This window comes from Zavarzinia compransoris, assembly GCF_003173055.1.
Classification (GTDB): Bacteria; Pseudomonadota; Alphaproteobacteria; order Zavarziniales; family Zavarziniaceae; genus Zavarzinia; species Zavarzinia compransoris.
This window is the reverse complement of sequence record NZ_QGLF01000004.1, coordinates 222,250-274,957: the sequence shown is the minus strand read 5'-3', so window position 1 is coordinate 274,957 and position 52,708 is coordinate 222,250. Positions and strand designations below refer to the sequence as shown.

The following is a 52,708-nucleotide window of genomic DNA, read 5'->3' as shown; positions in this document are numbered from 1 at the left end:
GGGCATGATGATGCTGCCGCCGGTGATCATCTCGCTGCCGTTCAAGCTGATCTTCTTCGTCCTGGTCGACGGCTGGAACCTGACGGTGGCCAGCCTCGTGCAGAGCTACGGCAGCTGATACTCAATCGGCCTGGGCCAGTTCGCCGGCGATCAGGCGGCGGCGCAATTCCTCGGTGAAACTGGCCCCCCCCCCCGCTGCTCCCGACCATGGGAACGGCAAAAGCGCCGAACAGGCAAGCCTGCGGCGCTTTCAGCACCGCGATCCTCGAAGCGGCTCTCACCCCGAACCGGAGCAGGGCGCAAAGCGGTATAGCCGCAGCGCCGGATTATTTTGTACATACAATAATGTTGAGCGCTCAGCAATTTGTGGGCACAATCTACCCCATGAGCACCCCGCGCCTGACATGGGATGAAGCCAAGCGAGCGAAGAATCTCGCCAAGCATGGCCTCGACTTTGCCGATGCGGCGTGGGTGCTCGAAAGCGATTTCCGGCTGGACATTACCATCACCCGCAATGGCGAGGAGCGTGTCCAGTCCATCGCCTATGCCTTCGAGCGGCTGCGCGTGCTGACGCTCGTTCACATCCCCGGCGAGGAAGCGGCGCGCATCATCAGCTTTCGCGCCGCCAGCGCCGAAGAGAGGAGGGCTTACCATGACTGGCTCGCGCAAGAAGACTCGTGAAGATGTGCTGGCAGCCGCTGGAGAGCCGCCGCCGGGGGGCGATTTCGTCTGGGACGGCGAGGACGAGGACGAGCGCCCGGCGACCGAGGCTGAATTGCAGGTGGGCATCGCGGCGGCCCGGAAGCGCGGCCGGGGGCCGCAGAAGGCGCCGACAAAGGAACGCATCAGCCTGCGGGTCTCAACCGCCGTGCTGTCGCATTTCAGGGCCGGTGGTCCCGGCTGGCAAAGCCGGATCAACGCCGCGCTGGAAAAGCTGGTCGAGGATGAGTCATGACCGGGGAAGAGACCTGGAGCCGTTACGACACCGCCGACTACCTTGAAACCGAAGAGGACATCGCGGCTTACCTCGAAGCCTGCGTGGAAGAAGGGGACCCCACGCTGATCGCGGCCGCCCTCGGCACCATCGCCCGCGCCCGCAATATGGCGCAGCTTGACCGAGACATGGGCGTAACCCCGGACAAACTCTAAGCGCTCTCAATCGGCCTGGGCCAGTTCGCCCGCGATTAGGCGGCGGCGCAATTCCTCGGTGAAACTGGTGCCCTGGCCGACATTGGCCATGGTCTGCGCGAGGTTCCTGGTGGCGATCGCCCCCGGATCGCCCGATCCGGTCAGCATGGCGAAGGCGTCGTGGCTCTTCGACTGGGCCATGGCCGGGCCCCAGGCCGCGGCCAATTGCTTCAGCCCCTCGGTCTCGCCGGCCAGCGCCCGGGCGACCGCAAGGCGCAGCACCAGGGCTTCCGACGGGCCGTCGGGGGCGCCGCCGGCGGGGGGCTTCACGTCGGCCAGCAGCCTGGCCAGCGCCGCCGCCGCCGCCGGCCAGTCCCGCGCTTCCCAGGTGATTTCGGCGGCGAGAACGGCGGCGTCCTGGCCGGGATCGGCGGCCAGCAGGGTCTTCGCCTCGGCGGCCCGGCCCTGGTCGGCCAGCGCCCTTGCCCGCAGCAGGCGGCGCAGCCGCGCCGTTCCTTCCGGCAGGACCGGCTGTTCCGAACCGTCGAGGACGGCCAGCGCCCGGTCCGGCTCGTGGTCCAGCAGATGCAGCAGGGCGAGACGGGCCGCGACCCGGGATTTGGCGATACCCTGAAGCCGGTTGTTCACCTGATGCGCCAGCAGCGTCTTCGCCTGGTCCAGCAGGTCGACCTGGACCAGGCGGTCGGACAGGCGGCGGATCATGTCGTCGCCCTCGGGGCCGAGCGGCGTCAGGTCGCGATAGTCGAAATAGAGCGAAACCGCCTGCACCGGCGGCAGGGCATCGGCGGCACCGCCCAGGAACAGGCGGCGGAAGGCGGTGTTCTGGGTTTCCTGCAGGGCGGCATAACCGGGATCGCGCGGGAACAGCTTCATCGCCAGGCGCAGCGTGTCGAGACCGTCGCGCCAGCGCCCCTCGGCCAGTTGCAGGTCGGCGAGGCGGCGCAACACCGCCAGTTCCTTGTCGTCGCCGCGCCAGGCATAGCGCAGGCGGTCGAGCCGGGCGATGGCCTCGGCCCGGCCGAGGCTGCCGTCGGCAAGGCCGAGTTCGATCAGGCCCAGTTCGGCATCGACCCGGGCGATGCGCTCGCCCGAGGCCAGCGCCGCCTCGAAGGCCGCACGCGCGGCCACCGCATCCGACCGGCGCACCGCCACCCGGCCCTCAAGGGCGAGCGCCCGGGCCTTGCCGGCCGCCGTCTCCGCCCGGGCGGCCAGGGCCGCGGCGGCCTCGCCGGCGGCGCGGACGTCGTCGGCGGCCAGGGCCGCCTCGCCCACCGCGCTCAGCAGCCGCTCGGCGATCCGGGGCGGGTAATGGTCGATGGCGCCGAGCGAGCCGGCGAACGCCTTATGCGCCTCCGCTTTGCGGCCGGTGGCGGCCAGGGCATAGCCGCGCCAGAGCGCCGCATCCGGCGCGAATTCGAGTGCCGGCAGCGACAGATCGGCCAAAGCCTTGTCGTGCCATTCCTGCATGGCATAGGCCGCCCCGCGCAGCAGGCGGAACGAAGGCACCTGGGCGATATCGGGCTCGCGCTCCTCGATCAGGCGGGCGACGCCGATCGCCTCGGCCGCGTAACCGTTGGCGAGCAGGAAACGGGCAAGGGCCAGGCGGCGGTCGGTCTTTTCCGCCGCCGGCGCAAGTGCGGCTTCCCGTTCCAGGCGGCTCCGCAGTTCGGCGACCGGACCCGGCCGGTTCCAGGCCCCGACATCGAGATCGCTTTCCGCCCGCTGGCCCAGGCCGCGGGCCGCGGCCTGGGGCCGCAGGGCGACATCGGACAGGGTAAGCCCGGTCCCGGCCCGGCCGATCGCGACGTCGTCGCCCTCGACCGCCGCCGTCAGGTCGTCGGCGAGCGGCGCGAAGGCGAGCCCCTGGGCGCTGGCCAGCAATTCGAGATCCGGCAGGCGGCCGCCGACGGCGATGCCGTTGCCGCCCGCGGCGACGGGCACGGCCAGGATCGTATCGCCGATTTCGGGATCGGTCAGGGTCAGGGGCCGTGTCGCCCCCGGCGCCCGCACCACGAGGCGCATGCGCCCCCCCGCATCGGCCCGCGGGCTCGCCACCAGCGGCGTCGCCGGGGGCCGGGCCTCGGGCCCGAACAGGAAATGCCAGTCGTTCCCCTCGGCGAAGACCTGGGGCGGCAGGCGCCGCCCGGTCAGGCGGAAGCCGCTACCGCCGGGGACCGCCAGGGGTTCCACCTTGCCGAGGTCGGCCAGCGCATTGACCAGGGCCGGCGCGGGACCGCCGCCCGGGCCGTCGAACACGAACCAGAGCGCATCGCCCCGCCCGAAGACCGCCGCCCCCACCGGCGCCGGAAACGACATGACCACCTCCGGCCCGCCCAGCCCTTGGCGCAGCGTGACCGCCGCCGGCCCCGCATCGGCCGCCGCGACCGGCGGGTGGGCCGGAACGCCATGCCCCGCATCGGGCATCGCCGCTTCAGGACCCGGAACCGCAGGCTTCGCCGGGACGGGCTTCGCAGGCGCGGGCGCCGCAGCGTCAGGGGCCGGAACCACGGGTTTTCCCGCCTCAGGCTTCGCCGGAACCGGCTTCGCAGGGACGACCGCCGCAGCGTCAGGAGCCGGAACCGCGGGTTTCGCCGCCTCAGGCTTCGCAGGGACGGCCGCCGCAGCGTCAGGGGCCGGAACCGCGGGTTTCGCCGCTTCCGGCGTCGCCGGGGCCGGTTTCCCCGGTGCGGTCGCCGCTTCGGGGGCCGGGGCCGCGGGTTTCGCCGGGGCTGCCGCGGTTTCGGGGGCGGCTTGCGCCGGTTTCGCCGGCTCGGGCTTTCCGGCCCCGGGCGTTGCCGGGGCGGGATTCGCCGGTTCCGCGGCCGGGCGAAGGTCCAGGACCAGCTTGTCCTGATAGCGTTCGGGTTTCAGGTTCACCGGCTGCTTCAGGGTGACGGTCAGGCTCAAACCGTCCGGACTGAGGCTGGCGCCCGCCGCGAGCCGGCCGAGGCGGCGCAGCGCGGTGGCGGCGTCGAGCCTGACCGGGGCCGAGAATGTAATGGTCAAGATCTCGCCGCCGAGGCTGGCCTGCCCGTCGATGCCGGGCGCGAGATCGAAGACGAGGCGGCCGTAATCACCATGATCCCAGCCGCGCACGCCGACCGCCGCCGGCTCGGCCCGGGCGTCCCCGCCGAGACCGAGGGCGAGCACCAGGGCAAGTGCGGCCAGCACGGGCGCAGTCAACACCGGCGCAGTCAGGGTCGGCGCACGGCCCCGCCCGGCGGGCGCGAGGAAACGATGGCGGGACATCGGGCGTTCGGCCTCAGATCGACGCGAACAGCCGATCGATGTCGTCCTGGGTCGCGGCCGACGCCGGCAGTTGCGGGCCGTTGAGCAGATGGCCATCGCCGCCGTCCGGGACCGGCGCGGCTTCGGCCGGGGCCGGCGGCGGCGGCACGGCGCCCGGGGCGCGGCCGCCGACCTCGACCAGGCGGCTGAGGCGTTCCTCGATCACGCGCAGCGTCTCGGTCACCTTGTTGATGCGCTGGCCGGTGATGTCCTGGAAATTCGAAGCTTCGTAGATCCTGGTGGCGATGGTGCGGATATCGTCCGCGTTGGCGGAGCCGAAAGTATCGGCCAGGGCCTCCAGTTCCTCGGCGATGTCGAGGAAGACGCCGGTCGCCTGTTCCGTGGCATCGACCACCGAGCGCAACTGGTCGTTGGCCTGGGGGATTTTCTCGCCGGTCAGTTCGGCCGGGCGCAGGGCGGCGATTTCCGCCTGGGTCTGGTGGATATAGGCGAGCAGGCTTTCCAGCTCGTCGGCGACCGCGGGGACGGATGCGGGGATAAGGACGGAAGCAGAGGCAGGCCCCGGGACGGGAACGGCGGCCGGCCCGCCCTCGAGACTGTCGAGCAGGCTGGCGACGATGCGGCCGATCTCGGCGACCGGAACGCGCCCGCCGGTCTCGGCGGCGATGGCGGCGAGGCGGTCGGCGAAGCGCCGGTCGTTGAAGGTGCGGGTCGTGTTACTCATCAAGGGTTCACCTTTGCCTGCCCATGCTCTATCGCCTTCATTTCAGGCATCTTCGGACGGCGAACCGGCTCCACTTCGCCTGAAGATGCCCTAGCCGCCGCTGCCCGCTGCCGCCGGCGCCGATTCGCTGCCCCGGCGGCGGGCCAGGGCGACGGTCAGCGCCTTGGCCGCCTCGGGGTCCATGGCCGCCAGCACGGGGGCGATCTTCGCCTCCTTCATGCGGCCGGCGACCTCGATCAGGACCGGGAAATCCAGGGTATTGAAGATATTGGCGGCATCCGCCGGCTTCATCGTCTCGTAGACCTTGACCAGGCGGGCGATCTGGGCCTCGTCCTCGGCGCTGCGGCTGGCGGTCGCCGCGGCGAGGCGCGCCTCCGCCTCCTTGATCTCGGCGAGTTTCTTGTCGATCCGGGCTTCGGCCGCGGCCATCAGGGCTTCGCGGCTGTCGAGTTCGCGGGCCCTTGTATCGAGTTCGGCCCGGCGCTTGGCCAGATTCTGCAGGACGTCGATCTCGCCCGGGGTCAGCTTGTCCGGATCGAAGGCGGGGGTCGGGGTCGCCGCAGGTGCCGCAGCCGCCGGAACAGGCGCAGGGGCCGGCGCGGGCGCCGGGGCCGCCGGCTCCGCCGCGCGGGCGCTGTTGGCCGCGGGCAGATAGCGCGTGACCGCGACCGCCATCTCGGGCAGGCGCAGCGCCAGCACGGCCAGGGCCACCCCGGCCACCACCGGCAGCAGGGCGACGCGGCGGACGGGCTTGGCGGCCGCGCTCATCGGATATCCTTCAGGGCGCGCAGGATGGCGGGATCGGCGGCCGGCCGGCCCGGATCGGCCGGCTTCGGCGCGGGCGAGCCGGCCCGGGCCAGACGGTCCGCCAGATTGTCGGCCGAGGCGACGAGCAGCGACAATTCGTCGGTCGCCTTGCGTGCCGTCTCCACCTGGTGGCCGAGGCGGGCGCTCGAGGCCTCCGCCGCCATGCGCAATTCGATGATGCCGGCCTGGGCGCGGCGGGTCGCCTCGTTCAGGCCTTCGACCAGCAGGCGCAATTCGTCGTGGCCGCCGCGCAGGCCCTGGAGCTTGCGGTGCAGGCGCACGGCCAGCACGATGGTGGCGATCAGGAGCCCGCCGAGCAGCAAGTCCATGGCCAGACCGATGGCACCCATCACCCCTTGCCCCCCCCGCGCTTCGGCTTCATCAGGGATTCCTCGACCTTGACCGCGACCATGGCGCCGATCCGCCCCATGCGGCCGCGCAGCATGGGCGTGCCGCCGCACTTCAGTTCGATCGGCGAATCGGGCGCGCAATTCAACATGATGGTCTGCCCGACCTTGAAATTCATGACTTCGCCGAGGTTCATCACCTGTTCGTCGAGAACGGCGTCGACCTGCACCTCGGTCGACCACAATTCGGTCGCGAGATGGCTTTCCCAGATGGTGTCGCGGCCGAATTTCTCGCCCATGAACATCTGGAGCAGAAGCTCGCGCACCGGCTCGATGGTGGCATAGGGCAGCACCAGTTCGATGCGCCCGCCGCGATCCTCCATGTCGACGCGGAGCTTGACCAGGATCGCCGCATTGGGATCGCGGGCGATGGTGGCGAAGCGCGGGTTCACCTCCAGCCGGTCGAAATGGAAATCGACCGGGGTCAACGGCTCGAAGGCGGTCTTCATGTCCTTGAGGACGACCATCACCATGCGCTCGACCAGGTTGCGCTCGATCGTCGTATAGGGCCGGCCCTCGATGCGCATCGGCGTCGTGCCCTTGCGCCCGCCGAGCAGCACGTCGACGATCGAATAGATCAGGTTGGATTCGACCGTCAGGAGACCGTAATTGTCCCATTCCTCGGCCCGGAACACGGCCAGGATCGCCGGCAGCGGGATCGAGTTCAGATATTCGCCGAAGCGGATCGAAGTGATGTTGTCCAGCGTCACCTCGACATTGTCCGAGGTGAAATTGCGCATCGAGGTGGAGAGCAGCCGCACCAGCCGGTCGAAGACGATTTCGAGCATGGGCAGCCGGCCATAGGAGACCAGCGAGGAATTGATGATCGAGCGGATGCCGGTCTGGGCATTGGCGCCGGCATCGACCGCATCGAAGCCGAGCAGGCTGTCGATCTCGTCCTGGCTCAGCGCCCGGCCGGACTGGCCGGCCAGGGCCGCATCCTCGGGCAGGCCGGCGTCGTCGGCATCCGCCGCCGCGGCCCCCTCGCCCGCTTCGTCGGGCTCGTCGCCGCCGGCCATGGCGGCCCATTCCGCGGCCAGCGCGTCCTCGTCCACCGGCGTGCCGGCCTGGTCCTGCTCGCCCGCCATCACTGCACCAGCATTTCCTTGAACAGGACGTCGTCGATCCGGGCCGGGGCCATCAACTGGTTGGACCGGGCGAGCAATTCCTCCTTGAGGCGCATCAGCCCGGCCGAGCCTTCGAGATCCTCGATCCGCAATTCGCGGAGATAGATCTGGAAACTGTCGATGATCCGGGGCTGCACCTTCTGGAGCACCGGCGTCATCAGGGGATCGGTATATTGCAGCGCCAGCTTGATCTTCAGATAGGCGGCGCGGGTGCCGGTGGTGTGCAGGTTCACCAGCATGTCCGGCAGGTCGTAGAAGACGGGATCGGCCGCGGCCGCCGCGCCGTGCTCGCCCGGCTTGCCCTCGCCCGGCTTCACCTCGCCGTGGGCGGCCTCGCCGCCATGGCCGTCCGCCGCCTCCTCGGTCTTGCCGAGCAGGGGATCGAGCAGGCCGGCGACATAGGCCCCGCCGCCGCCCAGCAGCAGCAGGGCGACCGGCAGCAGGATGAAGAGCAGCTTGCGGCCTTTCTTCTTCTTGCCCTCGCCGCCCTCCGCCCCGTCGCCGGGGGCAAGGCCGGAAACCAGGGAATCGAGGTCCTGCTGGGATGCCGCATTGCTGGCCATGGCGCCGCCCGATTCCCTTCTTCATCGCGATCCGACGTTCATTTACGCCGATCTTCGTTAACAAGCGGTTTTCGCGCTGCCGCCACCCGGCAGCTTCTGCCGGGCAGAAGCGTCCGCCCGGCATCGCCGCCGCCCCGCCATCTTTCCCGATAAATCAAGCATTTTCAAATGGTTAGAGCTTGGCACGGGGCATGCACAGCAATTTGTCGAAATCGGCCGCCGCGCCAGAACGGTTGTCCGGGCGGTCTTAAGGAGACGGGTGAGATGGAAAACGCGCTTTACGTCGGTCTGTCGCAGCAGATGGTGCTGGAACGCCAGATGGACATGGTCGCCAACAACATCGCCAACCTGAACACCACCGCCTACCGGGCCCAGCGCCCGGTGTTCCAGGAATATGTGATGGAGGCCGGGCCGCGGAAGCCGGTCTCCTTCGTGCTCGATTTCGGCATCGCCCGCGACACCAGGGCAGGCGTGCTGACCCCGACCGGCAATCCCTTCGACATCGCCCTGAACGGCGAGGGCTTCCTGTCGGTGCAGACGCCGGACGGCGTCCGCTACACGCGGAACGGCCATTTCACCATGGATGCGGACGGTCGCCTCGTCACCCGCGAGGGCTATGCCCTGCTCGACGACGGCGGCGCCGAGATCACGGTGAACGACACCACCCTGGGCACCCCGGTGATCAGCGCCGACGGCACCATCGCCCAGGGCGATACCCAGATCGGCCGGGTCGGCATGGTCGCCTTCGACAACCAGCAGGCGTTGCGCGCCGTCGGCGACAGCCTGTTCGAGGCCGGCGACGGCGCCGCCGCCCAGCCCGCCCCGGAAACCACCCGGCTGGTCCAGGGCATGCTGGAAGGCTCCAACGTGCAGCCGGTGGTCGAGATGACCCGGATGATCGAGCTGCAACGCCGCTACCAGACCATGCAGAACCTCTTGACCAGCGACAACGAGCTTCAGCGCACCGCCATCCAGCGCCTGGGCAAGCTGTCCCAGGCCTGAGCCGAAGGAGATTGAATGATGCGCAGCCTTTCCATCGGCGCGACCGGCATGCTGGCCCAGCAGCTCAACGTCGAAGTGATCTCGAACAACCTCGCCAACATGTCGACGACCGGCTTCAAGCGCCAGCGCGCCGAGTTCCAGGACCTGCTGTACGAGAACCTGAAGCGCATGGGCACCACCTCGTCCGATGCCGGCACGGTGATCCCGAGCGGCATCCAGCTCGGCACCGGCGTCAAGACCGGCTCGGTCTACCGCATCATGGGCCAGGGCAACATGAACATGACCGAGAATACCTATGATCTCGGCATCCAGGGCGAAGGCTATTTCCGCATCCAACTGCCGAGCGGCGACGAAGCCTATACGCGGGCCGGCGCCCTGCAACTGAACGGCAACGGCGAACTGGTCACCCAGGACGGCTATGCGGTGCAGCCCGGCATCGTCATCCCGGCCAATGCGGTCGAGGTTTCGATCTCCGCCTCGGGCGAGGTCGCGGTGACCCTGACCGGCCAGGTGGCGCCCCAAGTGGTCGGCCAGCTCGACCTTGCCACCTTCATCAATCCGGCCGGCCTCGAGGCGACGGGCAACAACCTGTTCCTGGAAACGCCGGCCTCGGGCACGCCGACCGTGGGCATTCCGGGCAGCGCCGGCTTCGGCACCCTGCTTCAGGGCTATGTCGAAGTCTCCAACGTGAACCCGGTGCAGGAGATCACCAACCTGATCTCGGCCCAGCGCGCCTATGAACTCAACTCCAAGGTGATCACGGCATCGGACGAGATGCTGCAGACGATCACTCAATTGCGCTGAGGAGACGGGACCATGATCCGCATTGCCGCCGGCATCCTGCTGTTCATCCTGGCCTATGGCCTCGCCATCCCGGTGAAGGCCGAGGAAGCGACCACCATCCCCGTGCTGCTGCGCGACCTCGGCCCCGGCGAGGTGATCGGCCCCGACGACCTGACCGAGGTGACGGTGACCGGCCGCATTGCCGGCAATGTCTTCACCGAGATGGACGAGATGATCGGCCTCGCCGCGCGGAAGACGCTCCGCGCCGGCCGCGCCGTCGCCCGCAGCGAGGTGCGCCAGCCCCTGCTGGTCACCAAGGGCAGCCTCGTCACCATCCGCGTCTCCATGCCCGGCATCGAACTGGCGACCACCGCCAAGGCGATGGAACAGGGCGCCCTGGGCGAGGTGATCAAGGTGATGAACCTCGCCTCGCTGCGCATCGTGCAGGCCGTGATCACCGGGCCGGGCATGGCCGAAGTGCCGGTCTCGCCCCAGCCGGTCGTCCTTTCGGCCGCCAATCCCGACATGTAATCCCGAAACCGAACCGCCAGAAGGCCACCGCCATGTTCGAGAAGATCGCCCCCTCCCGCTTTGCCCGCCTCCTCCTCGTGATCGCCGCCGCCGGCTCGCTCGGCGCCTGTTCGGGCATGGCGGAACGGCTCGACCGGGTCGGCCGCGCCCCGGACCTGACCCCGATCGCCAACCCGACCGCGGCGCCCGGCTATACGCCGGTCAGCCTGCCCATGCCGAACGACCCCGGCGCCGGCGCGTCCGCCTCGTCCAGCCTGTGGCAGCAGGGTTCGCGCGCCTTCTTCAAGGACAACCGGGCCGCCCGCGTCGGCGACATCCTGACCGTCGCGATCGACATCACCGACCAGGCGGACGTGAAGAACCAGACCGGGCGCACCCGGGATTCGACCGAGAACCTCGGCCTCGGCGGCCTCTTCGGCCTCGAGACCAGCGTCGTCGGCCAGGCCCTGCCCGCGGGCTATGCCCCGGCGGCCGCGGTCGACCTCTCGTCCGGCACCGCGACCAGCGGCAACGGCACCATCAAGCGCTCGGAAGCGGTGAGGATGACGGTCGCCGCCGTCGTCACCCAGGTGCTGCCGAACGGCAACCTGGTGATCCAGGGCCGGCAGGAGGTGCGGGTGAACTACGAAGTGCGGGAATTGCTGATCGCCGGCATCGTCCGCCCCTCGGACATCACCGCCGCCAATACCATCCGGCACACCCAGATCGCCGAGGCGCGCATCTCCTACGGCGGCCGGGGCCAGATCTCGGACGTGCAGCAGCCGCGCTACGGCCAGCAGGTCCTCGACGCCATCCTGCCCTTCTGAGGGCCGGCAACGGGAAACGGGCCGCGGGCGACCGCGGCCCAAGTCGTTCGGCAAAGGGATCGAAAGGACGCATGCCGGCGGCGCGAGGAGCGGCCTCGCCGGGCAGAGACGACGATCGCATTCGTAATTTCCACGTCCGTCGACTAGACTTCGTCGTCAACCCTTGGCGCAGGATCGCAAGATGCGGCTGACCGACTTCGAGATTGAAGCCATCAAGGCATGCACGCGACAGCATTTTGGAGCGCATGCCATCGTCCGCCTGTTCGGGTCCCGCGTGGACGATACCCTGGCGGGGGGGGGATCTCGACCTTCACATCGAGGCGGAAACCCCAGACCTCGCCGCCCTGCGAAACGAACTCGCCTTTCGAAGCGATCTGAGGGAGATCCTGGGGGAGCAGAAAATCGACGTGATCCTTCGCCCCCCTGTCTACACGCCACGGGCAATCGATCGGATTGCTCTCCATACCGGAATTCGGTTGGCATGAACGAACGTGCCCCTCCTGCACCTGGAGGCCTCACGCTTGCCTGACGGCCCGGGTCGCGGCCGTCTCTTGCTCGTTCAGGGCGTCAGGGGCAGGGCGTTCGGGTTGGACACGAACAGCGGCTGGGCCTTGCGGAATTCCGCCGGATCATAGACCGACAGCGCGTTGAACTCCTTCGAATAGAAGCAGAACAGCCGGGCTTCCAGGCAGATGGCGGCGACCGCATCCTGCCGCGCGACGGCGGTCCGGGGCGGGTTGACCGTCCGTTCGAAGGCGGGCGAGGCCGCGAGGGTCGAACTCGCATAGATATTGATGCCGGCGGGGCCGGTCACGGCTTCCAGCGCCCGCAAGGCCGGCTTGCCGGCGCCGGCCGCGGCCGCCATGCCCGACAGGTCGTCGCCGAACAGGCCCGGCTCTTCGCCGAACCCCGCGCCCTCGGCCGGCACCGAGACCGCCTTCGGCGCCGGGGCCGGCAAAACAGGGGGGCCGCCGGCGGCGACGACCGGATTGTCCCGGATTCCGGCCAGCGCTTCGGCCGAACCCTCTTCCGCCTCCGCTTCCTCGGCGAGGTCGGCGGCTTCAACCAGGACGGGGGCTGTATCGACCGATGCGGGTTCAACCACCCTGGCGGCAAGAAGCTCGCGCTCGACCGGCATTGCCGCCCAATCCTCGCCCGCGGGCAGTTCGGCGCAGGCGCCCAGCCCCAACAGCACCATGAGAATCAAGGATTTCTTCATCGCGAGCCCCAAGTTCGCGCGACCCACTACCGGATAACCGGACATCGAAATATCACTTACATTGTCGAAATGCCGTCACATATACCCAATGTGACCGAATTAGATTCCAATTCGATTTTTTATTCACCGGTTTATGGTAAACGAATGCCCCGCCGGGACAGGCGGGGACTTTCTCCGGCCGAAAACGCCTGGACTCTGCAACTGGAAAGCGGCGGCCTGTCGCCCAAAATGGGCAAAAGCCCCGGAAGCCCCGGGTAATTGCTTTTGACGCGAGTCAAATTCGCTGCCGAAGAGGGGCATTTTCCCCGGGGGGTGGCGGCCGCCCGACGGCGGCCGCGTCACGCGTCAATCGTCGCGATAAGTCTTTTCGCGCCGCTCGTGCCGTTCCTGCGCCTCGATCGACAGGGTGGCAATCGGCCTTGCGTCGAGACGGCGCAGGCTGATCGGATCCCCCGTTTCCTCGCAATAGCCGTATTCGCCGTCTTCGATCCGGCGAAGGGCGGCGTCGATCTTGCCGATCAGCTTGCGCTGACGGTCGCGGGTGCGCAGTTCAAGGGCCCGTTCGGATTCGGCCGACGCCCGATCCGCCAGATCGGGTTCGGCGACCGTGTCCTCCTGCAGGTGCAGCAGCGTTTCCTGGCTTTCGCGCAGGATCTCGTCCCGCCAGGCCAGCAGCTTGCGCCGGAAATACTCACGCTGGCGCGGGTTCATGAACTCTTCGTCTTCGCTCGGGCGATAGTCCGGCGGCAACTCCACTCCCATGCCATCCCTCATGCTCGATACATCCGCCCCTGGACATCTGCTTTTGGGCGCGCGGAGTATAGCAGCGCCGCCCCCTGGTTCAAGCCTTGCCTGTCCCAGGGAAACCCAGGATTTTCAATATCTTAGCCCGGGCGGCCGCTCAATAGCCCAGCTTCGCGAGTTCGACCTCGGCCCGAAGCTCGATATCGGCGAGGACGGCGGCGAGTCGCGGATCGGTGAATTGCTCCTGCCGGCTGCGCACCAGGGCGAGCATGTCCTCCAGCCGGTCGCGGGAGACATGGCCGAGCAGGAGGCCGAGGCGCAATTCCTCCAGCCGGTCGAGAAGGTCGTTGCCGCGCCTTGCCGCGCGCTTGCGCTCGCCGTCGGCATCGACTTCCTGAAGGGCGAAAAGGGCCGAGATCCCGCCGAGCGGGCCGACGCCGGCGGGCGCCGCCGCGGCCTCCGCCTCGCCGGTGCCGCCGAGGGAGAAGCTGCCATCGCCGGACCGCGCGCCGCGACGGGCGCCGGTCGGGCCGGGTCCGCCGATTCTGCCGCTGCCGTCGATCTTCATGCTGCCGCCATCACCCGTGACTTCACCCTGCCATCCTGCACCGGCTGGCTTAACAAGTCTTAAAGAAATGCGTCGGGCCCGGCAGGCCCGGCCCCGGCAAGATCTGCCGGGCCGGCAGGCCCTGCCGCCCGGACAAAATCATAAGCCATTGATTTTAATTGGATAAAGATTGGCATGGGTTTCGCAGCGGTGGTCACGGGCGGAGAAGCCGCCGCCATGCCGAGGTCGAAGCCATGTTGAAATCCGCGATCGTCGCCCTTGCCCTCGGGCTTGCCCTGGTCCTTCCCGCCGGGGCAGCCGGGGCCGCCGAATCCCGGATCAAGGATATCGCCAGCGTGCAGGGCGTGCGCGACAACATGCTGGTCGGCTATGGCCTCGTGGTCGGTCTCGACGGTTCGGGGGATTCGCTTCGGAATGCGCCCTTCACCAAGCAGAGCCTGGAGGCGATGCTGGAACGCCTGGGCGTCAATACCCGCGACACCGACCTGAAGACGAAGAATGTCGCCGCCGTGATGGTGACGGCGGAACTGCCGCCCTTCGGCCGCGCCGGCAGCCGGCTGGACGTCAATGTCTCGACCCTCGGCGATGCCAAGAGCCTGCTGGGCGGCACCCTGCTGGTCACCCCCCTGCTGGGCGCCGACGGCGAGGTCTATGCGGTCGCCCAGGGGCAGGTCTCGGTCTCGGGCTTCAAGGCCCAGGGGGCGGCGACCACGGTCACCAAGGGGGTGCCGACCTCGGGCCGGATCGCCAACGGCGCGGTGGTCGAACGCGAGGTCGCCTATGCCTTCGGGACGGAGCCGGCGCTGCGCCTCGCGCTGCGCAACCCGGACTTCACCACCGCGCGCCGCGTCGCCCAGGCGATCAACGGCCAGGTCCGCGGCGCCGCCCGCGCCCTCGACCCGTCGACCGTCGAGATCCAGGTCCCGCCGCAGTTCCGGGGCGACATCGTCAGCTTCATCACCCAGATCGAGCAATTGCGCGTCACCCCGGACCAGCGCGCCCGCATCGTCATCGACGAGGCCTCGGGCACCATCGTCATCGGCGCCGATGTCCGGGTCTCCACCGTCGCCATCGCCCAGGGCAACCTGACCGTGCGCATCACCGAAACGCCCCAGGTCTCGCAGCCCGCGCCCTTCTCGGGCGGGCAGACCACGGTGGTGCCGCGCACCGACGTCCAGGTCAGCGAGGGCCAGGAACAGCGGGTGGTGGTGATGAATTCGGGCGTCAGCCTGCAGGACCTGGTCAACGGCCTGAACGGCCTCGGCCTCGGGCCGCGCGACCTGATCTCGATCCTGCAGGCGATCAAGGCCGCCGGCGCCCTTCAGGCCGATCTCGAGGTGATGTGATGACCGCCGCGACCGAAGCCCCCCGCTACGCCTGGCCGGCCCAGAAGCCGCTGCCCGCCCTGTCGCCCCGCCTGAAGGAACAGGCGCAGGATTTCGAGGCGATGGTGGTGTCGCAGATGCTGGCGCCCATGTTCGAAGGCCTGAAGACCGACGGCCCCTTCGGCGGCGGCGCCGGGGAATCCGCCTTCCGCGGCTTCCTGATCCAGGAATACGGCAAGGCGATCGCCGCCCGCGGCGGCATCGGCCTGTCCGACATGCTCATCCGCTCCCTGCTGGTTTCCGAGGAGACGCCCCATGGACAATAGCGCCCGCCCCCTGCCCGCCCGCGACATCGAAGCCATGGCCGACCTCTCGGACCGGCTCGCCGATGCCATCGAGGCGGAATGCGCCGTCCTCGCCGACCGCCAGCTGACCCGCCTGCAACCCTTGATCGAGGCCAAGATCCAGGTGGTAAAAGCCTATGAACTGCATCTCGCCCAGATCGGCGGCCCGGCCCGGGTCGCCGGCGACGCCGAGGCCCGCGCCCGCCTGAAGGGGCCGACCCGGCGCCTGCGCGAGGCGCTGGCCCTGCATACGGTCCAGATCGCCGCCGCCCGTACCGTCGCCGACCGGCTGGTGCGCAGCATCGCCGACACGGTGGCGGCCCAGGCCCGCCCGGTCATCGGCTATGGCCCCCGCGCCGCGCTGCGCACCGCCAGCGCCGCCCCCGCCGCCATGGCGATCCACGCCAGCATCTGACCGGCCGCCGGGCTCGGTCCGACACCTCTTTTCGGCGATCGCCCCGGCCCTGCGGCCGGGGCATTGTTTTGAGATCAGGCAATTACTGCCCGGTATATTTTGCCCATTAGGCAATTTATGCCTAGTTAATACGGCAATTTTTACCCATCCAAGGCCAGAATCCTCCCAAAAATCCCGATAGTTTCCGCCATTTTGGGCACATGCGGCGGTTTGGCATGATCGGTGCAAGGGAACGACCGCGACCCAGAAGGGCGCAAAGACATCGGATCCAGAAGGACCTAGATCATGGCTGACATCAAGCTGACCGCGACCTCGCGCGCCAACCTCCTCTCGCTGAATCAGACCACCGACCTCGCCAACCGCACCCAGAGCCGTCTCTCGACCGGCCTGAAGGTCGGCAGCGCGATCGACGATGCGACCGCCTATTTCGCGTCGAAGAGCCTCAGCGACCGTTCCTCGGACTTCGCCACCCGCAAGGGCGAGATCGACCAGGGCATTTCCTCGCTGAAGACCGCCCTGAGCGCCACCGAATCCGCCGACAAGATCCTGAAGCAGCTCAAGGGTGTCGCGATCTCGGCCAAGACCGCCGATACCGCCACCAAGGCCGACCTGACCAAGCAGTTCTCGGATCTGCTGGGCCAGCTCAACAGCCTGCTGGGCGACGCTTCCTATCAGGGCACGAACCTGATCAACAACGACGGCGACCAGAAGCTGACCGTCCGCTTCTCGGAAGTCACGACGGCCGAACTGACGGTCGATGCCCGCGACCTCCGCGCCGGCGCCCTGATCACCGCCGGCGGCGGTGCGAGCGCCACCGGCAGCGAGATCCTGTCCGCCCTGCTCGCGGCCGCGAACTCGGCCGGCGCCCAGGCGGCCGGCTTCTCGGCGATCGCGGCCTCGCGCCTGATCACCACCATCGACAGCATCACCGCTGCGGTCGATACGGCGGTGTCGGCCGTCCGCGCCACGGCGTCGAACCTCGGTTCGAACATCACCCTGCTGCAGACCCGTTCGGACTTCTCGAAGAACTACATCAACGCGCTGACCGAAGGTTCGGACAAGCTGACCCTCGCCGACCTGAACGAGGAAGGCGCCAACCTCGTCGCCCTGCAGACCCGCCAGCAGCTGGCCCTGAAGGCCCTGTCCTTCGCCGGCCAGAGCGAGCAGAGCGTGCTGTCGCTGTTCAACTAAGCCCGACGCACGAGCAGATCTTCAGGGGGCGGCCTTCGGGCCGCCCCTTTCGTTTTGCCGGAAGCCTTTACCTCGAATTAAGGAAGCACGGCACATCCTTCGGGTGTTCGCAGCGACGGAGTCCCCCGCGTGCCCCTGAAGATCACGCTTGCGCCTGAAGAGAAGATCATCGTCAACGGCGCCGTGCTGGCCAATGCCGGCCACCCCGCGACCCTGACCGTGCTCAACCAGGCTCAGATCCTGCGTGGCAAGGACATCCTCACCGAGGCGGAAGCCACTTCCCCGGCCACCCGCATCTATTTCGTCCTGCAGTGTCTTTACCTGTTCCCCGACCGCGCCGAGGATTACCGCCGGGCGGCCGAAGGCTTCCTGGCCGATTACGCCGCCGCCGCCCCCAGCGGCACGGCCATCGTCGCCACCATCGTCGAGCAGCTGACCGCCGGCCACATCTATCAGGCGCTGCGGGCGGCGCGCAAACTTCTGGCGCACGAGAAGGAGATTCTCGCCCATGTATCCGACCCAGCGTAGACCGGCCTACAGCAAGGCCCCGCCCGAAGGCGACCCGCGCCGCACCGAGGGCTGGGCCCTGACCGAGGCTGCGCGCCGTCTGGCCGAAGCCCAGCGCAGCCCCGAGAACAATGCCGCCTTCCTCGACGCGGTGCGTCGCAACTGGCGCCTGTGGACCATCTTCCAGGCCGGCGTGATGGCGCCGGATTCGCCGCTGCCGACCGAATTGCGCGCCAATGTCCTGTCCCTGTCCAATTTCATCGACCGCCACACCGTCGGCATCCTGGCCGATCCGCTGCCCGAGAAGCTGGATATCCTGATCCGCATCAACCGCGAGATCGCCGCCGGCCTGCTGACCGCGCCCCCGGGCACGACGCCCCCCGCCCCGACCCCGTCGCAAGCCCCGCCGTCGGGCCGGATCAATCATTCCGCATGACCGCAACGACGCTGACCTCATCCGCACCGGCCGCCGTCCCGGCCGGCGACCTGGCCTTCGCCCCCCTGCTGCGCCGCGCGGCCGCCCTGGCCGACGCCGGCGACCGGGACGGCCTGATCGCCCTGGCCGAGACGCGGCTGGCGGCCGAGCCGGGCGATACCGCGGCCCTGGTCGCCATGGCCTATGCCGCCTTCGCCGCCGACCAGATCGTGCTGTGCCTCGACGCCCTGCAGCAGGCCCATGAACATGCCCCGGACAGCGCCCTGATCGCCGACAGCCTGGCCATTCTCTACGCCCTGGCCGGCGAAGTGCCGGAAGCGACCTTCTACGCCAAGCTGGCGGTCGCCAACGGCTTCACCCCGGCGATCCCCGGGCTGCGCCCCGCGGCCTGGCCCGATTTCCCCGCCGCCTTCGCCGCCGTCGACGAACATCCCTTCCTGATGCGCGGCCTGACCGCCCTCGGCAACGGCGAGACCGCCATGGCGCTGCGCCTTCTCGACGCCCAGGCCGCCTTCAGCCCGAACCACGGCGAGACCCAGCGCGCCCTGGCCGATGCCCTGCTGGCGGCCGGAAAGCCGCGCGCCGCCGCCGACATCCTGTCGCGCTTCGCCGCCAACGGCACCGCCGACGCCTGGGATATGGCCCGCCTTGCCCGCTGCCTCACCGCCATCGGCGATTTCGAGACCGCCCGCAGCATCCTGGCCGAAGCGCGGGACGACGGCGACCCCGCCGCCGCCGCCGAAATCGCCGCCGCCGGGCTCTTCGCCATCGCCCTGTCGCCCGAGGGGGCGCGCCTGCCGCCCCAGCCGAGCCTGCCCGCCCGGCCCCTGGTCGCGGCCGCGACCGCCCCCCTGCCCGACCAGCCGCGCATCGGCATCCTGGCGACCGCCCTCGACGGCGAGCGGGACAGCGAAGCGGTCGCCCTGCTTGCCGCCGGCCTGCAACAGCAGGGGGCGGAAGTCGTCGTCTTCGGCGCCGGCACCCTGGCCGCACCGCACAACCGCCTGTTCCGCGGCCGCGTCCGCACCCTGATCGATGCCGCCGGTTTCGACGGCGAGACCCTGGCCCATACGGTCAAGGGCGAGGCGCTGGACCTGCTGGTCGATGCCGGCGGCGTGCTCGCCCCCCTGCATCTGGCCACCCTTGCCCGCCACCCGGCGCCGCGCGTCGCCGGGTGGCTGAACCTGCCCTTCGCCGCCGGGATCGGCGGCCTGGACCGCAGCCTGGGCGCCGCCCCGCCGGCGGCCGGCCTGATCGTCCGCGAGGGCCGCGCGCCGCAGGTCGCGGTCACCAACGAGACGCCGCTGATCGGCGCCGATCTCTGGCCCGGCCAGTTGCACGAGGATTTCCTGGCCGCCGTTGCCGCCATCCTGGCCGCCGTGCCGGATGCCCGCCTGCTGCTGCGCGACCGGGAAATGAGCCATCCCGACACGGTCGCCGGCCTGATCGAACGCTGCACGCGGCACGGTTTCGTCGATCGCATCGAGATCGTCGACGGCGACGACCTCAGTTTCGCCGCCGGCCTCGACCTGCTGCTGGCGCCCTTTGCCGCCCTCGGCGGCCATGATGTCGTCAATGCCGCGGCGGTGGCGACGCCTTCCGTCGCCCTGGCCGGGCGCGCCCCCTGGCGACGCCAGGGCGCGCTGGCGCTGAGCGCCCTCGGCCTTGATGCCCGGATCGCCGAAACGCCGGAAGATTACGTCGCGAGCGCGGTCGCCCTGCTGTCCGACCGGGCCGCCGCCCGCGCCGCGACCGCCGCCGCCGCCGCGGCCGCCCCGGCCTTCGACGCCGCCGCCTTCGCCGCCGCCTTCGTCGGGGCGTTCCGGTCATGAGCGCGCTGGTCGAGCGCTTCCCCGCCCTGGCCGGGATCGCCGCCACCCACAGCAAGGTGGTCCGCGATGCCGACGGCCGGGCGCTCGACCTCGACCTCGGCGCCGGCCGGCTCTACAACGGCGACGGCCGCGAGATCGCCGGCGAACAGGTCGCCCGCTTCAACGAGCGGCCCCTGCAATTCTTCACCGCCGATCTTTCCAGCACCAATATCGGCAGCCCGGTCTCGGCGCGCATGCGCGCTCACCTGATCGAGGCCCTGGGCGGGCTCGGGATCGCGACCCTGAACAGCAAGCCCGACTACGAGGGGACCTTCCTGGTCGTGCTCGGAATCGGCCTCGGCCACCACCTGAAGCCGCTGTTCGAGACGACCAAGGCGCGCCATGTCCTGCTGTGCGAACCCATGGCCGAATTCATCGCCCATGCCCGCGACGAACAGGACTGGGACGAGATCCTGGCCATCGCCGATGCGCGCGGCATCAGCGTCCGCTTCAGCATCGGCGCCACGCCCTCGGACCTGCTGCGCGACATCCGCGCCCTGATCGCCCTGGTGGGCGAGCCGTTCATCGACGGCGCCTATGTCTTCATGCATTACCCGTCCTGGGTCCTGATCGAGGCGCGGGACCAGATGCAGGCCATCGTCGACCAGATCTTCCTGTCGAAGGGGTTCTTCGAGGATGAACTGCTGATGATGACCAATGCGGTCGGCAACATGCAGCGTTACGACTTCCATCTCGCCGACAGCAAGCCCAAGCTGGCGCGCAAGGAGACCGCGATCATCACCGGCTCCGGCCCCTCGATCGACGGCACGATGGACGACCTCAAGCGCCTCGCCGCCGACGGCGCGGTGTTCAGCGCCGGCACCAGCCTGCGCATCTGCCTGCGGAACGGCATCCGCCCCGATTTCCACTGCGAGCTGGAAAACGGCCATATCACCTATGAGGTGCTGAAGCGCCTGCACGACGAGCATGGCCTGGCCGGCATCACCCTGATCGCCTCCTTCACCGTCGATCCCAAGGTCGCCGCCCTGTTCGACAAGGTGATCTTCTTCTTCCGCGACTCGGTCAGTTCCAGCCAGATGCTGGCGCCGCCGCGCCACGCCATGGTCGGCGTCGCCCCGACCTGCGTGAACACGGCGCTGCGGGTCGCCGCCAGCTTCGGCTTCACCGACTTCGTGCTCTTCGGCACCGATTGCGGCAGCAAGAACGAAGACCGCAAGCATTCGCAGGACACGATCTACAACGCCGAGGATTTCTTCCGCAACCACGACCGGCGGCAGGCCTACAACCATATCCTGCCGGGCAATTTCGGCGGCACCGTCTCGGCCAACTGGGTCTTCGCCCTTTGCGCCTCCATGATCGGCGACGTCGCCAGCGCCTTTCGCCTGAACGTGCTGAACACCGCCGACGGCGCCCGCCTGCGCGGCACCCAGCCGCGCGTCGCCGCCGCGATCCGCACCATCGGCAAGGTCGCCGACCGGGCCCGCCTGCAACAAGACATCGAGCGCCTGACCCGGCCCTATCGCGCCGGCGAATTCCTCGATTCCTGGAGCGGCAGCCGGCTGCGCGACGAGGCGGGCCTGTTCTTCGCCGACCTTATCGACATCGTCGATGCCGCCATCGCCGAGGGCGACGACCTGGTCGGCTTCTGGAACCGGCTCAGCCCCTTCCTCGGCGACCTCGCCGGCCGCTATGCCGAAACCCACAGCATCGCCATCGGCTCGATCCGCTCGCTGCCGAAAATCGGCATGTATTTCGCGCACCGCGTGACCGCGCCGGAAAAACGTGCCAAACTGGTGACAATATTCCTGCAGGAATACCGCGAGATCGTTCTCACCATGCGCGACGGCACCTTCGACCTGCTGTCGCATCTGGACGACCGGATCGAAGCGGCGCTTCCCGCAGCCCTTCCACCCGGCACCGTTGCGGGGATCGAGGCATGAGCTTTTATGTGGGCATGTCCGCCGCCGATCAGCGTCAGGCCGTCGCCGACGCGATGGACCGGACCTATCTGCTGATCAAGCAAGGCATGGCCACGCGCCAGGCCAAGGAATTGCAGCAGGTCACGCAGAAATACACCACCCAGTCCAAGCTGCCGGCGCTGCAACAGGATATCGACCGCCTGTCGACGCAGAAGACGACGGCGGACGACGCGGTCTTCGCCGTCAAGGGCGCCGCCACCGCGGCGCAGGAAGTCCTGCTGCGCCTGAACGAAGCCTTCGCCGCGGCCAAGACCGGCAATGCCTCCGCCTTCGACACGGCGCTGACCCGGATCAACATCATGATCGGCAGCCGGGGCGTCGACCTCGACAATCTGATCGGCAATACCGCCCCCGGCACCAGCGGCCAGGAAACCCGCTTCATCGATGCGGGCGCCACCCAGGTCTCGCTGTCGCTGCGCTCGCTCGGCACGCAATTCCTGCTGACCGAGCAGGGCACCGGCCAGCGGATGGAGACCAATTTCTACAACCAGACCCTGCGGGTGGGCGGGCGCGACGTCGCCTTGGCCGATCTCTCGCTGGTCTCGCGCAGCGACGACACGCTGACCTTCACCGACGGCACCGACAGCTGGACGGCGGATCTCGCCCGCGGCGGCCTGCCCGTGACTTCGGCCTGGACCTATGGCGGCCTGACCGGCGACGGCCAGACCCGTGCGGTCGACGATGTCGGGGCGGCGATCCGCCTGGTCACCAAGGCTTTCGCCGACCTCAGCAACGGCCAATTGCAGGCCGAACTCGGCACCTCGATCCTGCAAAGCCGGCTGAGCGCCTTGGGCGACGAGGCGACGGCGCTGAATGATTCGGAATCGGATGCGCTGGCGGCCGAAAAGAAGGCGATCAATACCCGCTACCAGATGGCGATGAGCAATCTCGCCTTTGCCGCCCAGGCCCAGCGCGAAGTGATCGGGGTGATGATCGCCGACGATCCGGTGAGTTCGTCGAAGAACCAGAGCGTCTTCGACATCATGGGCAGCGCCTTCACCAGTTCCTGACCCGGCCGACAGCGGCCGGGCCGAACCCTGATCCTCAGGCTTCCTTGCTGCTTTCGAGGATGCGTTCCGACATGTTGAAGTTGAGGGCGATCAGCTTGCTGATCACCTCGTCGTTCACCTCGGCCTTCAGGGATGCCGCCGCCTTGGCGGTGAAGGTCGCGGTACGGTTGACGAAATCGACGGTTTCCGCCGGCAGGCCGCTGGCCGCCGCCTCGCCGCTCAGCTTCAGCCAGAGGTCGGCATTGAGGGCGAGCGCCTTGTCCAGCGTCGCCAGCGCCGCACGTGCCTGATCCAGGAGCACCGCCTGCTGGAGGAAGGGGAAGGCTTTCTCTTCGGCGGGGTTGAGGGCTTCGGTTTCGCTCATGAGTCTCACCTTCTGAATCGGGCCATGGCAGTCTCGACCCACAACCTGAAGAACTGGTAAACGCCGCCCCCGCCCGCGTTCAATAGCCGCTGGCGGCGTGCGGCGTCTCCCCGTCCAGCGAGAGCAGCGGATCGTAGAGTTCCGGCCGCCGGTCGCGGAACACGCCCCAGGACCGGCGCAGATGGGCGACCGCATCGAGATCGAAACGCGCGGTCAGCACGTCCTCGGTCAGTCGGTCGGCCTCGGCGACCTTCTCGCCGGTCGGCCCGGCGATGAAGGAGGAGCCGTAGAAGGTGATGCTGGTGCCGCGCCGCCCCGGCTCGGTGCCGATGCGGTTCGAGGCGACGAGCGGGGTGAGATTGGCGCCGGCATGGCCCTGCATCACCCGCTGCCAATGCCCGGCGGAATCGAGGCCCGCGTCATGGGGTTCGGAGCCGATGGCGGTCGGATAGAACAGGATTTCGGCGCCGAGCAGGGCCATGGCCCGGGCACATTCCGGGAACCATTGGTCCCAGCAGATGCCGACGCCGATCCGGGCGAAGCGCGTGTCCCACACCCGGAACCCCGTATCCCCCGGCGAGAAATAGAATTTCTCGGTATAGCCCGGGCCGTCCGGAATATGGCTCTTGCGGTAGTTGCCGAGGACGCTGCCGTCCGCATCCGCGATGGCGATCGAATTGAAGAACGCCTGGCCCGCCCGCTCGAAATAGGAGATCGGCAGGACGACGCCCAGTTCGGCGGCCAGGGCTGCGAAATGGGCGATCAGCGGATTGTCGTCATAGGGTTTGGCCAGGTCGAAGAAATCGTGGATCTGGTCCTGGCAGAAATAGGGGGTCTGGAACAATTCCTGGATCAGGATGATCTGGGCCCCCTGCCCGGCCGCCCGGCGCACCAGCGCCTCGGCCCGGGCGATATTGTTCTCGATATCCCAGTCGCAGGCCATCTGCGTCGCCGCCACGGTAACGTTCCGCATGTCGCACTCCCGTCGTTGCGGCCGCAGTCTGCCCGATCAGCGCCGCGAGTTGAAGCGGCACAGCGTTTCACAAGGATGACCGTCGCCGTCCCGGTCCAGTTCCGGCCGGGGGCAGCGGGCGAAATAGGCTTCCGCCGCCTTGCAGGTGGTGAAATCCTTGCAGCGCCTGGCCTCCGCGCAGTCGAAGGCCGCCGCGGGCGAGGCCGCGAAAAAGGCAAGGACAAAGGGCAGGAACCGGCGCATGTCCCTATCCTAGTGGTTGAGCCGCGACGGATGGAACCCATCCGTTTCGATCGATCCACTGGCCGAGGCGGCTTGCCCGCCAAGGGGGGATGGCGGCAACATGGACGCGGTTTCAGGGAGACATTGATGGCCGACACGATTTCCTCCACCCCGCGCGCCGACGGCTTCCGCATGCCGGGAGAATTCGAGCCGCACCAGGGCTGCTGGATGGTGTGGCCGGAACGGCCCGACAATTGGCGCGACGGCGCCCGCCCGGCCCAGGCCGCCTTCGCCGCCGTCGCCGCCGCCATCGCCGAGGGCGAGCCGGTGACCGTGCTTGCCTCGGGCCGGCAGTTCGTGAACGCCCGGCGCCAATTGCCCCGCCACATCCGGGTGATCGAGGCGACCAGCAATGATTCCTGGTGCCGCGACATCGGCCCGAGCTTCGTCAGCGACGGCAAGGGCCGGCTGCGCGGCATCGACTGGGGCTTCAACGCCTGGGGCGGCCTCTATTACCCCCACGACCAGGACGAATTGATCGCCGCCAAGATCCTGGAGGTGGAACGGGTGCCGCGCTACCGCGCGCCCCTGGTCCTCGAGGGCGGCTCGATCCATGTCGACGGCGAGGGCACGGTGCTGACCACCGAGGAATGCCTGCTGAACCCGAACCGCAACCCGCACCTGTCGCGCGGCGAGATCGAGGGATATCTGAAGGATTACCTGAACGTCGAGACCGTGGTCTGGCTCGGCCCCGGCGTCCATCAGGACGAGACCGACGGCCATATCGACAATCTCGCCTGTTTCGTGAAGCCGGGCGTGATCGCCCTGACCTGGACCGACGATACGGCCGACCCGCAGCACGCGATCTCGAAGGATGCCTTCGAGCGCCTGAGCACGGCGAAGGATGCCCGCGGCCGCCCGTTCGAGGTGGTGAAACTGCCCTCGCCCGGCCCCCTGTTCGCCAGCGCGGACGAGGCCGCCGGCCTCGATTTCGGCGGTCTCGACGATGACGGCGCCCTGGTGCGCGGCGCCGGCCACCGGCTGGCCGGGTCCTATGTCAATTTCTATATCGGCAACGGCATCGTGGTCATGCCCCTGCTCGACCCCCGCACCGACGACGAGGCGCGCGAGATCGTCGCCCGCCTGTTCCCGGACCGCCGGGTCATCGCCGTGCCCGGGCGCGAGATCCTGCTCGGCGGCGGCAATATCCATTGCATCACCCAGCAGCAGCCGATCGGCCGCCCGGCCTGATATCGAGATTCCAAGGACCAACGAGATGAGCAATCCGATCGAAGCGAAACTGGCCGCCCTCGGCATCACCCTGCCGGTGCCGGCCGCGCCGGTGGCCAATTACGTGCCCTTCGTCGTCACCGGCGATCTTCTGTTCATTTCCGGGCAATTGCCGATCGGGGCGGACGGTCTGGTCAAGGGCCGCCTGGGCGAGACGGTGGAGGTGGCGGCCGGTGCCGCCGCCGCCCGCCTGTCCGCCATCAACCTGATCGCCCAGGCGAAACTGGCCCTGGACGGCGACCTGACGCGGATCCGCCGGGTGGTGAAACTGGTCGCCTTCGTCGCCTGCACCGCCGATTTCGCCGACCAGCCGAAGGTGGTGAACGGCGCCTCCGACCTTTTCGTCGAGGTCTTCGGCGATGCCGGGCGGCACGCCCGCTCGGCGGTCGGGACCAATGCCCTGCCGCTCGGCGCCGCGGTCGAGGTCGAGGCGATCTTCGAGATCGCCTGATGTGGCCGAGGGGCGCCGCGCCCCGTCTCGCCGCCTATCGCTGGATGCTGGCGGCGATCGCGACCTTCGGCCTCGGCGCCCTGGTCTCGTTCCGGCTGGCCGGCCGGCTGGAGGCCGGCGACCGCCACCGCGCCCTGATCCGGCGGACGGTGGCGGCTGCGGGCCTTGCCTTCCTCGCCGGGCTGCTGCTCAGCCCGACGATCCTGGGCCTGCCGGTGCAGGCGGGCGCCATCGCCTATTACCTCTATCGCTATGCGCAAGGCTCCGTCCTTGCCGAGGAAGACGAGATCGCCCCATGACCTCCGCCGACTGGCTGCATTCGCTTCCCGTCGCCCACCGCGGCCTGCACGACAAGGCGGCGGGCGTGCCCGAGAACAGCCGTGCCGCCTTTGCCGCCGCCGCCGACGCCGGCTATGCCATGGAGATGGACATCCAGGTCGCCGCCGACGGCGTGCCCATGGTGTTCCACGACGACACCCTGGACCGCATGACCCCGGAACGCGGCCGGGTGGACAGCTGGCGTTCCGGCGACCTGCGCGGCCTGCAACTGGCCGGCACCGGCGAGACCATCCCGACCCTGGCCGACGTGCTGAAGCTCGTGGGCGGCCGGGTGCCGCTGCTGATCGAGGTGAAGGCGGCGCGCGGCCAGTCCGGCCCGCTGGAAGCCGCGACCGCCGCCCTGCTCGACCACTACCGCGGGCGTTTCGCCATCCAGTCCTTCGATCCCCGCTGCGTCGGCTGGTTCCGGCGCCACCGGCCCCAGGTGCTGCGCGGCCAGATCTCGATGGATTACCGCATGGACGACGAGGAGCCGCTGCCCCAATGGCAGAAATGGTTCCTGACCCACATGCTGTTCAACCGCCTGACCCGGCCGCATTTCGTCGCCTACGACATCCGCGCCCTGCCCCACCGCGCCGTCGCCCGGGCCCGCGCCGCCGGCCTGCCCGCCCTGACCTGGACCGTGCGCAGCCCCGCCGACCGCAAGCGCGCCGCCCAGCACGCCGACAACATCATCTTCGAGGGGTTCCGGCCGTGAGCCGGGGCACGTTGATCGTCACCGGCGGCGGGCGCGGCATCGGCGCCGCGATCTGCCGCCGTGCCGCCCAGGCGGGCTATGCCGTCGCGGTCAATTACGCCGCCGACATCCATGCCGCCCGGGCCGTGGTCGACGAGATCGCGGGCGCCGGCGGCCGGGCCCTGGCCATTCCCGGCGATATCGCCGACGAGGGCGCCGTCGCCGCGCTCTTTGCTGCGGCCGAGGTCCTGGGCCCCCTCGCCGGTCTCGTCAACAATGCCGGCATCACCGGCGGCTTCAGCGCGGTTGCCGATCTCGATGCCGGGATGGCGGCGCGGGTGCTGGCGGTCAATGTGCTGGGCACCATGATCGCCTGCCGCGAGGCGGTGCGCCGGCTGGCGCACAGCCGGGGCGGGCCGGGCGGGGCCATCGTCAATATTTCCTCCCGCGCGGCGGAAACCGGAGGGGCCCATGAATGGGTCCATTACGCCGCCAGCAAGGGCGCGGTGAACAGTTTCACCATCGGCCTTGCCCGCGAGGTGGCGGACGACGGCATCCGGGTCAATGCCGTCGCCCCGGGCCTGATCGACAGCGACCTGCATGCCGCCGCCGGCGACCCCGGCCGGCCGGCGCGCATGGCGCCCCTGATCCCGATGAAGCGCGCCGGCACCGGCGAGGAAGTGGCGGAAGCCGTGCTCTGGCTGCTGTCGCCGGCGGCGAGCTATGTCACCGGCGCGATCCTGAACGTCGGCGGCGGGCGCTGACGGTCCTTGCCTTCGCCGGGTCCGGCGATAGAATGAAGGCGATCGTTCACTTTCTTTTTTCCAAGGCCATGAGCAAGCGGGACCAGAACCGGGAGGCGCGGCGGCGCGCCATTCTCGAGGCGGCGAAACAGCATTTCGCCGACCGGGGCTTCCATGCCACGGGCATGGCCGATATCGCCGCCGCCTCCGGGGTGACGCCGGCCAATCTCTATCGCTATTTCCCGGCGAAGGAGGCGATCGTCTGCGCCATCGCCGACCAGCAGCGCGAGGCGGTGGCCGCCGTCACCGCCGCCGCCCTGGCCCGCCCCGATCCCCTGGCCGCGCTCGACGCCCTGCTGGTCCATTACCTGACCGAGGCGCAGGACCGCACCCAGTCGCGCCTGTGGCTGGAAATCCTGGCCGAGACCGCCCGCAACGACCGGGTGCGGGCGGCGATCGCCCTGGACGACGAAGCGGTGAAGGCCGGTTTCGCCACCCTGATCGCGCGGGCGGCGGCCCGGGGCGACTGCCGCCCGGGGCTGGACGTGCAGGCGACCACCGTGTTCCTGATCGCCCTGATCGACGGCGCCGTGGGGCGCATGGCGATCGAGCCGGATTTCGACCTCGCCCGCGCCACCGCCACCTTCCTCGACCTCATTCACAAGGCCCTGGCCCCATGAGCAACGAACCGACGACCACGGTCCCGGCGGGGAAAAGCCGCTGGCTGGTGCTGGCGGTCATCGCCCTGTCCTTCCTGCCGGTGACGATCGATTCGACCGTGCTCTATCTGGCCATTCCGGCCCTGACCCGGGACCTGGGCGCCAGCGGCACCGAGATCCTGTGGATCATGGACATCTATCCCCTGACCATGGCCGGCCTCGTGCTCATGGCCGGGCCCCTGGGCGACCGTTTCGGCCAGCGCAACCTGCTGCTGACCGGGCTCGGCATCTTCGGCCTCGCCTCCGGCTTCGCCGCCTTCGCGCCCAGCCCTGCCCTGCTGATCGCCTGCCGGGTGGGGCTTGCGCTTGGCGGCTGCATGATCATCCCGTCGTCGCTGGCCCTGGTCCGGCGGATCTTCACCGATCCCCGGGAACGCGGCATCGCCATCGGCGTCTGGGGCGCCGTCGCCTCTGCCGGGTCGGCGCTCGGCCCGGTCATCGGTGGCGTGCTGCTCGAACATTTCTGGTGGGGTTCGGTCTTCCTGGTCAACCTGCCGCTGGCCTTCATCGGCATCGCCATCATCAGCCACCGCCTGGGCAACGAGCCCCAACCGACCATGGCCCCGATCGAACCCCTGACCGCGCTGGCCGGGATCATCGGGCTGGTCGGCCTCGTCTATGCCGTCAAGGCCGTCGCCCATGGCGACGGGGCCAGCCCGGGCGTGCTGGCGGGCGGCTTGGGCGGCCTTTTCCTTCTCGGCCTGTTCGCCCGGCGGCAGTGGCGGGCGCCGGTGCCCATGCTGGACCTGCGCCTGTTCCTGAACCCGCGCTTTTCGCTCGGCGTGCTGACGGCGGCCGGGCCGATCCTGGTGCTGGTCGGTTTCGTTCTCGTCTTCATGCAGCACCTGCAATTCGTCCAGGCCCGGTCGCCGCTGGCGGCGGGGCTGGTCATCGTCCCGCTCGACGTCGCGGCCGCCCTGGCGGCGCCGCTGGCCGGCTACCTGCTGCCGCGCTTCGGGCTGCGCGGGCTCGGGCTGCTGGCGCTGGCGACCGCCATGGCGGGCTATGGCCTGCTGCTGGGCGCCGGGCCGGCGGGCGCGACGCTGGGCGCCATGGTGCTGCTCGGCCTCGGCCATGGCGCGGCCATGGCCCTTGCCACCGCCAGCATCATGGCGGCGGCACCGGCGGAAAAGGCGGGGGCCGCAGCCTCCATCGAATCGGTCGCCTATGAGATCGGCACCGGCCTCGGCATCGCCCTGTTCGGGTCGCTGATCGGGATCGTCTATACCCTTGGCCACACGGGCGCGGGGGAATCGATCGGTGCGACGCTGGCCGCCGCCGCCGCCCTGGGCGGGGAGGCCGGCGATGCCCTGGCCGCGGCCGGCCGGGCCGCCTTCGACCAGGGCTTCCGGGTCGTCCTGGGGGCGGCGCTGGGGGTGCTGGCCCTGATCGCGCTGGCCCTGTTCCGCCTGCTGCCGGCGGAAAAAACGCAAGTGCAGGCAAAGCCCACCCTTGGCAAGGCGGGCGGCTGAGGCCACCCTGCCCCTGTCATGGATGAACGCGACGACAGCCCCCGGATCGAGATCGCCCAGGGCGCCCATCTGATCGATGGCGCGGCCTGGGACGCCTGCGCCGGCACCGCCAATCCCTTCGTCAGCCATGCCTTCTTCCTGGCGGTCGAGCAATCGGGCGCCGCCGCGCGCCAGACCGGCTGGGCACCCCATCATCTCGTGCTCAGGGACGGCGCGGGGGCGCTTCGGGGCATTCTGCCCCTCTACCTGAAAAGCCATTCCCAGGGCGAATATGTCTTCGACCAGGGCTGGGCCAACGCCTACGAGCGGGCGGGCGGGCGCTATTACCCGAAACTCCAGTCGAGCGTGCCCTTCACCCCGGTGACCGGGCCGCGCGTCCTGGTCGCCCCCGGCGCCGACCGGCCCGCGGTCGAGCTTACCCTGGCCGAGGCCGCCATCGGCCTTGCCCGGGACAATGGCCTGTCCTCGCTTCACATCACCTTCGCGACCGAGGGGGAGTGGCAGCGCCTGGGCGAGGCCGGCTTCCTGCGCCGGACCGACCGCCAGTTCCATTGGGACAATCGCGATTACCGGCATTTCGACGATTTCCTGGCCGCGCTGGCGTCGCGAAAGCGGAAGCAGATCCGCAAGGAACGCCAGCAAGCCCTGGCCGGCGGCACGATCGAGGTCCACGCCCTGACCGGCGACGCCCTGACGCCCGAGCACTGGCTGGCCTTCGAGCGCTGCTACCTTGCGACCGGCAGCGTCAAATGGGGCACGCCCTATCTGAACCGCGCCTTCTTCACCCGCCTGCACGAGACACTGCGCGACCGCGTGCTGCTGGTCATGGCCCGGCGCGACGGGCGCTGGATCGCCGGCGCCCTGAACCTGATCGGCGACGACACGCTCTATGGCCGCAACTGGGGCGCGATCGAGGATCACCCCTGCCTGCATTTCGAAGTCTGCTATTACCAGGCGATCGATTTCGCCATCGCCCGCGGCCTGGCCCGGGTCGAGGCCGGCGCGCAAGGGGAGCACAAGCTCGCCCGCGGTTACGTGCCGCGCCAGACCCATTCGCTGCATTGGATCAACGATTCCGGTTTCCGCCGTGCCGTCGCCGATTACCTGGAGCAGGAACGGGCGGCAGTGGCGGCGGAAGCCGACGATCTTTCCGACCACGCCCCCTATCGCCACGAGGAAGGCGCCTGACATGTCCCTGCCCGCCCGTGTCCGCATCGTCGACGTCGGCCCGCGCGACGGCCTGCAGAACGAAGCCATGGCCCTGCCCGCCGCGGTCAAGATCGAGTTGATCGCACGGCTTGCCGCCGCCGGCCTGAAGACGATCGAGGCGGGCAGCTTCGTCTCGCCCCGGTGGGTGCCGCAGATGGCGGATTCGGATGCGGTGCTTGCCGGCATCCTGCGCCGGCCGGATGTGACCTATCCGGTCCTGGTGCCCAACCTGAAGGGGATGGAGGCGGCGATCGCCGCCGGCGTCGACGAGGTCGCGGTCTTCGCCGCCGCCTCGGAGAGTTTTTCCCGCCGCAACATCAATTGCTCGATCGACGACAGCCTGGACCGTTTCGTGCCCGTGATGGACCTCGCGGCGGCGCGCGGCGTCAGGGTCCGGGGCTATGTCTCCTGCGTGCTCGGCTGCCCCTACGAGGGCGAGATCGCGCCTGAAGCCGTCGCCCATGTGGCCGGGCGGCTGGCGGCCCTTGGCTGCTATGAAGTCTCGCTCGGGGATACGATCGGCCGGGGCACGCCGGCCAAGGCCCGCGCCATGGTCGAACGGGTGATGCAGGCGGTGCCGGCCGAGCGCCTCGCCCTGCATTTCCACGATACCTATGGCCAGGCGCTGGCCAATATCCTGGCCTGCCTCGATACCGGCGTGACGGTGTTCGATGCCTCGGTCGGCGGCCTGGGCGGCTGCCCCTATGCCGCCGGGGCCAGCGGCAATGTCGCGACCGAGGACCTCGTCTATATGCTCGACGGCCTCGGCATCGAGACCGGCATCGATCTTTCCCGCCTCGTCGATACCGCTTGGTTCATCGGCGATGCCCTGGGCCGGCCGCCGGCATCCCGGGTGGCGCGGGCGATGGGGCGGGCGTGACGCGCTCGAAGCGGTAGTAGCGGGAACTGCCCGCGGCCATGGGCACCAGCATGAAGGCCGCGAACACCGCGCGGGACGATGCCGAGACCACGAGGCCGCCGCCCGCATCCTGCCAGACCTGGATGTCCTCGCTGCCGAGGCCGACCCAATCCTTTTCGACCGTCGGCCCGGCCCGGCGCAGGGCGAGCCGCCCCTCCCCGCAGCCATAGGCGACCGCCTGCGCCGGCATGTCGCCGCCCGCCGGCACGATATGCAGGACGCCGGCGCCCGCGTCCCAGCGCAGCCCCACCTGTTCGACCTTGGCGAGTTCGGCGTAATCGACCGGCACCCGGTCGATCAGGGACGGCACCAGCGCGGTCGCCAGGGGAATCCCGCCGCCGGCAGCGTCGACGGCGCGGCCCTTGGCCTCATAGGTCCCGTCGATCCAGGAACAGCCGGCCGGCCGGCCGACGGCAGCCCAATCCGCCGGCAGCCGGTCCCGGCTGCAGGCCGCCAGGGCGAGGAAAACCAGAACGGCAAGCGCCCGTCCCCGCATCGCCCGCCCCGCTATACCGTCTCGTACTGCGCCGGCAGGATCGGGGCGTACCCCTGGCGCGCGAACACCGAACCATGGATATGGGCGCCTTCCGGGATGGTCCGCCGGCGGAAGAGATTGAGGCGCAGCCCGTCCCGGCCGCCGGCCCCTCGGGCCTTGGGCACGAATTCCGCCGGCCACCAGGCGGGGGTCAGGGACCGGTGCAGCTTGCCCTGGGGATCGGGCGGGCCCTGGTCGTTCAAGGCAAGGTCCAGCGCCTGAGCGTCGATCGCCAAGCCCTTGGCTTCCGCTTCCGCCATCATCCAGCGGAAGCTGATCTTGGCGAGGCCCGCCTCCGCCGCCGGATAGCCGCCGCCGATATCGCTGTGCACGCCGGCGAACCACACTTGCCGCAAGTCCTGCGCCGGCGCCTCGTCGGTCGGGTAGCACTGGTTGGTGCGGAAGAAGGCCCGGCGCTCGTCGATGGCGAGGGCGTGGCGGATATTGTCGATGCTCGGGTTCCGGGCGGTATAGCGCAGGGTCAGGGGATTGCCGAACCAGCCGACCGAACTGACCGTATCCCAGGCGCCGAGAAAATGGACCCGGCAGTCGGCGACCGAGAAGGTCTTCTTGAATGCCTTGGCGCGCCCGAAGTGGGCGGGGTCGCGGCTGCGGCCGGCATCGATCAGATAGCGGATGGCATAGGCGTGGAGATCCTCCGCCGCCGCCGGCAGCAGGCCGTACATATGGATCAGCGCCGCCACCGCCCGCACCGTATAGGCGCCCCGGCTGAACCCGAACAGATAGAGCCGGTCGCCCGGTTCGTAGAGGCGGGAAATGGCGCCGTAAGCCTTGCGGATCTCGTGCTCCAGGCCATAGCCGAAGGCCATGGCGGCGATCCTGACCGCGCGGCGCCCGATATCGGTCAGCGGGCCCGGCGGCTCCATCGTGCCGATGCCGGGCAGGTAGACGGCGACCTGGCCCTGTCCCTTGTGCACGACCTCGAAGGTGCGAAGCACATTGGTCTTGTCACGCGCGAATTGATTCGCCGTGCCGTCGCAGCAGATGACGATCGCCTTGCCCATCGCTTGCACCCGGAGATTTGAGAACGATCGATGGTAGCAAGCAGCCGCGCGGACGCCAATCGGGTCCTGAAGTCCGGCGACAGTGCCGGCGCGCTTTCCGCCCCATATTAAACATATAATTTTGTAATATATTTATATTAACGCACTAATAACATAAGAAAAATTAATTCACTCGGAATCATGGTTTTACCTGCTCCCCGCCGCCGGCCGCCGCCGGAACGAATGCCGCCCCGAACCGCGCGCGACTGCTGTCGGCGTTTCCGCCCCGGCCTTTCGCTTCCCGCCTTTCGGAGACCATGATGAAATCCCTGTTCAAACGCCTTGCCGTCGCCGCCGCCACCGCCGGCCTGTTCGCCGCCGCCCCGGGCGCTGCCCGCGCCGAGGGCAAGATCGCCATCGTCGAGCAATTCGGCACCCTGTACCTGCCCCTTCACGTCATCCGCGACCAGAAGCTGATCGAGAAGCACGGCAAGGAACTGGGCCTCGACATCGAGGTCGAATGGCGCCAGCTTTCGGGCGGTTCGGCGGTGAACGACGCCCTGCTGTCCGGCTCGATCGACATCGCCTCGGCCGGCATCGGGCCCTTCCTGACCCTGTGGGATCGGACCAAGGGGCAGGTGAAGATCATCGGCGCCCTGGGCGCCCAGCCGAACTACCTGCTGACCAACCGTGCCGACATCAAGTCGCTGCGGGATTTCAAGCCGGGCGACAAGATCGCCTCGCCCGCCGCCGGGGTCTCGGTGCAGTCGCGCGTATTGCAGATCGCCGCCGAGAAGGAATTCGGCGTCGGCCACCATGCCCAGCTGGCGGACAATGAAATCTCCCTGCCCCACCCGGATGCGACGGCGGCGCTGCTCTCCGGCTCGACCGAAGTGGTCGGCCATATTTCCAATTCGCCGTTCCAGGACCAGGCCCTGCTGGACCCCAAGATCCACAAGGTCTGGAGTTCCTACGACATCCTGGGCGGGCCGGTGACGCCGACCCATGTCTACACCACCCTGAAGTTCCGGGCGGAAAACCCGAAGACCTACCAGGCCTTCCTCGCCGCCTTCCGCGAGGCGACGGACTGGGTCGCGGCCAACCGGGAAGCGGCGGCCGATACCTATATCCGCGTCACCAAGTCCAAGCTGGAACCGGCCTTCGTCCTCAAGCTGCTGAACGATCCCGAGGTGCGCTACACCACGGTGCCGCAGAACACCTTCAAGTTCGCCGAATTCCTCTACCGCACCGGCCAGGTCAAGCTGAAGGCGGAGAGCTGGAAGGACTATACCTTCGAGGACCTGCATGACAGTGCCGGCAGCTGATCCCGCCGTCCTGGCCGCCGAGGTCCCGGTGCTCGAAGCCCGGGGCCTCTGCCTCGACTATGTCACCGACCGGGCGGTGCTGCGCGCGGTCGACGACGTCTCCTTCACCATCGGCGAGGGCGAGCGGCTGGTGCTGCTCGGCGCCTCGGGCTGCGGCAAGTCGTCGATCCTGAAGGCGGTGGCGGGCTTCCTGGCCCCGGCGGCGGGAAGGATCGCCCTGCGCGGGGCGACGGTCACCGGCCCCGGGCCGGACCGGATCGTGGTGTTCCAGGAATTCGACCAATTGCTGCCCTGGATGACGGTGGCCGACAATGTCGCCTTTCCCTTGCGCGTCGCCCGTAAACTCTCGCGCGGGGAAGCCCGCGCCCGCGCCCTGGATGCGCTGCGCAAGGTCGGGCTGGAACGGGCGGTCGAGCAATTCCCCCACATGCTGTCCGGCGGCATGAAGCAGCGCGCGGCCATCGCCCGGGCGCTGGCCACCGGGCCCGACATCCTGCTGATGGACGAACCCTTCGCCGCCCTCGACGCCCTGACCCGCCTGCAGATGCAGCGCGACCTGATCGCCATCGCCGAGGACCTGGGCGTGACCCTGCTGTTCGTCACCCATGCCATCGACGAGGCGGTGCTGATCGGCACCCGCCTTCACCTGCTCAGCCCCCATCCCGGGCGCACCCTCGGCAGTTTCGAGACTGCCGGGCTCGGCGTCGGCGATCTCGGCAGCGCCCGTTTCGAGGCGGTCACGCGGGAGGTGCACGACCTCCTCTTCGCCCGGCCGTGACCGTCCGCCCGCCGTCGCCGGCGCGCCGCCTGCTGGCCTCGCTCGCGGTCCGGCGCGGCCTCGTCCTCGTCCTGCTCGCCGTCGCCTGGGAAGTGGCGGCCAGGGTGCAGAACAACCCGATCATGTTCCCGAGCTTCCTGGAAACGGCGGCGGCGTTTCACGCGGCCGTGCTCGACGGGCGGCTGCTGCCGGCGGTCGGCGGCTCGCTCGCGGTGCTGGTCGAGGGCTATCTGATCGCGCTCGCCATCGGCGTGGTGCTGGTCTCGCTGGCGGTCGCCAACAGTTTCCTGCGCGACGCCCTGCAAACGGTGGCGGCGATGCTGAACCCCCTGCCGGCGATCGCCCTGCTGCCGCTCGCCATGCTGTGGTTCGGCCTCGGCCTCGGCAGCCTGCTGTTCGTCCTGGTCAATGCGGTGATCTGGCCCTTCGCCCTGGCCGCCCTCTCGGGCTTCGAAGCGGTGCCGGAGACCCATCGCCTGGTCGGGCGGAACTACGGGCTGAAGGGACCGGCCTATGTGATCCGGATCCTGATCCCCTCCGCCCTGCCGCAGCTGATCTCGGGCCTGCGCATCGGCTGGGCCTTCGCCTGGCGCACGCTGATCGCGGCCGAACTCGTCTTCGGCGTGAATTCGGGCCAGGGCGGCCTTGGCTGGTTCATCTTCCGCGCCCGGAACGAATTGTTCACCGACACGGTCTTCGCCGGCCTCGCCGCCGTGATCCTGATCGGCCTCCTGGTCGAAGCCGTGGTCTTCCGCGGGCTCGAAACCGTCACCGTCCGGCGCTGGGGCATGCTGCGCTGAGGCCTGCGGCGGGCAGCTTGGGCCAGCGGGATCACTCCGGCCAAAAGTCCTCGGCCATGGCCTGTTCGAAGGTCCAGGGACATTTCGCGGGAAATGCCGACTTCGGCAAGGCGGTCTCGACCGGCGCCTGCAGGACGGCATCCCCATAGGCATCCTCAAGGGCTTCCCGGGTCTTGGCCTTCAGGCTTGGATTGTCCTGGAGGTGCCTGGCGAGGGCGCGGCGCTGCACCCGAATGGTGACTTCCCAGGAAGCGGACGGCAGGTGATCGGACTGGTACTGCCATTTCAGCAGATGCAGGAGCAGGACGGTCAGCCGGCTGACCAGCTCGCGCTTCTCGGTCTTGCCCATGCTCTCGATTTCCTCGGCGATGTGCTCGATGTCGGCCGCCGCCAGCTTGCCGGCACGCAGCAATGCCGCCTGCTCATTCGCCCAGGCGTAGAAGTCACGCTCGTAAAGATCCGGTTTCGCAACGGCCATGGGGCAATACTCCCGACGCTGGACCCAGTGCTCAACACTAGCTTAGTCGAGGGGTCAGGTCGTGTGGAGAATTCGTAACGCGACCGTTGGCAAAGCCCGCGGACCACCTTCCCCGCAAGGGGCCGGGACAGACGGAAAAGTCTTTTATGCCAATGGCATAAATGGCGACCCCGGCAGGGCTCGAACCTGCGACATCCCGCTTAGAAGGCGGGTGCTCTATCCAGCTGAGCTACGGGGCCGCGGGTGGGGTCAGCGGACGCGGTCGAAGCGGAAATTGTCGGCGTAGGTCTTGATCTTCAGCGGGAAGGGCTTCGGATCCTGGACCTCGTAGGGGATGCGGAGCTTTTCGCAATAGGCGACGGCGGCCTCCCGGGACTCGAAGGTCATGCGCACTTCGCCGTTCATGTCGGTGGTGCCGGTCCAGCCCATCAGGGGATCGAGGCGGCGGATCGCCTCGGGCTCGAACTCCAGCACCCAATGGCGGCTGTTGGCCTTGCCCGACTGCATCGCGTTCTTGGTCGGCACATAGATCCGGGCCTGCATGTCCTGGCTTACTCCATCAAGCGGCGCTTCGACGTTTCACGTCCGGCGAGAACATGGTCTGATCGCGGCCAATTCGTCAACTGTTGCCCGAGGCTTCGGGCCTGCACCATGGTCGCATGATGATTACCCTGTCGCCAACCGAACTCCTGCTGGCCCTGGCCGCGATCGTCGCCCTCGGCCTCGGCCTTGCCGCCCTGCTGCGTGGCCGCGGCGGGCAGGACGGGCTGGCGGCCCGGCTGGAAGGGCTGGAACGGGCCTTCCGCGAGGAATCGGCGCAGAACCGGGGCGAGGCGGCGGCGGGCTTGCGCCATTTCGGCACGGATTTCGGCGGCCGGGTCGATGCGCTGGCCCAGGCCCTGGAAACCAGGGTCGAGCGTCTCGCCGCCGATTCGGCCGCCAAGCTCGAGGAAATGCGCCGCACCGTCGACGAAAAGCTGCAAGGCACCCTGGAACAGCGGCTCGGCGAGTCGTTCCGCCTCGTCTCGGACCGGCTGGAACAGGTGCATCGGGGGCTCGGCGAAATGCAGACGCTGGCGGCCGGCGTCGGCGACCTGAAGCGCGTGCTGGGCAATGTGAAGTCGCGCGGCATCTGGGGCGAGATGCAGCTCGACGCCCTGCTGACCGACATCCTGACCCCGGAACAATATCTGGCCAATGTCGCCCCGGTGGCCGGCAGCGCGGAGCGGGTCGAATATGTCGTCCGCCTGCCCGGCCAGGGCCCCGACCAGGAAGTCTGGCTGCCGATCGACGCCAAATTCCCGCGCGAGGATTACGAGCGCCTGCTCGAAGCGGTCGACCTTGCCGATCACGACGCGGTCGAGGCGGCGGGCAAGGCACTGGAGACCCGGCTGAAGGGTTTCGCCCGCGACATCCGCGACAAATACATCAGCCCGCCGCGCACCACCGATTTCGCTGTCATGTTCCTGCCGACCGAAGGCCTCTATGCCGAGGCGCTGCGCCGCCCGGGGCTGCTGGACAGTCTCCAGCGCGACTGCCGGGTGGTGACCGCGGGCCCGACCACGCTCGCCGCCCTGCTGAACAGCCTGCAGATGGGCTTCCGCACCCTTGCGATCGAGAAACGCTCCAGCGAGGTCTGGCAATTGCTGGGCGCGGTGAAGACCGAATTCGCCAAATACGGCGAGGTCCTGGACAAGGTGCAGCGGAAACTGTCGGAAGCCAGCCAGCAGATCGACCGGGTGGCGGTCCGGCGCCGCGCCATCGACCGCCACCTGCGCAAGGTCGAGAGCCTGGACGCCGCCAGCACCGCCCGCCTGATCGAGGCGGAACCCCCGTCGCTTGCCGGCGACGACGACGAGGAGCCCTGAGCGATGGGCCGCATCCTCGTCATCGCCGCGCTGGTCATCATCGGGGTCGTCGCCGCCGCCCTGCTCGGCACGCTGATCGAAAGGGCCCAGCGCCGGCTGGCGCCGCCCGGGCGCCTGCCGGCCGCCTACAGCCGGCGGAAACGCCTGCGCGACGGCGCCATCGGCCTTGCCATCCTGGCCGGGCTGGTCCTGCTCGGCTTCCTGATCCAGGCGCCGGGCTGATCCCCCTTATACCAGTTCGACGAGCACGTCCTTCGAATAGGCCTTGAGGTCGCCGAAGCGGCCGGCCTCGACGAGGTGCGGCCAATCCGGGTTGGCCAGCAGGGCGCGGCCGATGGCGACGAGGTCGAACTCGCCCTTCTCCATCCGGTTCACGAGGTCGTCGATCGCGGCGATCTCCGCCCCCTGGCCGGCGAAGGCGGCGATGAAATCGTCGCTACCGCCAAGCGAAACGCTGCCGACCGTGATCGTCGGCTTGCCGGTCAGCTTCTTGGTCCAGCCGGCGAGATTGAGGTCCGAGCCCTCGAATTCCGGCACCCAGAAGCGCCGGGTCGAGCAATGGAAGACATCGACGCCGGCATCGACGAAGGGCGTGATGAAGGCTTCCCATTCGGCCGGGCTGTCGGCCAGCCGCTTGGTGAAATCCTGCTGCTTCCACTGCGAGATGCGCAGGATCAGCGGGAAGTCGGGGCCGACCGCGGCCCGCGCCGCCTTCACCACCTCGACCCCGAAACGGCCGCGGGCGACGAGATCGCCGCCCCATTTGTCGGTGCGCTCGTTGGTGCCGTCCCAGAAGAACTGGTCGATCAGATAGCCGTGGGCGCCGTGGAATTCGGCGGCATCGAAGCCGATCGCCTTGGCATCCACCGCGCCCTTGGCGAAGGCGGCGATGATGTCGCCGATCTCGCTGTCGGTCAGCGTGTGCCCGCTGCGCTTGCCCGGGACCTTGAGGCCCGAGGGGCCGACGCTCGGCACGTCCGGATTGAACACGGCCTTGGCGTTCCGCATCATGCCGAGATGCCAGAGCTGGGGCGCGATCAGCCCGCCCTCGGCATGGACCGCGGCGACCACCTTTTTCCAGCCCTCCAGCGCATCGCCGTGGAAGCGGGGGTAATTGTCGGAGCCGGAGGCCGCGGGATGATCGATCGTGGTGCCTTCGGTCACGATCAGGCCGACGCCGCCGGCCGCGCGCTTGCGGTAATATTCGACCACATTGTCGCCCGGCACGCCGTTGGGCGAGAAATCCCGGGTCATCGGGGCCATGACCACCCGGTTCTTCATGTGAAGCGTCTTCACGTCGAACGGACGGAAGAGGATGCTGGCGTCGCTTGTCATTGTGTTTTCCCGACCCTGAAGCAGGTGCACCATGCGCACGGCGGCGAGGGTGGCAAGTTCCGAATTCCCTGCCTACCCCCCAAAATATCAGGGGTCCTTTCGCGCCAGATCATCGATCGCCTGCTGTAATTCGCCGAGGCCGGGGGCGATCTGGTCCTGGGCGATGGCGGCAAAGCCGAGGCGGATGAAATGGCGCGGCGGCTGGCTGCCGTGGAAATGAATGTCGCCCGGCTCGATCAGCACGCCGCGCTTCGCCGCCGCCCGCTGCAGGTCCCAGCAATCGACGCCCGGGGGCAGGCGCAGCCAGACGGCGGAGCCGCCGGTGGTCGCCGTCGCCTGGCATTGGGGCAGCCGGGCGGCGAGTTCGCGGTACATCAGGGTCCATTTCCGCGCCAGCTGATCGCGCACCCGGCGGATATGGGCATCGAGATGCCCCTCCATGATGAAGATCGCCATGGCCCGCTGGTCATGGGCCGAGGGGTGGCGGTACATGAGCCGGCGCAGCGCCCGCAGCTCGCGCACCAAAGGTTCCGGCGCGACCACGAAGCCGAGGCGCAGGCCCGGGAACAGCGCCTTCGACAGGCTGCCCAGATAGATTGTGCGGCCGGAATTGTCGAAACTCTTCAAGGCGCCGCGCTGGGCGCCGATGAAGTTCAGCTCGTGCTCGTAGTCGTCCTCGATCAGGAGCAGATCGTGGCGCCGCGCCGCCTCGACCAGGGCGATGCGCCGTTGCAGGGACAGGGTGACGCTGGTCGGCGACTGGTGGCTGGGCGTGACATAGGCGAGGTCGCAGCCCTCGATCTCGGGCCCGACGACGACGCCGTTGGCATCGACCGCCAGCGGCACGAGCTCCGCCCCCGTCGCCGCCAGGATGTTGCGGGCATCGACATAGCCCGGGTTCTCGATCCCCGCCCGCACCCCCGGCCCGCACAGCAATTGCGCGACCATATAGAGGGCATTCTGCGAGCCGATGGTGATCAGCACCTGGTCCGGCCGCGCCTTCAGGCCGCGCTGGGGCAGGACGCGGGAAATGATCTGTTCGACCAGCAGGGGATCGTCCGCATCGATCAAGTCGCCGACCCAGGCGGTGGCGTGATAGGGCGTGCCGGCCAGCCGGGTGCAGTCGCGCCAGCGCGCGATCGAGACCTTGTCCGTCGTCACCTGGCCGTAGATGAAGGGATAGCGGTAATCGCGCCAATTGGCCGGCTTCACGATGTTGCGGTTCAGCGACGGCTGCTGGCGCAGCCGGTCGGCCCAGGCCCGGCCCGCCGCCTCGTCGCCCCGGAACAGGGTGGTGGGGCGATAGTCCAGGCGGACGTTCAGCTGCTGGCGGACATATTGCTCGTTGATGAAATGACCGCGCCGCCTGACCGGGGTCAGATAGCCGTCCTCGACCAGCCGCTCGTAGACGAGAACCACCGTATTGCGCGAGACGCCGATCCGTTCCGCCAGGTCGCGGGTCGCCGGCAGGGGTTCGTGCGGCGGCACCCCGCCGTCCAGGATCGCCTCGACCAGGCGGTCGTGCACCTGCTGTTGCAGCCGCCGGCCGTGGTCGAGGGGCTCGATGAAGTAGCGGTCCAGCACGGCCCTTCCTGGCACCAAAAAAACTTTCCCGTGGATCTAAACCCGAAAGCCTGGATCGACCTAGCGTTTTTGCACCGCATCATGCGCAGGCAGACCAGGGGAAGGATTGTCGATGGCATCGAAGAACCGCATGGAGAGGGGCGTCAGCCGCCGTTCCGTCCTGAAGGCCGCCGCCGCCGGGGGCACCGCCCTGGCCATGCCGGCGATCATCAGCCGCAGCGCGCTCGCCTCGTCCGGCGAGATCAACATCATGATGTGGTCCGACTACCTGCCGGACAGTTTCCGCGAGGCTTTCACCAAGAAGACCGGGATCAAGATCAATTTCACCGGCATCGGCTCGAACGACGACATCCTCAACAAGATGAAGGCGACGAACGGCCAGGGCTTCGACCTGATCACGCCGACCATGAACCGCTCGCTGCTGTGGGAACCGCTGGGCCTGATCCAGCCCTTCGACATGAAGAAGATCCCGATCGACAAGGTGAACCCCGCCATGGCCAAGGCCGGCGAGGCGAACTGGAATTTCGGCGCCAAGGGCACGATGTGGATTCCGCACATCTGGGGCACCGAGGGCGTCGCCTGGCGCACCGACAAATTCACCCCGAAGGGCGAATTCCCGTCCTACGGCGACGTCTGGGACGATGCCAATGCGGGCAAGACCATGGGCCGCGGCCATTCCTGCATGCTGGGCGCCGGCCTTGCCCTGGAACACAAGGGCGAATGGGCGCCGGGCACCATGTGGTCGGCCTATGAGACCCCGGAAAAGCTGACCGAGGTCTGGACCAAGCTGACCGACTATTGCATCTCGAAGAAGAAGAACCTGAAGCTGCTGTGGAACGATGCCGACACGCAGAAGAACGGGCTTCTCAACGAGGGCGTGATCGTCGGCCAGACCTGGGACGGCCCGCCGATCGCCTTGAAGACCGCGGGCGAGCCGGTGATGTACCGCGCCCCGGTGGAAGGCGCCATGGCCTGGGTCGACGGCCTGGCCCTGCCGGTCGGCGTGAAGAACGTCGATCAGGTCTATGCCTTCATCGAAGCCTGCTACGACCCTGCGCTGGCCGGCGAGGCGATCAAGACCCACGGCTACAATTCGCCCGTCACCGGCGCCGAGAAATACGCCGGCGACATCTATGCCAAGAATTTCGGCGATGCCTATCCGGGCGATGCCCTGGCCAAGCTGAACCCCTGGCCGCCGGAAGCCCCCTGGTATGCCGAAAAGCGCGCGGAATTCGTCAACAAGTTCCTCAGCGCGTGACGGCCGGCCCGGACCGGCGCGGGGGGCGCGCCGGTCCGGGTCTCGATCCGCATCTGCATGTTTCATTGCGAACGAGGACGACGGCTTGGCGGTTGCCCTTGGAATTCTTCACCGATCGTCGCGGCCGGCCCCCTATGCCGGTCGGCCGGGGCCCGCCGATGCCGGCGGCGCGGCCCCGGGTGCCCGGTTTCCCATCGGGCACGACGCTTTTCCTGCCCTGCCCTCCCCCTTCTTCTGCTGCGATCGGACGCGCGCATGACCAAGACGATCACCCTGGATCATGTCTCGATCCGCTTCGGCGCCCATCTCGCGGTCGACGACGCCCATCTCGAGATCGCGGGCGGGGAGTTCTTTTCCTTTCTGGGTCCGTCCGGCTGCGGCAAGACCACTTTGCTGCGCTGCGTCTCGGGCTTCATCCAGCCGACCGAGGGCCGGGTCCTGATCGGCGGCAAGGATATGAAGGGGGTGGGCCCGAACAAGCGCCCGACCGCGCTGATCTTCCAGAATCTCGCCCTCTTCCCCCTGATGACGGTGGCGGAGAACATCGCCTTCCCCCTCGAGGTGCGCGGTGTCGGCCGCAAGCAGCGGCGCCGGCGGGCGGAGGAATTGCTGGACCTGATCGCCCTGCCCGGCACCGCCGACAAGAAGGTGACCGAATTGTCCGGCGGCCAGCGCCAGCGGGTGGCGATCGCCCGGGCGCTGGCGGTCGAGCCGGACATCCTGCTGCTGGACGAGCCGCTGTCCGCCCTGGACCTCAAGCTGCGCCAGCACATGCGGAGCGAACTGCGCGAGATCCAGAAGCGGGTCGGCCTGACCTTCGTCTATATCACCCACGACCAGGGCGAGGCCCTGACCATGTCCGACCGGGTGGCGGTGATGAGCAAGGGCGTGATCGAGCAGGTGGCGGACCCGGTCGCCCTCTACGACCAGCCGAAGACCAGTTTCGTCGCCTCCTTCGTCGGCGAGACCAACGCCATCCCGGTCACGGTGAGCGCGCGGGACGGCGATGCGGTCAGCGCCGAGGCAGCGGGCGGCCTCGTCCTTCACGGCACGGCCGCGGGCGGGCGCCATTACCGGCCGGGCGAGACCTGCCTCGCCTTCATCCGCCCGGAACAGGTCCGCCCGGCGCTGGCCGGCGACAATATCGTCGCCGCCCGGGTGGTGGGCGATGCCTTCGAGGGCAATCTCCGCCATCTCTCCCTGGTGACGCCGGCGGACCTGCGGCTGCGCATGTCGCTGGTCAACGACGGGCGGCCGGCGCCGATCGAGGCGGACGGCAGCATCGCCGTCGGCTTCGCCCCGGCGCAGACCTGGATCCTGCCCGACGGGCCGCTGGCGAAGGGCTGAGACCATGGCACGGACCTGGGCCGAAGTCCGCCTTCTGTTCGAACGCCACGGGACCGGCGTCGGCCTGTTCATCGCCGGCGCCGTCACCCTCTGGGTCTTCATCCTGATCGTGCTGCCGCAGATCGCCATGGTCGCGATCTCGTTCAGCCACAACCTGCCGCCGGCGGAACGGGGCGGGCCGAACGACGTCTATACCGTCTCGCATTACGCCTATTTCCTGTTCGGCAACGACGGTGGCTTCAACACGCTGCACCTGACCATCCTGGGCAAGACCGTGCTCGCCTCGGTCGTGGTCACCGCCTTCGACCTTATTCTCTGCTATCCGATCGCCTTCCTGCTGGCCCATGGCGCGCGGCCTTCCGTCGCCCGGCTCATGGTCATGGGGCTGATCGTGCCCTATTGGGTGAACGAGGTGCTGCGCGCCTTCGCCTTCCGCATCATCTTCGGCTCGACCGGGCTGGTGAACGGCCTCGGCCTGTCGCTGGGCCTCTGGTCCGAGCCGATCGACTTCATCCGCGAGGATGTCGCGCTCTATGCCGGGCTGACCTATGCCTATGTCCTGCTGATGATCTTCCCGATCTACAATGCGGTCGAGGCGCTGGACCGCAACCAGATCGAGGCCGCCCGCGACATGGGCGCCGCGTGGTGGCGCATCCACTGGCGGGTGGTGATCCCGATGGCGAAGCCCGGCATCGCGTCGGGCTGCACCATGGTCTTCATGCTGACCACCGGGGCCATGGCGGCGCCGCAGATCCTGGGCGGGCCATCGAACCTGTGGTTCACCCAGCTCGTCTACCAATGGTTCAACGATGCCTCGAACTGGCCGCGCGGCTCGGCCTATGCCGTGATCCTGGTCGCGGTCTGCATCCTGTTCACGCTTTTGACCATGCGGGTGTTCAAGGTGAAGATCGGGGAGATCGGCCGATGACCTCGACGATCGCCAACCGCATCGGCACCGCCGCCTTCACCCTGCTGTTCTTCGGCTTCCTGTTCGGGCCCCTGGCGATCATGGTGGTCACCGCCTTCAATTCCTCGTCCTTTCCCCGCGTGGTGCCCTGGGACTGTTTCACCACCGACTGGTTCGGCAAGCTGGCGGCCGATGCCAAGCTGCTGCACGGGCTCGGCAATTCGCTGCTGATCGGGGCGGGCGTGGTCGCCCTGTCGACGCCGATCGGCCTTGCGGCGGCGCTTGCCCTGTCCGATGTCGGGCCGCGGCTGCGCGGCCTTCTCTATACCGTCTTCATCTCGCCGATCCTGATGCCGGGCATCGTCATCGGCATCTCGACCCTGATGTTCTGGGGCCGGCTCGGCAGCGGGCTCGGCTTCGGCTTCGATTCGATCTTCTTCGACGGTTTCTTCCTGACCATCCTCGGCCAGGTCTGCTTCATCTCGGCCTATTCGATGCTGATCTTCATCGCCCGGCTCCAGCGCTTCGACCATACGCTGACCGAGGCGGCGCTGGACATGGGCGCGACCCCGGCCCAGGCTTTCCGCAAGATCCTGCTGCCCTTCCTGCGCCCGGCGATTTTTTCGAGCGCGGTGCTGGCCTTCCTCGCCTCGCTCGAGAATTACAACACCACCGTGTTCTCGATCGTCGCGGAAAGCACCTTCACCACCGAACTCGCCTCCAAGGTCCGGCTCGGCATCGATCCGTCGATCTCGGCGGTGGCGGTGGTCATCATCGCCATCACCCTGGTCGGCGCCATCGTCCACGAGGTTCACAGCCGCCGCACGGCCGCCCTGGCCCAGGGCGGGGCGGCCGCGGCGCGCATTCTGAACAACCCGGTCAATGCCGTGCTGCGCCATCCGGCGACGGCCGGCCTGCTGCTGGTCGGGCTGATCGGGCTCGCGGTCTATTACGGCAAGGATCACGACTCGCGGGCCTGCGAACAGGCGATCCGCGACGCCAAGATCCTGGAACAGGAACGCCTGCAGATCGAAATGCGCGAGCGCATGAAGGAACAGGCCCCCGCCGCCCCGGCCCCGGGCAGCAACGCGCCCAGCACGCCGTTCGGCGGCGTCTTCGCCCCGGGCGGCCTCGGCGGCGCGCCGGCACCGGAAGCGCCGAAGCCGGCCCCCGTCACCCCCTTCGGCGGCGTCTTCGCGCCCGACAGCCTGGGCAAGCCGGCGGAATAGCCGGCTTGCCCGTCAGGCGGCGGTGCTGGGTATGCCCCGGAAATAATCGACGATCCAGCAGCGCAGGTTGGAGGTGTAATTGCCGCCCGGACGTTCCCGCGCCACCCGTTCGCACAGGGCATCCAGGCTCAGTCCCTCGGCCGCGCAGATTTCCTCGACCGCATCCCACAAGGTGGGCTCAAGCCGGACGCTGGTACGGTGACCGTTGATCCTGACGTTACGCACCCGCATGCCTGCCTCACACGACCACTAATGCGAGCGACGAATATAAACATATCCTTTTAGGAAGGTGCTGAAAAAATATCTTCGCGAAAAATATTCACGGCTGCGGAGCACCACCTGAAAATCACTCTCCCGGGGCGCGCAGCTTCAATTGCAGGGCATGCAGGCCGCGTTCGAATTCCGCCGCCAGCAGATCGGTGACCCGGCGATGGCGGGCGACACGGGACAGGCCGGCGAAGGCGGGCGAGACCACCTCGACCGAGAAATGGGTCTCGCCCGCGCCGTCCGGATTGCCGGCATGGCCGGCGTGGCGGCCGGAGTCGTCGGTCACCGTCACCTCGGCGGGGGCGAGCGCCCCAGCCAGGGTTTCGCGGATACGGTCGGCCATGCGCATGGCGAAGTCCTTGTCTGATGCGGTGCCCCGGTCTTTTGACGCGGCCCACCTTGTTTCACTCTGCAAGGCCACCCATAATCCCGGAATGTCCCGGAAGGAAAGCGCTTACCCGCGCCAGGCCAAGGGCCGAGGCGATACCCCCCCGCTGCGCCCCTGCGCCGTCGAGGGATGCGCCTGCGCGGGCGAATACCGGGCGCCCCGGTCGCGCAACCCGGGCGACGATCCCTTGTGGTTCTGCCTCGACCATGTGCGCGACTATAACCGCAACTGGAACTGGTTCGAGGGCATGGGCAGCGACGAGATCGAGCGCTACCAGTCCCAGAACGCCACCTGGCAGCGCCCGACCTGGAAACTGGGCGAGCGCGCCGGCGGGCGCAGCGCCGCGCGCCACTACCAGGAACAGCCGCAGGCCCCGCACGACCCTTTCGACCTTCTGGGCGAGGCCGGCTACCGAATCGAGGCCGGGCCCGCGCCCCAGGCCCGCCGCCTCTCGCCCGAGGACCGGCAGGCGCTGGCCGTGCTCGAGCTTGACGCAGGGGCGGCGGCGGCGGACGTGAAGCCGCGCTACAAGGCCCTTGTCAAGCGCTACCATCCGGACCGCAATGGTGGAAACAAAGACGCGGAAGCCCGCCTGCGCCAGGTGATCGACGCCTACCGTCACCTGCGCGACAAGGGCTTCATGCGCGAGGAAACGATCAGGTAAAAACCCGAGTTAGGATTGATGGATCATGACTGCAACCGCCCACACCGTGACCCCTGACGGTAAGCCCGACATCAAGGTTTCGGTGCGCCAGGTGTTCGGCATCGACAGCGATCTCGAAGTGCCCGGCTTCTCGGCTGCCAGCGAATATGTGCCGGACCTGGACGAGACCTATCGCTTCGACCGGGAAACCACGCTGGCGATCCTGGCGGGCTTTGCCTACAACCGGCGCGTCATGATCCAGGGCTATCACGGCACCGGCAAGTCGACCCATATCGAACAGGTCGCCGCCCGCCTGAACTGGCCTTGCGTGCGCATCAACCTGGACAGCCACATCAGCCGCATCGACCTCGTGGGCAAGGACGCGATCGTGCTGAAGGACGGCCGCCAGGTCACCGAATTCCGCGAAGGCATCCTGCCCTGGGCCCTGCAAAGCCCGACGGCGCTGGTCTTCGACGAATATGACGCCGGCCGCCCGGACGTGATGTTCGTCATCCAGCGCGTGCTGGAGGTCGAGGGCAAGCTGACCCTGCTCGACCAGAACCGGGTGATCCGGCCCCATGCCGCCTTCCGCCTGTTCGCCACCGCGAACACGGTCGGCCTCGGCGACACCACCGGCCTCTACCACGGCACGCAGCAGATCAACCAGGGCCAGATGGACCGCTGGAACATCGTCGTCACCCTGAACTACCTGCCGAAGGACCAGGAAGTGGCGATCGTCCTGGCCAAGTCGCCGCAGTTCCAGAACCCCGAGGGCAAGAAGACCATCGGCGCCATGGTCGGCGTCGCCGAGCTTACCCGCTCGGGCTTCATCGCCGGCGACATCTCCACCGTCATGTCGCCCCGCACCGTGATCACCTGGGCCGAGAATGCGCGCATCTTCAACGATGTCGCCTTTGCCTTCCGGGTCACCTTCCTCAACAAATGCGACGAAGTGGAACGGGCGACGGTGGCGGAATACTATCAGCGCTGCTTCGGCAAGGAACTGCCCGAGTCCGCGGCCAACATCCGCATCGCCTGAGCCGACATGGCCCGTCCCGAAAGCCCGGTCGAGCCGTTCAAGCGCGCGGTGGCCGCCGCCACCCGCGCCGTGGCCGACAAGAAGGAACTGACCGTCGCCTTCGGCAGCGAAGGCGTCAGCGCCCGGCCCAATGCCGCCGCCCCCGGCAGCGGCTTTGCCGGCCTTGCCGGCGGCGTGCCCGCGCCGGCCCCGGGGGCGGCGCTGCGCCTGCCCCAGCCGTCGCGCGAGATGACCCCGGTCGAGGTGGCGGCGGTGCGCGGCCAAGCCGATGCCGCGGCACTTCGCCTGCGCCACCACGACGACAGGCTGCACGGCCATTACCTGCCCGAGGGTTCGAGCGCCCGCGCCGTCTTCGATGCGGTCGAGCAGGCCCGCTGCGAGGCGATCGGCGCCAACGACATGGTCGGCGTCGCCCATAATCTCGGCGTCATGCTGGACGAGCGCTCGAAGGCGCGGGGCTACGCCAGGGTGACCGAACGGGCCGATGCGCCTTTGTCGGAAGCGGTCGCCATGATGGTGCGCGAGCGCCTGACCGGGGCCGCGCCCCCCGCCTCCGCCACCAAGGTGGTCGACCTCTGGCGCGAATGGGTCGACGACAAGGCCACCGGCGACATCGACCGCCTGGCCGCCGCCATCAACGACCAGGCCGCCTTCGCCAAACTGTCGCGGAAACTGATCGCCGACCTCGGCCTGTCCGAGGACCTGAGCACCGAGCAGGACGACCAGGAAAAGAACGACGACAGCGAGGACGAGAACCAGGACGAAGGCGAGAGCGACGACAGCGAGGGCGACGGCGCCGCGCCCGAGGGCTCGACCACCGAAATGGTCGAATCCGACGAGCCGAGCGAGGACGATTCGACCGAGACCGCCGTCCAGGTCGACAGCGACCAGGATCTCGACAGCGCCGAGGGCGAGGATTCGTCCGAAGCCACCCGCCCCTGGCGCCCCAACGGCCCCATCGTCAACGAGCCGGGCGAGCCGCCCTACCGCGCCTTCACCACCGAATTCGACGAAGTGGTGGAAGCGGAAGACCTCTGCGACGCCGACGAGATGACGCGGCTGCGCGCCTATCTCGACCAGCAGCTCCAGGCGCTTCAGGGCGTCGTCTCCAAGCTGGCCAACCGCTTGCAGCGGCGCCTGATGGCGAAGCAGAACCGCTCGTGGGAATTCGATCTCGAGGAAGGCATGCTCGATGCGGCGCGCCTCTCCCGCGTCGTCACCGATCCCATGCATCCGCTGTCGTTCAAGCGCGAGCACGACGCGACTTTCCGCGATACGGTGGTCACCCTGCTGCTCGACAATTCGGGCTCGATGCGCGGGCGGCCGATCACGGTGGCGGCGACCTGCGCCGACATCCTGGCCCGCACCCTGGAGCGCTGCTCGGTGAAGGTCGAGATTCTGGGCTTCACCACCCGCGCCTGGAAGGGCGGGCAGGCGCGCGAGCAATGGCTGAAGGCGGGCAAGCCAGCCCAGCCCGGGCGCCTGAACGACCTGCGCCATATCGTCTACAAGGGGGCGGACGCGCCCTGGCGCCGGGCGCGCAAGAACCTCGGGTTGATGATGCGCGAGGGCTTGCTGAAGGAAAACATCGACGGCGAGGCCCTGCTCTGGGCCCACAACCGGCTGATCGCGCGCAGCGAACAGCGCCGTATCCTGATGGTGATCTCGGACGGGGCCCCGGTCGACGACAGCACCCTGTCGGTCAATTCCGGCTCCTATCTCGAAAAGCACCTGCGCCAGGTGATCGACTGGATCGAGACCCGCTCGCCGGTCGAACTCATCGCCATCGGCATCGGCCATGACGTCACCCGCTATTACCGCCGCGCCGTCACCATCGTCGAGGCGGAGCAATTGGGCGGCGCCATGATGGAACAGCTCGCCGCCCTCTTCGACGAGAAGCAGGACGGCAAGCCCGGCCGTCCCGGCCAGGGCCGCGGCCGCGGCCGGGGCTGAGGCCATGCCCCGGGCCCCCTGGACCGGACTGGCGGCGGCCTTCGCCGCCGTTCTGCTGTCGGCCCCGGCCCTGGCCCTGGCCGGGCAGGACATCGGGATCGAGGCCTATCCGATACCGCTCGCGCCCGAAAACCCGGAACAGAGGCAGCTGGGCGAGCTTGCCTTTGCCGGCGGGCTGCAATTGTCGTCGCCGGACCGGCGCTTCGGCGGCTGGTCGGGCATGGTGGTGACGGCGGACGGCACGGGACTGACCGCGGTCTCGGACAACGGCTGGTATCTGACCGCGCGCCTGGGGCGCCGGGACGGCCGCCTCGCCACCGTCGACGGGGCCGAGATCGGCCCCCTGGCCGGCGAGAACGGCCAGCCCCTGGCGGGCGACAAGGTCCTGGCCGATGCGGAAAGCCTGGCCCTGCTGGCGGACGGCACCCTGGCGGTCGGTTTCGAACGGGCCCACCGCATCCTGCTCTATCCGCCCCGGCCCGGCGGCTCGCCCCTGGCCGGCACGCCGCGCCCCCTGCCGACACCGCCCGCCCTGCAACGGGCCCCGGCCAACGGCGGCCTCGAAGCGCTGCTCGCCTTGCCGGACGGGCGCCTGCTCGGCTTTGCCGAAGACCTTTACGACGATGCCGGCGCCCTGACCGGCTGGCTGTTCCCGGGGCCGGGCGGCGGCGGCCCGGTCCAGGCCCTGGCGCTGGTCGCCACCGAGGATTACCAGCCGACCGATATCGCCGCCCTGCCCGGGGGCGACATTCTCCTGCTGCAACGGCGCTTCACCGTCGCGACCGGGCCAGGCGCCCGGCTGTCGGTGATCCCGGCGGCGGCCCTCGGTGCGGGCCGGCCGATCCGCGACCGCGAGTTGGCCCGGATCACGCCCCCGCTCAACGTCGACAATTTCGAATGCCTGGGCCTCTGGATCGACGGCGCGGGGCGCACCCGCGCCCTGATCCTGTCCGACGACAACAACGATGTCCTGCAACGGACCTTGCTGCTGGAATTCCTGCTGCCCTGACCGCGGGGCCCCGCCTATTTGGTGCCGAACAGGCGGTCGCCGGCATCGCCGAGGCCGGGCACGATATAGCCGTGGTCGTTCAGGCATTCGTCGATCGCGGCGGTATAGAGGGTGACGTCGGGATGGGCCCGGCGCAGCGTCGCCACCCCTTCCGGGGCCGACAGCAGGGAGACGAATTTGATCGAGGTGCAGCCGGCCTGCTTCACCTTGGCGACGGCGGCGACGGCGGAATTGCCGGTGGCGAGCATGGGATCGAGCACGATCGCCTGGCGTTCCGCGATGTCGCGCGGCAGCTTCAGGAAATATTCGACCGCCTGAAGGGTCTTCGGGTCGCGATAGAGGCCGACATGGCCGACGCGGGCCGCCGGCAGGATGTCCAGCATGCCGGACAGAAGCCCGTCGCCCGCGCGCAGCACCGAGACGAGGCAGAGCTTCTTGCCCGCCAGTTGCGGCATCAGGCAGGTCTTGATCGGGGTTTCGATCTCGACCAGTTCGGTGGGCACGTCGCGCACCACCTCATAGGCCAGCAGCATGGCGATTTCGCCCAGCAGGCGGCGGAAGCCGAGCGTCGAGGTTTCCTTCTTCCGCATGATGGTCAGCTTGTGCTGGACCAGGGGATGATCGACGAGGATCACCCCCGGGTCCTTGGGAACGTCGGTCATCTTACCCCTCGGACTCGCAAGGCTCGGCCTTATTACAGCACAGGGACCGAAGCGGCGGGGAGTGTTTCCCGGCCGGTCACCAGATGTTGCCGGCCCCGGGGGGTATAGGAGCTGGCGATCACCGCATTGGCCTGCAAGGTGGGGCATTTGACGATGCCCGAGGCCGAGGTCAGCGAGGCATTGAGCGCCACGGTCGAGGCCGCG

At 68.8% G+C, this 52,708-nt stretch carries 61 protein-coding genes and 1 tRNA gene (2 of these 62 running past the window's edge); 39 read left to right on the top strand and 23 right to left on the bottom strand.

Annotation, left to right across the window (positions count from 1 at the left end; all coding sequences use genetic code 11):
* The 4 genes from fliP to DKG75_RS15195 all read left to right on the top strand — a co-directional run.
* On the top strand, nt 1-118 hold the 3' end of the coding sequence (gene fliP / locus DKG75_RS15210) for a flagellar type III secretion system pore protein FliP (protein WP_109921981.1). The gene continues 632 nt to the left of window position 1, outside the view; the window shows 118 of its 750 coding nt (coding positions 633-750); its start codon lies beyond the left edge, outside the window; the stop codon is at nt 116-118.
* Nucleotides 119-384: 266 nt separating this feature from the next.
* Complete coding sequence (locus DKG75_RS15205; protein WP_109922320.1) at nt 385-681, top strand: BrnT family toxin; 297 nt, start codon at nt 385-387, stop codon at nt 679-681.
* Entirely contained in the window at nt 653-955 is a 303-nt protein-coding gene (locus DKG75_RS15200) for a BrnA antitoxin family protein (RefSeq protein WP_109921980.1), read from the top strand. Before DKG75_RS15205 ends, DKG75_RS15200 begins: the two co-directional genes overlap by 29 nt.
* Nucleotides 952-1,149, top strand: coding sequence for an addiction module antidote protein (locus tag DKG75_RS15195; protein WP_109921979.1), 198 nt, complete (start codon nt 952-954; stop codon nt 1,147-1,149). The genes DKG75_RS15200 and DKG75_RS15195 overlap by 4 nt, the downstream gene beginning before the upstream one ends.
* A 6-nt stretch (nt 1,150-1,155) precedes the next feature.
* Here the strand turns inward: DKG75_RS15195 and DKG75_RS23040 are convergent, their stop codons facing one another.
* The 6 genes from DKG75_RS23040 to DKG75_RS15165 all read right to left on the bottom strand — a co-directional run bounded on the left by DKG75_RS23040 (nt 1,156) and on the right by DKG75_RS15165 (nt 8,026).
* The gene (locus DKG75_RS23040) at nt 1,156-4,398 is read right to left on the bottom strand and encodes a hypothetical protein (protein WP_109921978.1); all 3,243 of its coding nucleotides are present in this window, start codon (nt 4,396-4,398) and stop codon (nt 1,156-1,158) included.
* A gap of 13 nt (nt 4,399-4,411) precedes the next feature.
* The gene (locus DKG75_RS15185) at nt 4,412-5,122 is read right to left on the bottom strand and encodes a protein phosphatase CheZ (RefSeq protein WP_109921977.1); all 711 of its coding nucleotides are present in this window, start codon (nt 5,120-5,122) and stop codon (nt 4,412-4,414) included.
* 90 nt (nt 5,123-5,212) lie between these two features.
* Nucleotides 5,213-5,890, bottom strand: a complete 678-nt coding sequence (locus DKG75_RS23035; RefSeq protein WP_166646507.1) for a MotE family protein — start codon at nt 5,888-5,890, stop codon at nt 5,213-5,215.
* A complete protein-coding gene (locus tag DKG75_RS15175; protein ID WP_109921975.1) occupies nt 5,887-6,279 on the bottom strand; it encodes a DUF6468 domain-containing protein in 393 nt (130 codons plus the stop codon). The genes DKG75_RS23035 and DKG75_RS15175 overlap by 4 nt, the downstream gene beginning before the upstream one ends.
* Entirely contained in the window at nt 6,279-7,424 is a 1,146-nt protein-coding gene (gene fliM, locus DKG75_RS15170; RefSeq protein ID WP_109921974.1) for a flagellar motor switch protein FliM, read from the bottom strand. Before fliM ends, DKG75_RS15175 begins: the two co-directional genes overlap by 1 nt.
* On the bottom strand, nt 7,424-8,026 hold the full coding sequence (locus tag DKG75_RS15165) for a flagellar basal body-associated FliL family protein (protein WP_109921973.1): 603 nt from the start codon (nt 8,024-8,026) through the stop codon (nt 7,424-7,426). Before DKG75_RS15165 ends, fliM begins: the two co-directional genes overlap by 1 nt.
* A 264-nt stretch (nt 8,027-8,290) precedes the next feature.
* On the opposite strand from DKG75_RS15165, the gene flgF reads away from it, so the two are divergent.
* From flgF to flgH, 4 genes are read left to right on the top strand one after another with little or no spacing between them, the layout of a single operon-like run.
* Nucleotides 8,291-9,028, top strand: a complete 738-nt coding sequence (gene flgF / locus DKG75_RS15160; protein WP_109921972.1) for a flagellar basal-body rod protein FlgF — start codon at nt 8,291-8,293, stop codon at nt 9,026-9,028.
* A gap of 18 nt (nt 9,029-9,046) precedes the next feature.
* Complete coding sequence (gene flgG / locus DKG75_RS15155; protein ID WP_109922319.1) at nt 9,047-9,832, top strand: flagellar basal-body rod protein FlgG; 786 nt, start codon at nt 9,047-9,049, stop codon at nt 9,830-9,832.
* A gap of 12 nt (nt 9,833-9,844) precedes the next feature.
* Nucleotides 9,845-10,342: a flagellar basal body P-ring formation chaperone FlgA gene (gene flgA, locus DKG75_RS15150; protein WP_109921971.1), complete on the top strand. Its 498-nt coding sequence runs from the start codon at nt 9,845-9,847 to the stop codon at nt 10,340-10,342.
* A 32-nt stretch (nt 10,343-10,374) separates the two neighbouring features.
* Nucleotides 10,375-11,148 carry a flagellar basal body L-ring protein FlgH gene (gene flgH / locus DKG75_RS15145; protein WP_109921970.1) on the top strand — a complete coding sequence of 258 codons (774 nt, stop codon included), beginning with the start codon at nt 10,375-10,377 and terminating at the stop codon, nt 11,146-11,148.
* Between the two features lie 559 nt (nt 11,149-11,707).
* Here flgH and DKG75_RS15135 read toward each other — a convergent pair.
* From DKG75_RS15135 to DKG75_RS15125, 3 genes are all read right to left on the bottom strand, one after another.
* The gene (locus tag DKG75_RS15135) at nt 11,708-12,367 is read right to left on the bottom strand and encodes a hypothetical protein (protein ID WP_109921969.1); all 660 of its coding nucleotides are present in this window, start codon (nt 12,365-12,367) and stop codon (nt 11,708-11,710) included.
* 345 nt (nt 12,368-12,712) lie between these two features.
* A complete protein-coding gene (gene dksA / locus DKG75_RS15130; RefSeq protein WP_109921968.1) occupies nt 12,713-13,129 on the bottom strand; it encodes an RNA polymerase-binding protein DksA in 417 nt (138 codons plus the stop codon).
* A 139-nt stretch (nt 13,130-13,268) separates the two neighbouring features.
* Nucleotides 13,269-13,679, bottom strand: coding sequence for a flagellar assembly protein FliX (locus tag DKG75_RS15125; protein ID WP_109921967.1), 411 nt, complete (start codon nt 13,677-13,679; stop codon nt 13,269-13,271).
* A gap of 233 nt (nt 13,680-13,912) precedes the next feature.
* On the opposite strand from DKG75_RS15125, the gene DKG75_RS15120 reads away from it, so the two are divergent.
* The 9 genes from DKG75_RS15120 (at nt 13,913) to DKG75_RS15080 (ending at nt 22,718) form a co-directional block, all read left to right on the top strand.
* Nucleotides 13,913-15,025, top strand: a complete 1,113-nt coding sequence (locus DKG75_RS15120) for a flagellar basal body P-ring protein FlgI (protein ID WP_109921966.1) — start codon at nt 13,913-13,915, stop codon at nt 15,023-15,025.
* Nucleotides 15,025-15,330, top strand: coding sequence for a rod-binding protein (locus DKG75_RS15115; RefSeq protein ID WP_109921965.1), 306 nt, complete (start codon nt 15,025-15,027; stop codon nt 15,328-15,330). Before DKG75_RS15120 ends, DKG75_RS15115 begins: the two co-directional genes overlap by 1 nt.
* Entirely contained in the window at nt 15,320-15,763 is a 444-nt protein-coding gene (locus DKG75_RS15110) for a hypothetical protein (RefSeq protein WP_109921964.1), read from the top strand. Before DKG75_RS15115 ends, DKG75_RS15110 begins: the two co-directional genes overlap by 11 nt.
* 285 nt (nt 15,764-16,048) lie before the next feature.
* Entirely contained in the window at nt 16,049-16,954 is a 906-nt protein-coding gene (locus DKG75_RS15105; protein WP_109921963.1) for a flagellin N-terminal helical domain-containing protein, read from the top strand.
* Between the two features lie 129 nt (nt 16,955-17,083).
* Nucleotides 17,084-17,482, top strand: a complete 399-nt coding sequence (locus DKG75_RS15100) for a flagellar biosynthesis repressor FlbT (protein WP_109921962.1) — start codon at nt 17,084-17,086, stop codon at nt 17,480-17,482.
* On the top strand, nt 17,463-17,897 hold the full coding sequence (gene flaF / locus DKG75_RS15095) for a flagellar biosynthesis regulator FlaF (protein ID WP_109921961.1): 435 nt from the start codon (nt 17,463-17,465) through the stop codon (nt 17,895-17,897). The genes DKG75_RS15100 and flaF overlap by 20 nt, the downstream gene beginning before the upstream one ends.
* Nucleotides 17,894-19,729: a tetratricopeptide repeat protein gene (locus DKG75_RS15090; RefSeq protein ID WP_109921960.1), complete on the top strand. Its 1,836-nt coding sequence runs from the start codon at nt 17,894-17,896 to the stop codon at nt 19,727-19,729. The genes flaF and DKG75_RS15090 overlap by 4 nt, the downstream gene beginning before the upstream one ends.
* Nucleotides 19,726-21,669 (top strand): motility associated factor glycosyltransferase family protein, encoded by a 1,944-nt coding sequence (locus tag DKG75_RS15085; protein ID WP_109921959.1) that lies wholly within the window; start codon nt 19,726-19,728, stop codon nt 21,667-21,669. The genes DKG75_RS15090 and DKG75_RS15085 overlap by 4 nt, the downstream gene beginning before the upstream one ends.
* On the top strand, nt 21,666-22,718 hold the full coding sequence (locus tag DKG75_RS15080) for a hypothetical protein (RefSeq protein WP_109921958.1): 1,053 nt from the start codon (nt 21,666-21,668) through the stop codon (nt 22,716-22,718). Before DKG75_RS15085 ends, DKG75_RS15080 begins: the two co-directional genes overlap by 4 nt.
* 34 nt (nt 22,719-22,752) lie before the next feature.
* On the opposite strand, the gene DKG75_RS15075 is transcribed toward DKG75_RS15080, so the two are convergent.
* The 3 genes from DKG75_RS15075 to DKG75_RS15065 all read right to left on the bottom strand — a co-directional run bounded on the left by DKG75_RS15075 (nt 22,753) and on the right by DKG75_RS15065 (nt 24,298).
* Nucleotides 22,753-23,082: a hypothetical protein gene (locus tag DKG75_RS15075; RefSeq protein WP_109921957.1), complete on the bottom strand. Its 330-nt coding sequence runs from the start codon at nt 23,080-23,082 to the stop codon at nt 22,753-22,755.
* Nucleotides 23,083-23,161: 79 nt separating this feature from the next.
* On the bottom strand, nt 23,162-24,055 hold the full coding sequence (gene aguB, locus DKG75_RS15070; protein ID WP_109921956.1) for an N-carbamoylputrescine amidase: 894 nt from the start codon (nt 24,053-24,055) through the stop codon (nt 23,162-23,164).
* Between the two features lie 36 nt (nt 24,056-24,091).
* Complete coding sequence (locus DKG75_RS15065) at nt 24,092-24,298, bottom strand: excalibur calcium-binding domain-containing protein (RefSeq protein ID WP_109921955.1); 207 nt, start codon at nt 24,296-24,298, stop codon at nt 24,092-24,094.
* 126 nt (nt 24,299-24,424) lie between these two features.
* On the opposite strand from DKG75_RS15065, the gene aguA reads away from it, so the two are divergent.
* The 9 genes from aguA to DKG75_RS15025 all read left to right on the top strand — a co-directional run bounded on the left by aguA (nt 24,425) and on the right by DKG75_RS15025 (nt 32,056).
* Nucleotides 24,425-25,528 (top strand): agmatine deiminase, encoded by a 1,104-nt coding sequence (gene aguA / locus DKG75_RS15060; protein ID WP_109921954.1) that lies wholly within the window; start codon nt 24,425-24,427, stop codon nt 25,526-25,528.
* Between the two features lie 25 nt (nt 25,529-25,553).
* The gene (locus DKG75_RS15055) at nt 25,554-26,018 is read left to right on the top strand and encodes a RidA family protein (protein WP_109921953.1); all 465 of its coding nucleotides are present in this window, start codon (nt 25,554-25,556) and stop codon (nt 26,016-26,018) included.
* Complete coding sequence (locus tag DKG75_RS23030) at nt 26,018-26,317, top strand: hypothetical protein (protein WP_166646508.1); 300 nt, start codon at nt 26,018-26,020, stop codon at nt 26,315-26,317. The genes DKG75_RS15055 and DKG75_RS23030 overlap by 1 nt, the downstream gene beginning before the upstream one ends.
* Nucleotides 26,314-27,054: a glycerophosphodiester phosphodiesterase family protein gene (locus DKG75_RS23260; protein WP_208112093.1), complete on the top strand. Its 741-nt coding sequence runs from the start codon at nt 26,314-26,316 to the stop codon at nt 27,052-27,054. Before DKG75_RS23030 ends, DKG75_RS23260 begins: the two co-directional genes overlap by 4 nt.
* Nucleotides 27,051-27,797: an SDR family oxidoreductase gene (locus DKG75_RS15045; protein ID WP_208112094.1), complete on the top strand. Its 747-nt coding sequence runs from the start codon at nt 27,051-27,053 to the stop codon at nt 27,795-27,797. The genes DKG75_RS23260 and DKG75_RS15045 overlap by 4 nt, the downstream gene beginning before the upstream one ends.
* Before the next feature lie 68 nt (nt 27,798-27,865).
* Nucleotides 27,866-28,456: a TetR/AcrR family transcriptional regulator gene (locus DKG75_RS15040; protein WP_166646509.1), complete on the top strand. Its 591-nt coding sequence runs from the start codon at nt 27,866-27,868 to the stop codon at nt 28,454-28,456.
* Nucleotides 28,453-29,967, top strand: coding sequence for an MFS transporter (locus DKG75_RS15035; protein ID WP_109921949.1), 1,515 nt, complete (start codon nt 28,453-28,455; stop codon nt 29,965-29,967). The genes DKG75_RS15040 and DKG75_RS15035 overlap by 4 nt, the downstream gene beginning before the upstream one ends.
* Before the next feature lie 18 nt (nt 29,968-29,985).
* Complete coding sequence (locus DKG75_RS15030; protein WP_109921948.1) at nt 29,986-31,155, top strand: GNAT family N-acetyltransferase; 1,170 nt, start codon at nt 29,986-29,988, stop codon at nt 31,153-31,155.
* A gap of 1 nt (nt 31,156) precedes the next feature.
* Complete coding sequence (locus DKG75_RS15025) at nt 31,157-32,056, top strand: hydroxymethylglutaryl-CoA lyase (RefSeq protein ID WP_109921947.1); 900 nt, start codon at nt 31,157-31,159, stop codon at nt 32,054-32,056.
* Here the strand turns inward: DKG75_RS15025 and DKG75_RS15020 are convergent.
* Nucleotides 31,992-32,591: a hypothetical protein gene (locus DKG75_RS15020; protein ID WP_109921946.1), complete on the bottom strand. Its 600-nt coding sequence runs from the start codon at nt 32,589-32,591 to the stop codon at nt 31,992-31,994. The two genes, DKG75_RS15025 and DKG75_RS15020, sit on opposite strands and share 65 nt — an antisense overlap.
* Nucleotides 32,592-32,602: 11 nt before the next feature.
* A complete protein-coding gene (locus tag DKG75_RS15015; protein WP_109921945.1) occupies nt 32,603-33,655 on the bottom strand; it encodes a DUF2235 domain-containing protein in 1,053 nt (350 codons plus the stop codon).
* Nucleotides 33,656-33,951: 296 nt separating this feature from the next.
* Here DKG75_RS15015 and DKG75_RS15010 point away from each other — a divergent pair, with 296 nt between their 5' ends.
* From DKG75_RS15010 to DKG75_RS15000, 3 genes are read left to right on the top strand one after another with little or no spacing between them, the layout of a single operon-like run.
* Nucleotides 33,952-34,959, top strand: coding sequence for an ABC transporter substrate-binding protein (locus DKG75_RS15010; protein WP_208112095.1), 1,008 nt, complete (start codon nt 33,952-33,954; stop codon nt 34,957-34,959).
* Nucleotides 34,940-35,737: an ABC transporter ATP-binding protein gene (locus DKG75_RS15005; protein WP_109921943.1), complete on the top strand. Its 798-nt coding sequence runs from the start codon at nt 34,940-34,942 to the stop codon at nt 35,735-35,737. The genes DKG75_RS15010 and DKG75_RS15005 overlap by 20 nt, the downstream gene beginning before the upstream one ends.
* Nucleotides 35,734-36,537, top strand: a complete 804-nt coding sequence (locus DKG75_RS15000; RefSeq protein WP_109921942.1) for an ABC transporter permease — start codon at nt 35,734-35,736, stop codon at nt 36,535-36,537. Before DKG75_RS15005 ends, DKG75_RS15000 begins: the two co-directional genes overlap by 4 nt.
* A gap of 31 nt (nt 36,538-36,568) precedes the next feature.
* Here DKG75_RS15000 and DKG75_RS14995 read toward each other — a convergent pair whose 3' ends face one another.
* The 3 genes from DKG75_RS14995 to DKG75_RS14985 all read right to left on the bottom strand — a co-directional run bounded on the left by DKG75_RS14995 (nt 36,569) and on the right by DKG75_RS14985 (nt 37,558).
* Nucleotides 36,569-37,015, bottom strand: coding sequence for a DUF29 domain-containing protein (locus DKG75_RS14995; RefSeq protein ID WP_109921941.1), 447 nt, complete (start codon nt 37,013-37,015; stop codon nt 36,569-36,571).
* A gap of 162 nt (nt 37,016-37,177) precedes the next feature.
* Nucleotides 37,178-37,254: transfer RNA gene (locus DKG75_RS14990), tRNA-Arg, on the bottom strand.
* Nucleotides 37,255-37,264: 10 nt separating this feature from the next.
* The gene (locus DKG75_RS14985; protein WP_109921940.1) at nt 37,265-37,558 is read right to left on the bottom strand and encodes an ETC complex I subunit; all 294 of its coding nucleotides are present in this window, start codon (nt 37,556-37,558) and stop codon (nt 37,265-37,267) included.
* Nucleotides 37,559-37,674: 116 nt separating this feature from the next.
* On the opposite strand from DKG75_RS14985, the gene DKG75_RS14980 reads away from it, so the two are divergent.
* Both DKG75_RS14980 and DKG75_RS14975 read left to right on the top strand, forming a co-directional pair.
* Nucleotides 37,675-38,883 carry a DNA recombination protein RmuC gene (locus DKG75_RS14980; RefSeq protein WP_109921939.1) on the top strand — a complete coding sequence of 403 codons (1,209 nt, stop codon included), beginning with the start codon at nt 37,675-37,677 and terminating at the stop codon, nt 38,881-38,883.
* 3 nt (nt 38,884-38,886) lie between these two features.
* Nucleotides 38,887-39,105, top strand: a complete 219-nt coding sequence (locus DKG75_RS14975; protein WP_109921938.1) for a hypothetical protein — start codon at nt 38,887-38,889, stop codon at nt 39,103-39,105.
* A gap of 6 nt (nt 39,106-39,111) precedes the next feature.
* Here the strand turns inward: DKG75_RS14975 and DKG75_RS14970 are convergent, their stop codons facing one another.
* Both DKG75_RS14970 and pdxR read right to left on the bottom strand, forming a co-directional pair.
* Nucleotides 39,112-40,218 (bottom strand): NADH:flavin oxidoreductase, encoded by a 1,107-nt coding sequence (locus tag DKG75_RS14970; RefSeq protein ID WP_109921937.1) that lies wholly within the window; start codon nt 40,216-40,218, stop codon nt 39,112-39,114.
* An 87-nt stretch (nt 40,219-40,305) separates the two neighbouring features.
* Nucleotides 40,306-41,802, bottom strand: a complete 1,497-nt coding sequence (gene pdxR / locus DKG75_RS14965; protein WP_109921936.1) for a MocR-like pyridoxine biosynthesis transcription factor PdxR — start codon at nt 41,800-41,802, stop codon at nt 40,306-40,308.
* 112 nt (nt 41,803-41,914) lie between these two features.
* On the opposite strand from pdxR, the gene DKG75_RS14960 reads away from it, so the two are divergent.
* From DKG75_RS14960 to DKG75_RS14945, 4 genes are all read left to right on the top strand, one after another.
* On the top strand, nt 41,915-43,060 hold the full coding sequence (locus tag DKG75_RS14960) for an extracellular solute-binding protein (RefSeq protein WP_109921935.1): 1,146 nt from the start codon (nt 41,915-41,917) through the stop codon (nt 43,058-43,060).
* 255 nt (nt 43,061-43,315) lie between these two features.
* The gene (locus tag DKG75_RS14955; RefSeq protein ID WP_109921934.1) at nt 43,316-44,407 is read left to right on the top strand and encodes an ABC transporter ATP-binding protein; all 1,092 of its coding nucleotides are present in this window, start codon (nt 43,316-43,318) and stop codon (nt 44,405-44,407) included.
* Nucleotides 44,408-44,411: 4 nt separating this feature from the next.
* A complete protein-coding gene (locus DKG75_RS14950; RefSeq protein WP_109921933.1) occupies nt 44,412-45,335 on the top strand; it encodes an ABC transporter permease in 924 nt (307 codons plus the stop codon).
* The gene (locus DKG75_RS14945) at nt 45,332-46,543 is read left to right on the top strand and encodes an ABC transporter permease (protein WP_109921932.1); all 1,212 of its coding nucleotides are present in this window, start codon (nt 45,332-45,334) and stop codon (nt 46,541-46,543) included. Before DKG75_RS14950 ends, DKG75_RS14945 begins: the two co-directional genes overlap by 4 nt.
* A gap of 12 nt (nt 46,544-46,555) precedes the next feature.
* Here DKG75_RS14945 and DKG75_RS14940 read toward each other — a convergent pair whose 3' ends face one another.
* Nucleotides 46,556-46,774 carry a ribbon-helix-helix domain-containing protein gene (locus DKG75_RS14940; RefSeq protein ID WP_109921931.1) on the bottom strand — a complete coding sequence of 73 codons (219 nt, stop codon included), beginning with the start codon at nt 46,772-46,774 and terminating at the stop codon, nt 46,556-46,558.
* Between the two features lie 115 nt (nt 46,775-46,889).
* On the bottom strand, nt 46,890-47,159 hold the full coding sequence (locus DKG75_RS14935) for a BolA family protein (RefSeq protein ID WP_109922318.1): 270 nt from the start codon (nt 47,157-47,159) through the stop codon (nt 46,890-46,892).
* Between the two features lie 85 nt (nt 47,160-47,244).
* On the opposite strand from DKG75_RS14935, the gene DKG75_RS14930 reads away from it, so the two are divergent.
* From DKG75_RS14930 to DKG75_RS14915, 4 genes are read left to right on the top strand one after another with little or no spacing between them, the layout of a single operon-like run.
* Nucleotides 47,245-47,862, top strand: a complete 618-nt coding sequence (locus DKG75_RS14930; protein ID WP_166646510.1) for a J domain-containing protein — start codon at nt 47,245-47,247, stop codon at nt 47,860-47,862.
* 25 nt (nt 47,863-47,887) lie between these two features.
* On the top strand, nt 47,888-48,880 hold the full coding sequence (gene cobS, locus DKG75_RS14925; protein WP_109921929.1) for a cobaltochelatase subunit CobS: 993 nt from the start codon (nt 47,888-47,890) through the stop codon (nt 48,878-48,880).
* A 6-nt stretch (nt 48,881-48,886) separates the two neighbouring features.
* The gene (cobT, locus tag DKG75_RS14920) at nt 48,887-50,833 is read left to right on the top strand and encodes a cobaltochelatase subunit CobT (RefSeq protein ID WP_109921928.1); all 1,947 of its coding nucleotides are present in this window, start codon (nt 48,887-48,889) and stop codon (nt 50,831-50,833) included.
* Nucleotides 50,834-50,837: 4 nt separating this feature from the next.
* On the top strand, nt 50,838-51,842 hold the full coding sequence (locus DKG75_RS14915) for an esterase-like activity of phytase family protein (RefSeq protein WP_109921927.1): 1,005 nt from the start codon (nt 50,838-50,840) through the stop codon (nt 51,840-51,842).
* A gap of 14 nt (nt 51,843-51,856) precedes the next feature.
* Here DKG75_RS14915 and upp read toward each other — a convergent pair whose 3' ends face one another.
* Both upp and DKG75_RS14905 read right to left on the bottom strand, forming a co-directional pair.
* Nucleotides 51,857-52,504 carry a uracil phosphoribosyltransferase gene (gene upp, locus DKG75_RS14910; RefSeq protein WP_109921926.1) on the bottom strand — a complete coding sequence of 216 codons (648 nt, stop codon included), beginning with the start codon at nt 52,502-52,504 and terminating at the stop codon, nt 51,857-51,859.
* 32 nt (nt 52,505-52,536) lie between these two features.
* On the bottom strand, nt 52,537-52,708 hold the final stretch of the coding sequence (locus tag DKG75_RS14905) for a hypothetical protein (protein ID WP_109921925.1). Its footprint extends 329 nt past the window's final position; 172 of the gene's 501 nt are visible here — the last part of the coding sequence; the start codon falls outside the window, past its right edge; the stop codon is at nt 52,537-52,539.

What these genes read in the sequence shown, in the direction of transcription:
- DKG75_RS15205 (WP_109922320.1), top strand. Translation starts at nt 385, where the DNA reads ATGAGCACCCCGCGCCTGACATGGGATGAAGCCAAGCGAGCGAAGAAT.
- DKG75_RS15200 (WP_109921980.1), top strand. Translation starts at nt 653, where the DNA reads ATGACTGGCTCGCGCAAGAAGACTCGTGAAGATGTGCTGGCAGCCGCT.
- DKG75_RS15195 (WP_109921979.1), top strand. Translation starts at nt 952, where the DNA reads ATGACCGGGGAAGAGACCTGGAGCCGTTACGACACCGCCGACTACCTT.
- DKG75_RS23040 (WP_109921978.1), bottom strand. Translation starts at nt 4,398, where the DNA reads ATGTCCCGCCATCGTTTCCTCGCGCCCGCCGGGCGGGGCCGTGCGCCG.
- DKG75_RS15185 (WP_109921977.1), bottom strand. Translation starts at nt 5,122, where the DNA reads ATGAGTAACACGACCCGCACCTTCAACGACCGGCGCTTCGCCGACCGC.
- DKG75_RS23035 (WP_166646507.1), bottom strand. Translation starts at nt 5,890, where the DNA reads ATGAGCGCGGCCGCCAAGCCCGTCCGCCGCGTCGCCCTGCTGCCGGTG.
- DKG75_RS15175 (WP_109921975.1), bottom strand. Translation starts at nt 6,279, where the DNA reads ATGGGTGCCATCGGTCTGGCCATGGACTTGCTGCTCGGCGGGCTCCTG.
- fliM (WP_109921974.1), bottom strand. Translation starts at nt 7,424, where the DNA reads ATGGCGGGCGAGCAGGACCAGGCCGGCACGCCGGTGGACGAGGACGCG.
- DKG75_RS15165 (WP_109921973.1), bottom strand. Translation starts at nt 8,026, where the DNA reads ATGGCCAGCAATGCGGCATCCCAGCAGGACCTCGATTCCCTGGTTTCC.
- flgF (WP_109921972.1), top strand. Translation starts at nt 8,291, where the DNA reads ATGGAAAACGCGCTTTACGTCGGTCTGTCGCAGCAGATGGTGCTGGAA.
- flgG (WP_109922319.1), top strand. Translation starts at nt 9,047, where the DNA reads ATGCGCAGCCTTTCCATCGGCGCGACCGGCATGCTGGCCCAGCAGCTC.
- flgA (WP_109921971.1), top strand. Translation starts at nt 9,845, where the DNA reads ATGATCCGCATTGCCGCCGGCATCCTGCTGTTCATCCTGGCCTATGGC.
- flgH (WP_109921970.1), top strand. Translation starts at nt 10,375, where the DNA reads ATGTTCGAGAAGATCGCCCCCTCCCGCTTTGCCCGCCTCCTCCTCGTG.
- DKG75_RS15135 (WP_109921969.1), bottom strand. Translation starts at nt 12,367, where the DNA reads ATGAAGAAATCCTTGATTCTCATGGTGCTGTTGGGGCTGGGCGCCTGC.
- dksA (WP_109921968.1), bottom strand. Translation starts at nt 13,129, where the DNA reads ATGGGAGTGGAGTTGCCGCCGGACTATCGCCCGAGCGAAGACGAAGAG.
- DKG75_RS15125 (WP_109921967.1), bottom strand. Translation starts at nt 13,679, where the DNA reads ATGAAGATCGACGGCAGCGGCAGAATCGGCGGACCCGGCCCGACCGGC.
- DKG75_RS15120 (WP_109921966.1), top strand. Translation starts at nt 13,913, where the DNA reads ATGTTGAAATCCGCGATCGTCGCCCTTGCCCTCGGGCTTGCCCTGGTC.
- DKG75_RS15115 (WP_109921965.1), top strand. Translation starts at nt 15,025, where the DNA reads ATGACCGCCGCGACCGAAGCCCCCCGCTACGCCTGGCCGGCCCAGAAG.
- DKG75_RS15110 (WP_109921964.1), top strand. Translation starts at nt 15,320, where the DNA reads ATGGACAATAGCGCCCGCCCCCTGCCCGCCCGCGACATCGAAGCCATG.
- DKG75_RS15105 (WP_109921963.1), top strand. Translation starts at nt 16,049, where the DNA reads ATGGCTGACATCAAGCTGACCGCGACCTCGCGCGCCAACCTCCTCTCG.
- flaF (WP_109921961.1), top strand. Translation starts at nt 17,463, where the DNA reads ATGTATCCGACCCAGCGTAGACCGGCCTACAGCAAGGCCCCGCCCGAA.
- DKG75_RS15090 (WP_109921960.1), top strand. Translation starts at nt 17,894, where the DNA reads ATGACCGCAACGACGCTGACCTCATCCGCACCGGCCGCCGTCCCGGCC.
- DKG75_RS15085 (WP_109921959.1), top strand. Translation starts at nt 19,726, where the DNA reads ATGAGCGCGCTGGTCGAGCGCTTCCCCGCCCTGGCCGGGATCGCCGCC.
- DKG75_RS15080 (WP_109921958.1), top strand. Translation starts at nt 21,666, where the DNA reads ATGAGCTTTTATGTGGGCATGTCCGCCGCCGATCAGCGTCAGGCCGTC.
- DKG75_RS15075 (WP_109921957.1), bottom strand. Translation starts at nt 23,082, where the DNA reads ATGAGCGAAACCGAAGCCCTCAACCCCGCCGAAGAGAAAGCCTTCCCC.
- aguB (WP_109921956.1), bottom strand. Translation starts at nt 24,055, where the DNA reads ATGCGGAACGTTACCGTGGCGGCGACGCAGATGGCCTGCGACTGGGAT.
- DKG75_RS15065 (WP_109921955.1), bottom strand. Translation starts at nt 24,298, where the DNA reads ATGCGCCGGTTCCTGCCCTTTGTCCTTGCCTTTTTCGCGGCCTCGCCC.
- aguA (WP_109921954.1), top strand. Translation starts at nt 24,425, where the DNA reads ATGGCCGACACGATTTCCTCCACCCCGCGCGCCGACGGCTTCCGCATG.
- DKG75_RS15055 (WP_109921953.1), top strand. Translation starts at nt 25,554, where the DNA reads ATGAGCAATCCGATCGAAGCGAAACTGGCCGCCCTCGGCATCACCCTG.
- DKG75_RS23030 (WP_166646508.1), top strand. Translation starts at nt 26,018, where the DNA reads ATGTGGCCGAGGGGCGCCGCGCCCCGTCTCGCCGCCTATCGCTGGATG.
- DKG75_RS23260 (WP_208112093.1), top strand. Translation starts at nt 26,314, where the DNA reads ATGACCTCCGCCGACTGGCTGCATTCGCTTCCCGTCGCCCACCGCGGC.
- DKG75_RS15040 (WP_166646509.1), top strand. Translation starts at nt 27,866, where the DNA reads ATGAGCAAGCGGGACCAGAACCGGGAGGCGCGGCGGCGCGCCATTCTC.
- DKG75_RS15035 (WP_109921949.1), top strand. Translation starts at nt 28,453, where the DNA reads ATGAGCAACGAACCGACGACCACGGTCCCGGCGGGGAAAAGCCGCTGG.
- DKG75_RS15030 (WP_109921948.1), top strand. Translation starts at nt 29,986, where the DNA reads ATGGATGAACGCGACGACAGCCCCCGGATCGAGATCGCCCAGGGCGCC.
- DKG75_RS15025 (WP_109921947.1), top strand. Translation starts at nt 31,157, where the DNA reads ATGTCCCTGCCCGCCCGTGTCCGCATCGTCGACGTCGGCCCGCGCGAC.
- DKG75_RS15020 (WP_109921946.1), bottom strand. Translation starts at nt 32,591, where the DNA reads ATGCGGGGACGGGCGCTTGCCGTTCTGGTTTTCCTCGCCCTGGCGGCC.
- DKG75_RS15015 (WP_109921945.1), bottom strand. Translation starts at nt 33,655, where the DNA reads ATGGGCAAGGCGATCGTCATCTGCTGCGACGGCACGGCGAATCAATTC.
- DKG75_RS15010 (WP_208112095.1), top strand. Translation starts at nt 33,952, where the DNA reads ATGATGAAATCCCTGTTCAAACGCCTTGCCGTCGCCGCCGCCACCGCC.
- DKG75_RS15005 (WP_109921943.1), top strand. Translation starts at nt 34,940, where the DNA reads ATGACAGTGCCGGCAGCTGATCCCGCCGTCCTGGCCGCCGAGGTCCCG.
- DKG75_RS14995 (WP_109921941.1), bottom strand. Translation starts at nt 37,015, where the DNA reads ATGGCCGTTGCGAAACCGGATCTTTACGAGCGTGACTTCTACGCCTGG.
- DKG75_RS14985 (WP_109921940.1), bottom strand. Translation starts at nt 37,558, where the DNA reads ATGCAGGCCCGGATCTATGTGCCGACCAAGAACGCGATGCAGTCGGGC.
- DKG75_RS14980 (WP_109921939.1), top strand. Translation starts at nt 37,675, where the DNA reads ATGATGATTACCCTGTCGCCAACCGAACTCCTGCTGGCCCTGGCCGCG.
- DKG75_RS14975 (WP_109921938.1), top strand. Translation starts at nt 38,887, where the DNA reads ATGGGCCGCATCCTCGTCATCGCCGCGCTGGTCATCATCGGGGTCGTC.
- DKG75_RS14970 (WP_109921937.1), bottom strand. Translation starts at nt 40,218, where the DNA reads ATGACAAGCGACGCCAGCATCCTCTTCCGTCCGTTCGACGTGAAGACG.
- DKG75_RS14960 (WP_109921935.1), top strand. Translation starts at nt 41,915, where the DNA reads ATGGCATCGAAGAACCGCATGGAGAGGGGCGTCAGCCGCCGTTCCGTC.
- DKG75_RS14955 (WP_109921934.1), top strand. Translation starts at nt 43,316, where the DNA reads ATGACCAAGACGATCACCCTGGATCATGTCTCGATCCGCTTCGGCGCC.
- DKG75_RS14950 (WP_109921933.1), top strand. Translation starts at nt 44,412, where the DNA reads ATGGCACGGACCTGGGCCGAAGTCCGCCTTCTGTTCGAACGCCACGGG.
- DKG75_RS14945 (WP_109921932.1), top strand. Translation starts at nt 45,332, where the DNA reads ATGACCTCGACGATCGCCAACCGCATCGGCACCGCCGCCTTCACCCTG.
- DKG75_RS14940 (WP_109921931.1), bottom strand. Translation starts at nt 46,774, where the DNA reads ATGCGGGTGCGTAACGTCAGGATCAACGGTCACCGTACCAGCGTCCGG.
- DKG75_RS14935 (WP_109922318.1), bottom strand. Translation starts at nt 47,159, where the DNA reads ATGCGCATGGCCGACCGTATCCGCGAAACCCTGGCTGGGGCGCTCGCC.
- DKG75_RS14930 (WP_166646510.1), top strand. Translation starts at nt 47,245, where the DNA reads ATGTCCCGGAAGGAAAGCGCTTACCCGCGCCAGGCCAAGGGCCGAGGC.
- cobS (WP_109921929.1), top strand. Translation starts at nt 47,888, where the DNA reads ATGACTGCAACCGCCCACACCGTGACCCCTGACGGTAAGCCCGACATC.
- cobT (WP_109921928.1), top strand. Translation starts at nt 48,887, where the DNA reads ATGGCCCGTCCCGAAAGCCCGGTCGAGCCGTTCAAGCGCGCGGTGGCC.
- DKG75_RS14915 (WP_109921927.1), top strand. Translation starts at nt 50,838, where the DNA reads ATGCCCCGGGCCCCCTGGACCGGACTGGCGGCGGCCTTCGCCGCCGTT.
- upp (WP_109921926.1), bottom strand. Translation starts at nt 52,504, where the DNA reads ATGACCGACGTTCCCAAGGACCCGGGGGTGATCCTCGTCGATCATCCC.